At 69.3% G+C, this 53,310-nt stretch carries 62 protein-coding genes and 1 tRNA gene (1 of these 63 running past the window's edge); 25 read left to right on the top strand and 38 right to left on the bottom strand.

Going from position 1 to position 53,310, the window contains the following annotated elements; all coding sequences use genetic code 11:
• Positions 1-73: 73 nt before the first annotated feature.
• Positions 74-1,213 (bottom strand): inorganic phosphate transporter, encoded by a 1,140-nt coding sequence (locus EPL04_RS09925; RefSeq protein WP_134671183.1) that lies wholly within the window; start codon positions 1,211-1,213, stop codon positions 74-76.
• Between the two features lie 133 nt (positions 1,214-1,346).
• Here EPL04_RS09925 and serA point away from each other — a divergent pair, with 133 nt between their 5' ends.
• Complete coding sequence (serA, locus tag EPL04_RS09920) at positions 1,347-2,933, top strand: phosphoglycerate dehydrogenase (protein ID WP_134671182.1); 1,587 nt, start codon at positions 1,347-1,349, stop codon at positions 2,931-2,933.
• Between the two features lie 85 nt (positions 2,934-3,018).
• Here the strand turns inward: serA and EPL04_RS09915 are convergent, their stop codons facing one another.
• The 12 genes from EPL04_RS09915 to EPL04_RS09860 form a co-directional block, all read right to left on the bottom strand.
• Positions 3,019-4,689 carry a sensor histidine kinase gene (locus EPL04_RS09915; RefSeq protein WP_134671181.1) on the bottom strand — a complete coding sequence of 557 codons (1,671 nt, stop codon included), beginning with the start codon at positions 4,687-4,689 and terminating at the stop codon, positions 3,019-3,021.
• Positions 4,690-4,903: 214 nt separating this feature from the next.
• Positions 4,904-6,172: a threonine synthase gene (thrC, locus tag EPL04_RS09910; RefSeq protein ID WP_134671180.1), complete on the bottom strand. Its 1,269-nt coding sequence runs from the start codon at positions 6,170-6,172 to the stop codon at positions 4,904-4,906.
• A 114-nt stretch (positions 6,173-6,286) separates the two neighbouring features.
• Entirely contained in the window at positions 6,287-6,844 is a 558-nt protein-coding gene (locus EPL04_RS09905; protein WP_134671179.1) for a hypothetical protein, read from the bottom strand.
• A 102-nt stretch (positions 6,845-6,946) separates the two neighbouring features.
• A complete protein-coding gene (gene argF / locus EPL04_RS09900; protein ID WP_134671178.1) occupies positions 6,947-7,915 on the bottom strand; it encodes an ornithine carbamoyltransferase in 969 nt (322 codons plus the stop codon).
• Entirely contained in the window at positions 7,912-8,970 is a 1,059-nt protein-coding gene (locus EPL04_RS09895) for a [LysW]-lysine hydrolase (RefSeq protein ID WP_134671177.1), read from the bottom strand. The genes argF and EPL04_RS09895 overlap by 4 nt, the downstream gene beginning before the upstream one ends.
• Positions 8,967-10,103 (bottom strand): aspartate aminotransferase family protein, encoded by a 1,137-nt coding sequence (locus EPL04_RS09890; RefSeq protein WP_134671176.1) that lies wholly within the window; start codon positions 10,101-10,103, stop codon positions 8,967-8,969. Before EPL04_RS09890 ends, EPL04_RS09895 begins: the two co-directional genes overlap by 4 nt.
• The gene (locus EPL04_RS09885; RefSeq protein ID WP_134671175.1) at positions 10,100-11,113 is read right to left on the bottom strand and encodes an acetylglutamate/acetylaminoadipate kinase; all 1,014 of its coding nucleotides are present in this window, start codon (positions 11,111-11,113) and stop codon (positions 10,100-10,102) included. The genes EPL04_RS09890 and EPL04_RS09885 overlap by 4 nt, the downstream gene beginning before the upstream one ends.
• Positions 11,110-12,225 (bottom strand): N-acetyl-gamma-glutamyl-phosphate reductase, encoded by a 1,116-nt coding sequence (argC, locus tag EPL04_RS09880; RefSeq protein WP_134671174.1) that lies wholly within the window; start codon positions 12,223-12,225, stop codon positions 11,110-11,112. The genes EPL04_RS09885 and argC overlap by 4 nt, the downstream gene beginning before the upstream one ends.
• On the bottom strand, positions 12,225-13,151 hold the full coding sequence (gene lysX / locus EPL04_RS09875; RefSeq protein ID WP_134671173.1) for a lysine biosynthesis protein LysX: 927 nt from the start codon (positions 13,149-13,151) through the stop codon (positions 12,225-12,227). The genes argC and lysX overlap by 1 nt, the downstream gene beginning before the upstream one ends.
• Position 13,152: 1 nt before the next feature.
• Complete coding sequence (lysW, locus tag EPL04_RS09870; protein ID WP_134671172.1) at positions 13,153-13,317, bottom strand: lysine biosynthesis protein LysW; 165 nt, start codon at positions 13,315-13,317, stop codon at positions 13,153-13,155.
• A 171-nt stretch (positions 13,318-13,488) separates the two neighbouring features.
• On the bottom strand, positions 13,489-14,997 hold the full coding sequence (gene argH, locus EPL04_RS09865) for an argininosuccinate lyase (protein WP_134671171.1): 1,509 nt from the start codon (positions 14,995-14,997) through the stop codon (positions 13,489-13,491).
• A gap of 1 nt (position 14,998) precedes the next feature.
• Positions 14,999-16,252 carry an argininosuccinate synthase gene (locus EPL04_RS09860; RefSeq protein WP_134671170.1) on the bottom strand — a complete coding sequence of 418 codons (1,254 nt, stop codon included), beginning with the start codon at positions 16,250-16,252 and terminating at the stop codon, positions 14,999-15,001.
• Positions 16,253-16,551: 299 nt separating this feature from the next.
• Here EPL04_RS09860 and EPL04_RS09855 point away from each other — a divergent pair, with 299 nt between their 5' ends.
• Entirely contained in the window at positions 16,552-17,058 is a 507-nt protein-coding gene (locus EPL04_RS09855) for a 2'-5' RNA ligase family protein (protein WP_134671169.1), read from the top strand.
• A gap of 43 nt (positions 17,059-17,101) precedes the next feature.
• Here the strand turns inward: EPL04_RS09855 and EPL04_RS09850 are convergent, their stop codons facing one another.
• Together EPL04_RS09850 and EPL04_RS09845 are read right to left on the bottom strand one after the other, a co-directional pair.
• Entirely contained in the window at positions 17,102-19,282 is a 2,181-nt protein-coding gene (locus EPL04_RS09850; protein WP_134671168.1) for an ATP-dependent DNA helicase, read from the bottom strand.
• 64 nt (positions 19,283-19,346) lie between these two features.
• Positions 19,347-20,288 (bottom strand): cation diffusion facilitator family transporter, encoded by a 942-nt coding sequence (locus tag EPL04_RS09845; RefSeq protein WP_134671167.1) that lies wholly within the window; start codon positions 20,286-20,288, stop codon positions 19,347-19,349.
• Between the two features lie 131 nt (positions 20,289-20,419).
• On the opposite strand from EPL04_RS09845, the gene EPL04_RS09840 reads away from it, so the two are divergent.
• Positions 20,420-20,926, top strand: a complete 507-nt coding sequence (locus EPL04_RS09840) for a metallophosphoesterase (RefSeq protein WP_134671166.1) — start codon at positions 20,420-20,422, stop codon at positions 20,924-20,926.
• 139 nt (positions 20,927-21,065) lie between these two features.
• On the opposite strand, the gene EPL04_RS09835 is transcribed toward EPL04_RS09840, so the two are convergent.
• Positions 21,066-21,707 carry an ArsR/SmtB family transcription factor gene (locus EPL04_RS09835; protein WP_134671165.1) on the bottom strand — a complete coding sequence of 214 codons (642 nt, stop codon included), beginning with the start codon at positions 21,705-21,707 and terminating at the stop codon, positions 21,066-21,068.
• Between the two features lie 94 nt (positions 21,708-21,801).
• Between EPL04_RS09835 and EPL04_RS19330 the strand changes: the two genes are divergently transcribed.
• Positions 21,802-21,930, top strand: a complete 129-nt coding sequence (locus EPL04_RS19330) for a DUF7859 family protein (RefSeq protein ID WP_280177964.1) — start codon at positions 21,802-21,804, stop codon at positions 21,928-21,930.
• Positions 21,931-21,993: 63 nt separating this feature from the next.
• Here the strand turns inward: EPL04_RS19330 and EPL04_RS09830 are convergent, their stop codons facing one another.
• Positions 21,994-23,016 (bottom strand): threonine aldolase family protein, encoded by a 1,023-nt coding sequence (locus EPL04_RS09830; protein ID WP_134671164.1) that lies wholly within the window; start codon positions 23,014-23,016, stop codon positions 21,994-21,996.
• 95 nt (positions 23,017-23,111) lie between these two features.
• Here EPL04_RS09830 and EPL04_RS09825 point away from each other — a divergent pair, with 95 nt between their 5' ends.
• Positions 23,112-24,206 carry an aminopeptidase gene (locus tag EPL04_RS09825; protein ID WP_134671163.1) on the top strand — a complete coding sequence of 365 codons (1,095 nt, stop codon included), beginning with the start codon at positions 23,112-23,114 and terminating at the stop codon, positions 24,204-24,206.
• Positions 24,207-24,455: 249 nt separating this feature from the next.
• Here EPL04_RS09825 and EPL04_RS09820 read toward each other — a convergent pair whose 3' ends face one another.
• On the bottom strand, positions 24,456-24,635 hold the full coding sequence (locus EPL04_RS09820; protein WP_134671162.1) for a hypothetical protein: 180 nt from the start codon (positions 24,633-24,635) through the stop codon (positions 24,456-24,458).
• A 147-nt stretch (positions 24,636-24,782) separates the two neighbouring features.
• Between EPL04_RS09820 and EPL04_RS09815 the strand changes: the two genes are divergently transcribed.
• The gene (locus EPL04_RS09815; protein ID WP_134671161.1) at positions 24,783-25,289 is read left to right on the top strand and encodes a DUF3592 domain-containing protein; all 507 of its coding nucleotides are present in this window, start codon (positions 24,783-24,785) and stop codon (positions 25,287-25,289) included.
• 397 nt (positions 25,290-25,686) lie between these two features.
• On the opposite strand, the gene EPL04_RS09810 is transcribed toward EPL04_RS09815, so the two are convergent.
• Positions 25,687-25,806 (bottom strand) — tRNA-Arg (locus EPL04_RS09810).
• Between the two features lie 103 nt (positions 25,807-25,909).
• Between EPL04_RS09810 and EPL04_RS09805 the strand changes: the two genes are divergently transcribed.
• Both EPL04_RS09805 and EPL04_RS09800 read left to right on the top strand, forming a co-directional pair.
• The gene (locus EPL04_RS09805) at positions 25,910-26,479 is read left to right on the top strand and encodes an AAA family ATPase (RefSeq protein WP_134671160.1); all 570 of its coding nucleotides are present in this window, start codon (positions 25,910-25,912) and stop codon (positions 26,477-26,479) included.
• Positions 26,476-26,895: an RNA-binding domain-containing protein gene (locus EPL04_RS09800; protein ID WP_134671159.1), complete on the top strand. Its 420-nt coding sequence runs from the start codon at positions 26,476-26,478 to the stop codon at positions 26,893-26,895. The genes EPL04_RS09805 and EPL04_RS09800 overlap by 4 nt, the downstream gene beginning before the upstream one ends.
• 3 nt (positions 26,896-26,898) lie before the next feature.
• On the opposite strand, the gene EPL04_RS09795 is transcribed toward EPL04_RS09800, so the two are convergent.
• Positions 26,899-27,927 (bottom strand): alpha/beta hydrolase, encoded by a 1,029-nt coding sequence (locus tag EPL04_RS09795; RefSeq protein WP_244605533.1) that lies wholly within the window; start codon positions 27,925-27,927, stop codon positions 26,899-26,901.
• An 85-nt stretch (positions 27,928-28,012) separates the two neighbouring features.
• On the opposite strand from EPL04_RS09795, the gene EPL04_RS09790 reads away from it, so the two are divergent.
• Positions 28,013-28,867 (top strand): DUF6544 family protein, encoded by an 855-nt coding sequence (locus tag EPL04_RS09790; protein ID WP_134671158.1) that lies wholly within the window; start codon positions 28,013-28,015, stop codon positions 28,865-28,867.
• A 50-nt stretch (positions 28,868-28,917) separates the two neighbouring features.
• On the top strand, positions 28,918-30,210 hold the full coding sequence (gene kynU, locus EPL04_RS09785; protein ID WP_134671157.1) for a kynureninase: 1,293 nt from the start codon (positions 28,918-28,920) through the stop codon (positions 30,208-30,210).
• Positions 30,211-30,218: 8 nt separating this feature from the next.
• On the opposite strand, the gene EPL04_RS09780 is transcribed toward kynU, so the two are convergent.
• From EPL04_RS09780 to EPL04_RS09770, 3 genes are all read right to left on the bottom strand, one after another.
• The gene (locus tag EPL04_RS09780; RefSeq protein WP_134671156.1) at positions 30,219-30,773 is read right to left on the bottom strand and encodes a magnesium transporter; all 555 of its coding nucleotides are present in this window, start codon (positions 30,771-30,773) and stop codon (positions 30,219-30,221) included.
• Positions 30,774-31,352 (bottom strand): magnesium transporter, encoded by a 579-nt coding sequence (locus tag EPL04_RS09775; RefSeq protein WP_134671155.1) that lies wholly within the window; start codon positions 31,350-31,352, stop codon positions 30,774-30,776.
• Positions 31,353-31,613: 261 nt separating this feature from the next.
• The gene (locus tag EPL04_RS09770) at positions 31,614-32,999 is read right to left on the bottom strand and encodes a signal recognition particle protein Srp54 (RefSeq protein ID WP_134671154.1); all 1,386 of its coding nucleotides are present in this window, start codon (positions 32,997-32,999) and stop codon (positions 31,614-31,616) included.
• 234 nt (positions 33,000-33,233) lie between these two features.
• Between EPL04_RS09770 and EPL04_RS09765 the strand changes: the two genes are divergently transcribed.
• Entirely contained in the window at positions 33,234-33,503 is a 270-nt protein-coding gene (locus EPL04_RS09765) for a hypothetical protein (protein ID WP_167599452.1), read from the top strand.
• Between the two features lie 6 nt (positions 33,504-33,509).
• Here EPL04_RS09765 and ftsY read toward each other — a convergent pair whose 3' ends face one another.
• The 9 genes from ftsY to thpR form a co-directional block, all read right to left on the bottom strand.
• The gene (gene ftsY / locus EPL04_RS09760) at positions 33,510-34,592 is read right to left on the bottom strand and encodes a signal recognition particle-docking protein FtsY (RefSeq protein ID WP_134671152.1); all 1,083 of its coding nucleotides are present in this window, start codon (positions 34,590-34,592) and stop codon (positions 33,510-33,512) included.
• Between the two features lie 6 nt (positions 34,593-34,598).
• Positions 34,599-35,063, bottom strand: a complete 465-nt coding sequence (gene pfdA, locus EPL04_RS09755; RefSeq protein WP_134671151.1) for a prefoldin subunit alpha — start codon at positions 35,061-35,063, stop codon at positions 34,599-34,601.
• The gene (gene rpl18a, locus EPL04_RS09750) at positions 35,060-35,236 is read right to left on the bottom strand and encodes a 50S ribosomal protein L18Ae (protein ID WP_134671150.1); all 177 of its coding nucleotides are present in this window, start codon (positions 35,234-35,236) and stop codon (positions 35,060-35,062) included. Before rpl18a ends, pfdA begins: the two co-directional genes overlap by 4 nt.
• A 93-nt stretch (positions 35,237-35,329) precedes the next feature.
• Positions 35,330-35,770, bottom strand: coding sequence for an arsenate-mycothiol transferase ArsC (locus EPL04_RS09745; protein ID WP_134671149.1), 441 nt, complete (start codon positions 35,768-35,770; stop codon positions 35,330-35,332).
• Entirely contained in the window at positions 35,767-36,159 is a 393-nt protein-coding gene (locus tag EPL04_RS09740) for an ArsR/SmtB family transcription factor (protein ID WP_134671148.1), read from the bottom strand. The genes EPL04_RS09745 and EPL04_RS09740 overlap by 4 nt, the downstream gene beginning before the upstream one ends.
• Before the next feature lie 105 nt (positions 36,160-36,264).
• Entirely contained in the window at positions 36,265-36,930 is a 666-nt protein-coding gene (locus EPL04_RS09735; RefSeq protein ID WP_134671147.1) for a translation initiation factor IF-6, read from the bottom strand.
• Positions 36,931-36,934: 4 nt separating this feature from the next.
• The gene (locus EPL04_RS09730) at positions 36,935-37,213 is read right to left on the bottom strand and encodes a 50S ribosomal protein L31e (protein ID WP_134671146.1); all 279 of its coding nucleotides are present in this window, start codon (positions 37,211-37,213) and stop codon (positions 36,935-36,937) included.
• Positions 37,213-37,365 carry a 50S ribosomal protein L39e gene (locus EPL04_RS09725; protein ID WP_128476843.1) on the bottom strand — a complete coding sequence of 51 codons (153 nt, stop codon included), beginning with the start codon at positions 37,363-37,365 and terminating at the stop codon, positions 37,213-37,215. The genes EPL04_RS09730 and EPL04_RS09725 overlap by 1 nt, the downstream gene beginning before the upstream one ends.
• Before the next feature lie 80 nt (positions 37,366-37,445).
• Positions 37,446-38,000: an RNA 2',3'-cyclic phosphodiesterase gene (gene thpR / locus EPL04_RS09720; protein ID WP_134671145.1), complete on the bottom strand. Its 555-nt coding sequence runs from the start codon at positions 37,998-38,000 to the stop codon at positions 37,446-37,448.
• Positions 38,001-38,090: 90 nt separating this feature from the next.
• Here thpR and EPL04_RS09715 point away from each other — a divergent pair, with 90 nt between their 5' ends.
• Complete coding sequence (locus EPL04_RS09715; protein WP_134671144.1) at positions 38,091-38,834, top strand: tetratricopeptide repeat protein; 744 nt, start codon at positions 38,091-38,093, stop codon at positions 38,832-38,834.
• Complete coding sequence (locus EPL04_RS09710; RefSeq protein WP_134671143.1) at positions 38,831-39,121, top strand: DUF424 domain-containing protein; 291 nt, start codon at positions 38,831-38,833, stop codon at positions 39,119-39,121. The genes EPL04_RS09715 and EPL04_RS09710 overlap by 4 nt, the downstream gene beginning before the upstream one ends.
• A 7-nt stretch (positions 39,122-39,128) precedes the next feature.
• Here the strand turns inward: EPL04_RS09710 and EPL04_RS09705 are convergent, their stop codons facing one another.
• Entirely contained in the window at positions 39,129-39,311 is a 183-nt protein-coding gene (locus EPL04_RS09705) for a hypothetical protein (protein WP_134671142.1), read from the bottom strand.
• Positions 39,312-39,465: 154 nt separating this feature from the next.
• Between EPL04_RS09705 and EPL04_RS09700 the strand changes: the two genes are divergently transcribed.
• From EPL04_RS09700 to sufU, 4 genes are all read left to right on the top strand, one after another.
• A complete protein-coding gene (locus tag EPL04_RS09700) occupies positions 39,466-40,713 on the top strand; it encodes an aminotransferase class V-fold PLP-dependent enzyme (RefSeq protein ID WP_134671141.1) in 1,248 nt (415 codons plus the stop codon).
• A gap of 217 nt (positions 40,714-40,930) precedes the next feature.
• Positions 40,931-41,557 (top strand): HD domain-containing protein, encoded by a 627-nt coding sequence (locus EPL04_RS09695; RefSeq protein WP_134671140.1) that lies wholly within the window; start codon positions 40,931-40,933, stop codon positions 41,555-41,557.
• Between the two features lie 53 nt (positions 41,558-41,610).
• Positions 41,611-42,057 (top strand): hypothetical protein, encoded by a 447-nt coding sequence (locus tag EPL04_RS09690; RefSeq protein WP_134671139.1) that lies wholly within the window; start codon positions 41,611-41,613, stop codon positions 42,055-42,057.
• Positions 42,058-42,242: 185 nt separating this feature from the next.
• Entirely contained in the window at positions 42,243-42,668 is a 426-nt protein-coding gene (gene sufU, locus EPL04_RS09685) for a Fe-S cluster assembly sulfur transfer protein SufU (RefSeq protein WP_134671138.1), read from the top strand.
• A gap of 6 nt (positions 42,669-42,674) precedes the next feature.
• Here the strand turns inward: sufU and EPL04_RS09680 are convergent, their stop codons facing one another.
• The 4 genes from EPL04_RS09680 to htpX form a co-directional block, all read right to left on the bottom strand.
• Positions 42,675-43,670, bottom strand: coding sequence for an AI-2E family transporter (locus EPL04_RS09680; protein ID WP_134671137.1), 996 nt, complete (start codon positions 43,668-43,670; stop codon positions 42,675-42,677).
• 350 nt (positions 43,671-44,020) lie between these two features.
• A complete protein-coding gene (radA, locus tag EPL04_RS09675) occupies positions 44,021-45,055 on the bottom strand; it encodes a DNA repair and recombination protein RadA (RefSeq protein ID WP_134671136.1) in 1,035 nt (344 codons plus the stop codon).
• 155 nt (positions 45,056-45,210) lie between these two features.
• Positions 45,211-45,816: a PspA-associated protein PspAB gene (gene pspAB / locus EPL04_RS09670; RefSeq protein WP_134671135.1), complete on the bottom strand. Its 606-nt coding sequence runs from the start codon at positions 45,814-45,816 to the stop codon at positions 45,211-45,213.
• 79 nt (positions 45,817-45,895) lie between these two features.
• Entirely contained in the window at positions 45,896-46,771 is an 876-nt protein-coding gene (gene htpX / locus EPL04_RS09665; protein WP_134671134.1) for a zinc metalloprotease HtpX, read from the bottom strand.
• A gap of 124 nt (positions 46,772-46,895) precedes the next feature.
• Between htpX and EPL04_RS09660 the strand changes: the two genes are divergently transcribed.
• The 6 genes from EPL04_RS09660 to EPL04_RS09640 all read left to right on the top strand — a co-directional run bounded on the left by EPL04_RS09660 (position 46,896) and on the right by EPL04_RS09640 (position 51,829).
• On the top strand, positions 46,896-47,465 hold the full coding sequence (locus tag EPL04_RS09660; protein WP_245154553.1) for a hypothetical protein: 570 nt from the start codon (positions 46,896-46,898) through the stop codon (positions 47,463-47,465).
• The gene (locus EPL04_RS19180; protein ID WP_245154552.1) at positions 47,405-47,629 is read left to right on the top strand and encodes a CPBP family glutamic-type intramembrane protease; all 225 of its coding nucleotides are present in this window, start codon (positions 47,405-47,407) and stop codon (positions 47,627-47,629) included. Before EPL04_RS09660 ends, EPL04_RS19180 begins: the two co-directional genes overlap by 61 nt.
• A 64-nt stretch (positions 47,630-47,693) precedes the next feature.
• Positions 47,694-49,010 (top strand): aminotransferase family protein, encoded by a 1,317-nt coding sequence (locus EPL04_RS09655; RefSeq protein WP_134671132.1) that lies wholly within the window; start codon positions 47,694-47,696, stop codon positions 49,008-49,010.
• A 152-nt stretch (positions 49,011-49,162) separates the two neighbouring features.
• Positions 49,163-50,299, top strand: a complete 1,137-nt coding sequence (locus tag EPL04_RS09650; protein WP_134671131.1) for a 60S ribosomal export protein NMD3 — start codon at positions 49,163-49,165, stop codon at positions 50,297-50,299.
• Positions 50,296-51,312, top strand: a complete 1,017-nt coding sequence (locus tag EPL04_RS09645) for a class I SAM-dependent methyltransferase (RefSeq protein WP_134671130.1) — start codon at positions 50,296-50,298, stop codon at positions 51,310-51,312. Before EPL04_RS09650 ends, EPL04_RS09645 begins: the two co-directional genes overlap by 4 nt.
• A gap of 79 nt (positions 51,313-51,391) precedes the next feature.
• The gene (locus EPL04_RS09640; protein WP_134671129.1) at positions 51,392-51,829 is read left to right on the top strand and encodes an MOSC domain-containing protein; all 438 of its coding nucleotides are present in this window, start codon (positions 51,392-51,394) and stop codon (positions 51,827-51,829) included.
• 3 nt (positions 51,830-51,832) lie between these two features.
• Here EPL04_RS09640 and EPL04_RS09635 read toward each other — a convergent pair whose 3' ends face one another.
• Entirely contained in the window at positions 51,833-52,627 is a 795-nt protein-coding gene (locus EPL04_RS09635; protein ID WP_134671128.1) for an aldo/keto reductase, read from the bottom strand.
• Positions 52,628-52,816: 189 nt separating this feature from the next.
• Between EPL04_RS09635 and EPL04_RS09630 the strand changes: the two genes are divergently transcribed.
• Both EPL04_RS09630 and EPL04_RS09625 read left to right on the top strand, forming a co-directional pair.
• Entirely contained in the window at positions 52,817-53,038 is a 222-nt protein-coding gene (locus EPL04_RS09630) for a hypothetical protein (RefSeq protein WP_134671127.1), read from the top strand.
• Positions 53,039-53,224: 186 nt separating this feature from the next.
• Positions 53,225-53,310, top strand: the 5' end (the start) of a protein-coding gene (locus EPL04_RS09625) for a 4Fe-4S dicluster domain-containing protein (protein ID WP_134671126.1). The gene runs 235 nt beyond the window's last position; only the first 86 of its 321 coding nucleotides appear in the window; the start codon lies at positions 53,225-53,227; its stop codon lies off the right edge, out of view.

Below are 53,310 nucleotides of genomic sequence, written 5' to 3'. Positions count from 1 at the left end.
CTCGGAGAGTGATTAAGGCGTGTCGGTTCCCGAAATCGATGTGGCCGGCCCGCCGATTTCGCGCCGACGCGGCTCACCAGATCGGAACGTACCGGAACACGAGGTACGCGACGACGCTCGCCACCGCCGGCACGAGGTTCTGGAGTGCGATCACCCGGGCGGTCGTCGCGGGCTGATAGAGCTCGGCGGGCGACGGCGCGCCCCCGTCCTCGACGACGTCGGACGGTTCGGTGGTCCCGCTACCGGGGCCGACCCCGGCGGTGGGCACGCTCGGCTCGTCGGGGACCGCCTCGGCGACGGTCGCTCGGCCCCATCCGAGCCCCACGACGCTCATCGTGGCGATCACGACGAAGCTCGCGGGGACGCTGAGCGCCGACAGCGCCGTCACGATCGAGGAGCTCACGACCGCGACCACGACCGCCGCGACCAGCGGGAGGTCGGTGAGGTCGTTGCCGACGGTGTCGAGGGTGCGACGCGCGATAGTGAACGCCCCCACGCCGGTCGCGCCCGCCGCCAGCAGGACGCCTTGGGTCATCGTGATCGCGCCGCTTCCGACGAGGGGTGCGACGGCGTTGGCGACGTTGGACGCGCCCGCCGAGAACGCCATGTAACAGCCGATCACGACGACCACGGCGGTTCCAGCGAACTCCCGGCGGGTCGTGTTCGGGCCGAGCGCCGGGCGGGGGATCGCCCCCGACCGATCGAGAGCCACCAGCGGCCCGTCGGTCCGGTCGACCGCGATCCGCGCGGCGAGGTCGTCGTACCAGTAGCGGCCGACGACCGCGCTCGCCCAGAAGCCGACGATCGGCGCGACCAGCCACCACCCGACGATCTCGATCACTGCGTCGACCTTCAGCCGGCCGATCGCCAGCCCGAGGCCGACGATGGCGCCGACGGCGGTCATCGACGTCGAGGCCGGAACCCCGAAGACGTTGCCGGCGAACAGCGCGAGCCCGATGAACAGCAAGACCGCGATGCTCACCCGCATCGTGAACGGATCGTCGGCGACCAGTCCCCGCCCGAGGGTGTCGACCACGCGGCGACCGAGCGTCCAGCCGCCAAGCAGGAAGCAGACGCTCATCAGTCCGGCCGCCCCGGACTTCGAGACCGCGTCGCTCCCGACCGCCGGACCGAACGCGACGCCCGTGTTCGACCCGCCGACGTTGAAGCCGACGAAGGCGGCGACGCCGAGACCAACGAGTAACAGCAGCATGCGTCGGTGATTCGAGCGAGTAGCGCTTAAATCTTCGACGTGGCCGCCGACGACGTCGGGGCCGTCCGGACGCGGGTCGGCAAATGGTACAGCGGAAGAAAGGGTTATCCCGCCGGCACCAGTTCCAATACGCATGCAAGTCCTCGTCACGGACCCCATCGCGGACGCAGGGTTAGACCGCCTCAGAGAGGCGGGCCACGACGTCGAAACGGCCTACGACGTGGAGGGCGACGCCCTCCTCTCGGCGGTCTCGGACGCGAACGGGCTGATCGTCCGGTCGGGCACCGAGGTCACCGAGGAAGTGTTCGAGGCCGCCCCGGAGCTCGTGATCGTCGGGCGGGCCGGCATCGGCGTCGACAACATCGACATCGACGCCGCGACCGATCACGGCGTCATCGTCGCCAACGCTCCCGAGGGCAACGTCCGGGCGGCGGCCGAACACACCGTCGCGATGGCGTTCGCCTCGGCGCGGTCGATCCCGCAGGCCCACGCCCGCCTGAAGGACGGCGAGTGGGCGAAAGGCGACTATCTGGGCACCGAGGTCAACGCCAAGACGCTTGGCGTGGTCGGGCTGGGTCGGGTCGGTCAGGAGGTCGCGAAGAAGCTCGACTCGCTCGGGATGGAGCTGGTCGCCTACGATCCCTACATCAGCGAGAACCGCGCCGCCCAGTTGGGCGCCGAGCTGGTCGACCTCGACGACTGTCTCGACCGGGCGGACTTCCTGACGGTCCACACCCCGCTCACCCCCGAGACCGAGGGGCTCATCTCCGACGCGGAGCTCGCCCAGATGGAGGGGGGCTACCTCGTCAACTGCGCCCGCGGCGGCGTCGTCGACGAGGACGCGCTCGCGGCGGCCGTCGACGACGGCGTGTTGGCCGGCGCGGCGGTCGACGTGTTCGCCGACGAGCCCGTCTCGGCCGACAACCCCCTGCTCGACGTCGAGGACGTGGTCGTCACGCCCCACCTCGGCGCGAGCACCGAGGCCGCCCAGGAGAACGTCGCGACCAGCACCGCCGATCAGGTCGTCGCCGCCTTCGCCGAACAGCCGGTCGTCAACGCCCTGAACGCCCCCTCGATCGACGAGAGCGCGTTCCCACGGGTCGAACCGTACATCGGGCTGGCCGAGACCGCGGGCAAGATCGCGACCCAACTGCTCGATCAGCGCATCGAGTCGATCGAAGTCCACTACGAGGGCGACATCGCCGAGGAGGACGTCGAACTCGTGACCGCGAGCGCCCAGAAGGGCGTGTTCCAGCCTCTCGAGTGGCAGGTCAACGCGGTCAACGCGCCCCAGATCGCAGAGGACCGCGGGGTCGAGGTCACCGAGTCCAAGACCCGCCAGACCGACGACTTCCAGAGCCTCGTCCGGGTGACAGTCGCGGGCGACGACGAGTCGGTCAGCGTCGAGGGGACCCTGTTCGCCGACGAGGACCCCCGAATCGTTCGCGTCGACGACTACCGGGTCGACGCCATCCCCCACGGCCACATGCTCGTCGCGCGCAACGAGGACGTGCCGGGCGTCATCGGGTTCATCGGGACGGTGCTCGGCGACCACGACGTCAACATCGCGGGCATGTTCAACGCCCGCGAGGCCCACGGCGGCGAGGCGCTGACGGTGTACACGCTCGACGAGCCGGTCCCGGCCGAGGCCAAAGAGGTCCTCGAAGCCGACGGTCGCATCATCGAAGCCCGCTACATCGAACTCAACGGCTCGGAGTAGTCGCGCCGCCACCGATCCCTTCGCTCGCACTGTCTGGTGGTCCCGCACTCGTTTTCGCGTCGCTGTCGCCCGACTCGGCTACCGGCTACTGTGCGACGGTGCAGACGCCGTCCGTCCCTCGGAACTCGAAGCGCGCGCCGCCGGCCTCGCTCTCGGTCACCGCGACGCGCCAGTCGTGGCGGTCGGCGACGTCGGCGACGACCGCCAGCCCCACCCCGTTCCCGTCGGATCTGGTCGTGAACCCCTGCTCGAACACCTCCTCGCGGTCGCTCTCGGGCACGCCCGGCCCGTCGTCGGCGACGTAGAACCCGCCGTCGTCGAGCGCACCGACCCGGACGGTCGCGTCGGGGCCGCCGTGCTCGACCGCGTTTCGGAACAGGTTCTCGAACACGCTCGCCAGTTGGCTGTCGTTCGCTTCGACCACCCCGACGCCCTCGTCTACGGCGAGGGCGGCGTCGGCGGTCTCGACGTTCGCCCACGCCCGCTCGGCGAGGTCCCCGACCGAGTGGGGGTCTCGACGGGCGGTTTCGTCGTCGCGTGCCATCGCGAGCACCTCCTCGATGATGTCGTCCATGCGGTCGTGGGCGTCGTCGACCTTCGCGAGGTGGTCGTCGACGTCGACGTCCGTCTCGCGCCCGAGTTCGAGGTGACCCTGCGCGACGTTGAGCGGGTTCCGGAGGTCGTGGGCGATCGTGTGGCCGACGCGTTCGAGCCGTCGGTTCTGGCGTTCGAGCGCGGCTTCGTGGCGCTTGACCGAGGTCACGTCCTTCAGGAGCAGTATCTCGGCGTCGACCGCACGCTCCGAGAGCGGCGTGAACTGGACGTCGAACTCGCGCTCTCGGCCGTTCGCGTCTTCGACCGAGAGTTCGTCGATGGCGTCGTCGGTGTCGTACTGGCGCTCGAACTCGGGACATCCTACGAACGCCTCGTCGGTCGACAGTCCGATCGCGGCGTCGGCGTCCCGCCAGCCGAACAGGTCGGCGGCCGCCGGGTTCGCGTCCGCGATCCGGTCGTCGTCGAGGACGACCACCGGGTCGTCCATCTCCTCGACGACGGTGTGGCGACCGACGGGCGCGATGTCGAGGAGGCCGTACTTCGATATCGCGAGGGCGAACGTGAGCGCGCTCACGCCGAAAAACACCTCGGGTTCGACGGGTATCAGCCCGTTGTAGAACAGCGTCCCCCCGACCCACGGCACCGTCGTCCCGGCCAGCACCGCGAGCGTCTGGATCCGGTAGAGCCGCCGCGACCGGACGAGACCGTGGAGTAACAACACGGTCCCGGCCGCGTTCACGAGGTTCGAGTAGAAGTTGGCGAACCAGAACCACGGCCCGAACTCGCGCTGGATCGTCACGGTGTCGCCGACGGTGGCGAGTTCGGCCGACGTCCGGACGAGATGGTGGTACCCGTTGGTCCACGCGAGGAGGATCGTGATCGCCGGAATCACAGCCAGCACCGCCAGCGACCGCCGGGTCACCCACTCCTCGCGGCCGGCGTACTCGCAGGCGAACGCGAACCACGCAAGCGGGACGACCACGGTGCCGACGTACTGGACGTCCACCCAGAACAGCTTCGCACCGAGCGACGTGCTGGCGATCTGGAGGGCGTTCCCGCCGGTCCAGACCGCAGTCGCGACGGTGAACGCCGCCAGCGGAACCGCGCCCGGCATTCGACGTCGCCGCCACGCGAACACCGCCACTCCGAGCGAGACGACCGTGGCGAGTATCGACGCGGCGACGGGGACGGTGAACTGCATGAGTTAAATTACCGTAATTATCAGGATTTCATACCCCACCCCTATAAAGTATCTGGCGTAATTATCACGGATCAAACTCCCAGTCGCGCGCTCGGACGCGGCAGGTATTAACTCACCGATCTCAGTCGACCGGCGAACGCCCCCAAGGCCGAGTCCGCCGACCGTTCGACGAGCAAGACGGCGGTCGGGCCGTCGAGGTCGGTGAGAGTCCGGGTCAGTTCTCCGCGAGGTGGTCTAACACGCCTTCGGTGTCGGCCGGCACCGCCTCCGGCTTTGCGCCCGCCGTCGCCGCGGCGTCGGGGTCTTTCAGCAGGTGGCCGGTCGTGAGACAGACGACCTGCTCGTCGGCGTCGATCTCGCCCGACTCGCGGAGTTTGCGGAGCCCGGCCACCGACGCGGCGCTCGCGGGCTCGACGCCCACGCCGTCCTCGGCGAGCGCGCGCTGGGCGTCGGTGATCGCCTCGTCGGAGACCGCGACCGCGGTGCCGCCGGTCTCCCGGATGCCCGGTAGCGCCTTCGGCGCGTTGACGGGATTGCCGATCCGGATGGCGGTCGCGCGGGTCTCGACGTCTTCCCACCGCCGGACCTCCTCGCGGCCCTCGGCGACGGCCTCGACCATCGGGGCCGCGCCCTCGGCCTGGACGCCGGTCAGTTTGGGCACCTGCTCGACGTCGAGCGCGCCGGCCGCGACGAGTTCGCGAAACGCCTTGAACAGCGCCGCGGTGTTGCCCGCGTTCCCGACCGGTAGGACGATGCGGTCGGGGAGGTCGCCGGTCTGGTCGCGGAACTGCTCGACGATTTCGAGGCCGATCGTCTTCTGGCCCTCCAGCCGGAAGGGGTTGAGCGAGTTGAGCAGGTACGCCTCCCCGCGTTTCGCGAGGTCCGCGACGATGTCGAGACAGGCGTCGAAGTTGCCGTCGACTTCGAGGATCCGCGCGCCGTGGAGGCTGGCCTGCGCGACCTTCCCGGCCGCGACCTTCCCGGCCGGCAGGAGGACGAGGACCGGCGTGTCGGCCCGCGCGCCGTAGCACGCGAGCGCCGCGCTGGTGTTGCCCGTCGAGGCGCAGGCGAGCCGGCCGACCCCCAGCCTCTCGGCGACCCGCACGCCGACGGTCATCCCGCGGTCCTTGAAGCTCCCGGTCGGGTTCATCCCCTCGTGTTTGATCCGGAGGTCCTCGACCCCGACCTCGGATTCGATCGTCGGGACCGAGTAGAGGGGCGTATCGCCCTCCTCGATGCTCACGCCGGTCGCGAACGGGAGCGCGTCGGCGTACCGCCAGACGCCCCGGCCCTCGAAGTCCGCGAACGTCGGGTGGTCGGCGTACCGGACTTCGAGCAGGCCGTCGCAGTCGGGACACCGGTAGCGGACCTCCTCGAACGGGGCGCCGGTCCAGCCACACTCGATGCAGGTCAGCCAGACGCCGTCGTCGGCGTCGGCCGGCGGGGCGTCGACTCCGGCGTCGGCCAGCGTCAGGTCGGTCATTGGCGGGTCGAAAGTGGCCGAGCGGCAAAAAGGGGCCGGTCGGCGGCAGATTTGCCGATCCGTCGGCTCGGTCGGCGCCCCGCCGACCGCCGGACGAACGCGTTCGGTCGACACTCAGACCGCGTCAGAGAGCCGCGCCGCGGCCGCGACCGTCGCCGCGACGAGCGCCGCCCACAGCATTAGCCCCTGTGCCCCCAGGACGGCCAGCCCCATTCCGAGCGCGACAACCACCAGCGAGCTCGCGATGCCGGGGCCGTCGAGTCGCTTTAGGGGCCGTTCCCGGGTCGCCTCGGTGCCAAAGAGGTAGCCGTAGCGCTCGTGGAGCGTCCGGCCGTCGGCGTCCGCGCCGCCGTCGCGATCCCGGACGTAGGCGAACTCGCTGGTCGCACACTCCGGGCAGTACGCCAGCGATACCGCCGCGTCCCTGCCGGTCGGCCGGTCGACCATGTCGACGCCGACCACGACCGCTTCCTCGACCGACACCAGTCCGCCGCGTCGCGGACAGTACTCCGGGTAGCGTTCGCACGTCACCGCCTCGACTCGTTCGTTGGCCGGTAGCTCGACCGTCTCGGTCTCCATCGGCGCGCCGTCGCCGTCGACCTCGACCGGTCGCTCGACGTCGACTGTCGTCCCGCGAAGTATCGTTTCCGTCTCGAAGCGTTCCTCGGGCATGAGTGAGTGTGAGAGCCAATCCCTCACGCGTCGTTCGGGTGCGACGCCCTTAGCGTCTTGGGCACCCGCCGTCGGCCGGATCCGGGTCCGGCCTCGACCCGGCTACCGCGCGCCGAGCAGGTGGGCCAAAAGCGCCTTCTGGGTGTGCATCCGGTTCTCGGCCTGATCCCAGACGACCGCCCGGTCGCTCTCGAGCACCGCGCCGGTGATCTCCTCGCCGCGGTGGGCCGGCAGACAGTGCATCGCGATCGGATCGTCGGGCCCGGCCAGCAGGTCGTCGTTCACCTGGAACCCCTCGAAGTCGTCGAGCTTCGCGGCGCGCTCGTCCTCCTCGCCCATGCTCACCCACACGTCGGTGTACACCACGTCGGCGTCCTCGACCGCCGCCGCGGGGTCGTTGCCCACCTCGGGCGCGGTCCCGCGGGCCGCGGCGCGCGCGAGCACCGCATCGTCGGGTTCGTACCCCCCGGGCGTCGCGATCGAGAGGTCGATCCCGGCCATCGCACAGCCGACCGCGAACGACTGGGCGACGTTGTTGCCGTCGCCGACCCACGCCGCGGTCACGTCCTCGAAGCCGCCGAACCGCTCGTAGATCGTGAACAGGTCCGCCAGCGTCTGGCACGGGTGGGCGTCGTCCGACAGCCCGTTTATCACCGGGACCGAGGCGTGGGCCGCCATCGACTCCAGCGCGTCGTGGTCGAACACCCGCGCCATCACGGCGTCGACGTACCGCGAGAGCACCCGTGCGGTGTCCGAGACCGGCTCGCCGCGGTCGAGGTGGGTGTTCTCGGGGCCGAGGAAGACGGCGTGGCCGCCCAGTTGGGTCATCCCCGTCTCGAAGGAGACCCGCGTCCGGGTCGAGGGCTTCTCGAACAGCATCGCGAGCGTCCGGTCGGGCAGTACCGCGTGGGACTCGCCCGCGTAGTGGGCCCGCTTGAACTCCGCGGCGGTCGAGAGCACCGCCGCGAGGTCCTCGTCCGAGAGGTCGTCCACGTCGAGGACGTGCTTTGGGGTCGGCTGGTCGTCGGTCGGTTCGTCGGCGGTCGTCGCGCGTGTCGCGTCGTGGCTCATTGTTGCAGGGTCTCACAGACGTCTTCGAGGACCGCGACCGCGCGGTCGAGGTCCCCGAGGTCGAGGCGTTCGTTCGGCGCGTGATCAAGCGCGGAGTCGCCGGGGCCGTAGGTCGCCATCGGGCGGTCCCACGCCCCGGCGTAGATGTTCATGTCGCTGGTCCCGGTCTTGCGGAGCGATCGGGGGTCGCCCCCGCGTCGTCGGATCGCGGCGCGGAACGCTCGGGCCACCGCGGTCCGGGGGCTCTCCATCACCGGCGGGGTCGGCTCGCGCCACTCGATCTCGCCGCCCGAGCCGAGTTCGCCCTCGACCGTCTCGCGGATCGACGCGGCGGTCTCGCCGGGCGGAATCCGGAACTGGGCGTCGATCGTCGCCTCGACCGAGAGGCCGTCCTCGGCGACGCCGCCCGCGATCTCGACGGGCTTGGCCGTCACTCGCTCGAAGACCGGCGTCTCCTCGTCGCTCTCGAACGCGGCGTCGACCCGCGACCACCACGCGGTCGCCCGCTGGATCGCGTTGGGCTCGGGCCGGGAGGTGTGGGCCGAGTCGGTGCTCGCGGCGTACGTCCCGACCTGAAAGCCCCGGTAGCCGAGGGTCACGCCGTCCCAGCCGGAGGGCTCGCCGTTGATCAGGGCGTCGGGCGCCTCGCGGTCCCCGACGAGGAAGCGCGCGCCCCGGGAGTCGGTCTCCTCGCCGACGACGCCGGCGAAGCTGACGCCCGTCCGGACGGCGGCGACCGCCATCGCGGCGAGCGGCCCCGTGGCGTCGACGCTCCCGCGGCCCCACAGCTCCTCGCGCCCGTCGTCGGTCTCCTCGATCCGCACCGGGATCTCGCCGGGCACCGTGTCGACGTGGGAGGTCAGCAACGCCGCGTCGTCGGCGGGCGCCCGAACGTTGCCGACCTCGTCGATCCACACCTCCCGGTCGCGCTCCTCGAAGAACGCCGCGAGCCGCCGGGCGGCCTCGCCCTCCTCGCCCGACGGCGAGGGGATCGCCACGAGGTCCGCGAGCAGATCGCGGGCGGTCCCGTCGCTCGCGACCGCGCCGGCGCTCACGCCGACACCTCCGCGAGCGCGTCTCCGAGCGCCTCGGCCACCGCGTCGGCGTGGCTCTCGTCGACGACCAGCGGCGGAAGCAGTCGCACCACGGTCCGGCCCGCCGGTAACGCGAGCACGCCGTGGTTCATCGCCAGCCGCTTCAGGACGGCGTTCGCGCCTCGACCGACCTCGACGCCGATCATCAGCCCCTCGCCGCGGACCGCGCGGATCGGTAGCTCCGATCCCCCGAGTTTCGACTGGAGATGCGTCCCGACCGCCTCGGCGTTGCCGGGGAGGTCGGCGTCGACGATCGCCGACAGGGTGGCCTCGGCGGCGGCGCTGACGACCGGCCCGCCCGAGAACGTCGAGCCGTGGGGCCCGGCGTCGTCGGCGATCCAGTCGGCACAGAGGGTCGCGCCGATCGGGAGGCCGCCGCCCAGCCCCTTCGCGGAGGTGAGCACGTCGGGCACCACGCCGCGGTTCTCGCAGGCCCAGAGCGCGCCGGTCCGGCCGAGCCCGGTCTGGATCTCGTCGAAGACCAGCGCCGCGCCGGCCTCGGCGGTCCGCTCGCGGGCCGCCCGCAGGTAGCCCTCGGGCGCGGGGTTGACCCCGCCCTCGCCCTGTATCGGTTCGAGCAACACCGCGGCGGTCTCCTCGTCGACGGCGTCTTCGAGCGCGGCCTCGTCGCCGTACGGGACGAACTCGAAGTCGCCGGCGAGGGGCTCGAACGGCTTCTTGTACTTGGGCTTCCACGTCGCGGCGAGCGACCCCATCGTCCGGCCGTGGAACCCCCGCTGGGCCGCGACGACCTTCGAGCGGCCGGTCGCGCTCCGGGCGAACTTGAGGGCGGCCTCGTTGGCCTCGGTCCCGGAGTTACAGAGCCAGACGTTGTCGAGGTCGCCCGGCCCGAGGGCCGCGAGCTTCTCGTAGAGGGCGTCGCGGGCCGAGTTGGGGTAGCTCGCCTGCACGAAGGTCAGCTTCTCGACCTGCTCGCTGACGGCCGAGACGACCGCGGGGTGAGCGTGGCCCACCGCGGCGACGCCGTAGCTGGCGCCGAAATCGAGGTACTCCGCGCCCGTCCCGTCGTAGAGGTACGGCCCCTCGCCGCGCTCGATGGCGATCGGCTTCTCGGAGTAGACGAAGCCGCTCATCTGACCGCCCCCGGTTCGAACGCCGTCCCGTGGCCGGTCCTGGCGGCCGTGATCGGGTCGCGGTTGTTCGCGTCGGCGACCGTCACCGACGCCGCGCCGCCCTCCAGAGCCTCGACCGCCGCCATCACCTTCTTGGTCATGAACCCCTCGGCGGCGTCCTCGACGGCTTCGAGGTCCGCGGGCGACCCCACCGCGTCGATCAGCGTCTCGGGGTCGTCGGGGTCCTCGTAGACGCCCGCCACGTCGGTCAGCACGACCAATTCGGCGCCCAACGCGGCCGCGGTCGCGGCGGCCGCGCGGTCGGCGTCGGCGTTGACGGCGGTGAACGTTCCGGCGGCTCCACCGCCTTCACCGCGACCCGTCGAGGACGCGCCGGCCGTCTCCTCGCCGAGCGCGGGCACCGTCACGACCGGGACGTAGCCGCCCGAAAGTAACGTCGACAGCAGGTCGTCGTTGACCGACTCGATCGTTCCGGAGTGGTCGCCCCGGCGTATCTTCTTGCGGCCGTCTTCGAGCACTTTGACAGCCGACTTGCGCGAGCCGGTCAGGAGCTGGCCGTCGACGCCCGACAGCCCCACGGCGTTGACGCCCTCGTTCTGGAGCGCCGTGACGAGGTCGGTGTTGAGCTTCCCGGGGAGGACCATCTCGAACACCTCCATCGTCGCCTCGTCGGTGAACCGCCCCGCGACACCCCCGGGCGTCTCGACGTACTCGGGCTCCTCGCCCAGCCGCTCCAAAGTGTCGTCGACCGCGGTCGAGCCGCCGTGGACGACCACCACGTCCTCGCCGTTGGCGACGAGGTGGGCGACGTCGGCGAGCGCGCCCGCGGGGTCGACCGCCCGGGCGCCGCCGAGCTTCACGACGACGGGCGGCGACTCGTCTTTCGACGTTCGAGAAGCGCCGCTTCTCTGACCGCCGTCGGTTCGCAGTCCGTCCTCGCCCAGATCGTTGTCGACGAGGTCCTCGTGAGCCGCTTCGAGCTCCGCTTTCGTGTACGTCTTTTCGGTCATGGGCTTCCCACCGGGTGGAGTCCCTGAAAGTCGAGTCCTGCCGTCTCCTCGAAGCCGAGCGCGACGTTGGCGGCGTGGACCGCCTGCCCGGCCGTGCCTTTCACCAGATTGTCGATCGCGCTGAACACCACGAGCCGCTCGTTTCCGGGGTCGAGTTCGAACCCGACTTCGGCCACGTTCGTGCCCGCGACCGCCTTGGGCTCGGGGTAGCGATACACCCCCGACCCGCCCGACTGGAGCCGGACGAACGGCTCGTCGTCGTACGCTCCCCGGAAGGCCGACCAGAGGTCGCTCTTCGAGACCGGGCCGTCCGGGAAGACGTGGCAGGTCGCGGCCGCGCCCCGGACCATGTCGACGGCGTGGGCCGTGAACGAAACCGACGCGCCCAGTTCCTGCTCGATCTCGGCCTCGTGGCGGTGGCCGGTCGGCGCGTAGGGCCGGACCACGCCCGAGCGCTCGGGGTGGCTGGCGGCCTTGCTCGGGCTCGCGCCGCCCTCAGAGGAGCCGACTTTCACGTCGGCGACGATCCGTTCCCCGCCGTCCAGCACCCCGCCGTCGAACAGGGGGTAGAGCCCGAGGATCGTCGCGGTCGCGTTGCACCCGCCCGCGGCGATCAGGTCGGCGCCGGGTAGCTCCTCGCGGTGGAGTTCGGGCAGAGCGTACACCGCCTCCTCGAGGTACTCGGGCGCGTCGTGGCCGTCGTACCACGTCTCGTACTGCTCGACCGTGTCGAGCCGGAAGTCCGCGCTGAGGTCGACCACTGTGTCGGCGGCCTCGTAGAACGCGTCGATCTGGGCCATCGAGACGCCGTGGGGCGTCGCCGCGAACAGCACGTCGACCGACTCGAGGTCGGCCGGCTCGGAGAACCGAAGGTCGGTCCCCCGAAGGTTCGGGTGGACCGACCCGACCGACTTGCCGGCGTACTCGCGGCTGGTCGCACACGCGAGGTCGAAGCCGGGATGGCCGGCGAGCAACCGCAACAGCTCGCCGCCGGCGAACCCCGAGCCCCCGACTACGGTCGCGGTCAGGGTCTCGGCTTCGGTGTCGGTCTCGGTTTCGGCCTCGGTCCCGGTTTCGGCGGTGGGCGCTCCGTCCTCGCTCGCGACGCCCATCAGGCCACCACCTCCTGTTTCGCGCCCGCCTTCGCTTCGAGCCAGTCGACGACCGCGCCGGGCACGTCGACGTCGACGGCGTCGTTCAGCGCCTTGAACTCGACGGTGTGGTTGACCTCGTGGACGGTGTAGCTGGCGTCTCTCGGCTCCGCGGCGTCGCCGCTCGGCTCCTCCGGGGCGCTCGCCGCCTCGCTATCGCCGACCTCCATCAAATCGACCCCGAGCAGGCCGCCCCCGACCGCGTCGCTGGCCGCCGCGACCAGCTCCTCGGCCTCGGCGTCGAGCTCGAACGCCTCGGTCTCGGCGCCCTTCGCGGCGTTGGTGAGCCAGTGGTCCGACGACCGGACCATCGCGGCGACGGGCTCGCCGTCGGTCGCGAGCACGCGGATGTCCCGACCGGGCTTTTCGACGAACTCCTGGACGTAGAACACCTTGTGCTCGTAGTGGCCCAACGTCGCCTTGTGTTCGAGGATCGCCTCGGCGGCGCTCCGGGAGTCGACCTTCGCCATCAGGCGCCCCCACGACCCGACCACGGGCTTGAGCACGCAGGGGTAGCCAAACGCCTCGATGCTCTCGATCGCCGACTCCTTGGTGAACGCGACGTCGGTGTTCGGCGTGGGGACGCCCGCGCTCGACAGCGCGAGGCTGTTTTTCACCTTGTCGGCGCACGTCTCGGCGGTCGCCGGGTCGTTGACCACGGGCACGCCGTACGCCTCGCAGAACTTCGTGGCGTAGAGGCTCCGGCTGGTAGCCAGACACCTGTCGACGACGACGTCACACTCGGTGAGCTCGTCGGGGCCTTCCTCGAGCCCGAACTGGTGGTCGCGCACGTCGATCTTCGTCACCTCGTGGCCGCGCTCGCGCAACTCGCCGAGGAGGAGCTTCTCGTCTTTACGGATCCGGGAGTAAAGCAGTCCGACGCGCAATTTACTCCCCCCAGTCCTCTTCGAGCTCCGGGGCTCGATCGAGGACTGGCGGGGCTCGCTCGACGATTTCGAGTTCGGCGCCACAGGTCGTGCAGTCGACTATCTCTCCCACTTCTGCCGAATCGTGTAGGGCGACGTCCGCCCCGCACTCGACGCACTCTGTCATCGTACCCCTTCGTACCCCGTACGTATACTTAAACCCGTCGAATTTGTAATTTGTATTACATAGAGTAAATGCGACGCTAACGGCGTGAAACGCTCGAATCCCGGTCAGTCGAAGCCCGATCGTCGGCTCCGTCGATATATAAATGGGGTCCCGGACGGGACCGGCGGCGGATCAGTCATATCGACTCACCTCCGTCCGGAGGCGCTCGTCGGCGCTCGCCAGCGCGTCGCGTTCGGCCGCGAGCGCGTCGGCGTCCGCCTCGACGCTCGCCTCGGCGTCCGAGCGCACGGTCGCGACCGCCTCGGGCGCGGGACCGCCGGCCGAGTCGCGGGCCGCCGCGCTGGCCTCGGGGTCGAGCGCGGCCTCGACCGACTCGCGGTCGACGTAGGCATCGAGCGACTCGCCGAGCACCGACTCGGCGGCGGCGTCGAGCGCGGCGTAGTCCGCCCCGTTCTCGGAGGCGTCTCCCGCGCGCTGGGCGGCGTTCGCGACCATCTCGTGGGCCTTCCGGAACGGGACGCCCTGCATCGCCAGCAGGTCGGCGACCCCGGTCGCGGTCGAGAAGCCCTCGCCGGCCGCGTCCGCGAGCGCCGCCTCGTCCCACGTCGCGGTCGCCGCGGCGCCGGCCGCGACCTCGACCGCCTCGGTCACCGCGTCGACGGCGTCCCACGCGTGGGGGGTCGCCTTCTGGAGGTCGCGGTTGTACGCCCGGGGAAGTCCCTTCAGCGTCGTCAGCAGGCCGTTCAGCCCGGCCGCGGCGTCGCCGGCGGTCGCCCGCACGAGTTCGAGCGTGTCGGGGTTTTTCTTCTGGGGCATGATCGAGGAGGTCGACGAGTAGTCGTCCGACAGTTCGACGAGCCCCTTGTTCGAGAACACCGCGAGGTCCTCGGCGAGCCCCGACACCGTGGCGGCGAGGTTCGCGAGCGCGGCGACGACCTCCACGAGGAAGTCGCGGGTCGAGACCGCGTCCATCGAGTTCGCGACCGTCCCCTCGAAGCCGAGCAGGTCGGCGGTCCGCTCCCGGTCGACGTCGAAGGGCGTGCCCGCGAACGCCGCCGAACCCAGCGGCGAGCGGTTCACGCGGTCGTAGGCGTCGAACAGCCGCTCGGTGTCGCGGGCGACCGCCCCCTCGTACGACAGCAGGAAGTGGCCCACGGTGGTTGGCTGGGCGGGCTGGAGGTGGGTGTAGCCGGGCATCACGGTCTCGGCGTGACGGCCCGCGGCGTCGGCGAGCGCCTCCCGGAGCGCGAGCGTCGTCTCGATCGCGTCGAGGACGTCCTCGCGCAGGCGGTACCGGATGCAGGTCGCGACCTCGTCGTTGCGCGACCGGGCGGTGTGCATCTTCCCGCCGACGTCGCCGACCCGGTCGATGACCGCGGTCTCGATCGCGGCGTGAACGTCTTCGCCGTCGGGCAAGGCGTCGAAGCCGGCCGCCGCCACGTCGTCGACCGCGGCGAGGATCGTCCCGGCCGCCTCCTCGTCGACGATACCCTGTTCGGCGAGCATCACGACGTGGGCGCGGTCGACCGCGAGGTCGGCCGCGAAGATGCGTTCGTCGTCGTCCATCGAGGAGAGGAACCCGCGGGCGGGGCCGCCGCTGAAGCGCTCGCGGCGCACCACGTCGTCCGCGCCGGCGCGCTCCGGGTCGTCGCCCGCTCCGGGCTCGCTCTCCTCCGTCATGCTACTGGTCCTCCTCGGTCGCCTCGCCGTTCCCGTCGGCGAGCAGTTCGGCCTTCTTCGCCTCGGCGTCGGCGGTCACCTCGTTCGCGAGCCGCGACTGGAAGCCGTGGTACTTCGCCACGCCGGTCGCGTCCTCTTGGGCGATCCCGTCGACCGACTCGGTGTTGAACGAGGCGGCCGATTCGGAGTACACCGCGTACTCGCTCTCGCGACCGACCGGGCGCGCCTGCCCGCCCTCGAACTTCACCGTGACGGTGCCCGTGACCTTCGTCTGGGTCTGTGCGACGAACCCGTCGAGCGCGTCCACGAGCGGCGCCGACAGCAGTCCCTGATAGGCCTTCTCGGCCCACTGGTGGTCGACCTGTTGTTTGAACTCGCGTTCCTCTTTGGTGAGCACCAGCCCTTCGAGGGCCTCGTGGGCGTTGAGAAGTGTCGTCGCCGCGGGGTGTTCGTAGTTCTCGCGCACCTTCAGCCCGAGCATGCGGTCTTCCATCATGTCGGTCCGACCCACGCCGTGGCTCCCCGCGAGGTCGTTGAGCGTCTCGATCAGCTCGACCGGGTCGATCTCCTGGCCGTCGAGCGCGACGGGGTAGCCGTCCTCGAACGTGAGCTCGATCGTCTCGACGTCCTTCCCGCCGGGCGTGTCGGTCCACTCGTAGATGTCCTCGGGCGGGACGTAGCCGGGGTCTTCGAGGTTCGCGCCCTCGACCGACCGGCTCCAGAGGTTGGTGTCGATCGACCAGTCGCCCTCGTTGCCGCCCTCGACGGGCAGGCCCTTCTCGTCGGCGTACTCCATCTCCCACTCGCGGGTGAGTCCGAGTTCGCGGACCGGCGCGATCACTTCGAGGTCCGAGTCGCGCCAGACGGCCTCGAACCGGAGCTGGTCGTTGCCCTTCCCGGTACAGCCGTGGGCGACGGCGTCACAGCCCTCGTCCTCGGCGACGCCGAGGATCGCCTCGGCGATGATCGGACGCGCCAGCGCGGTCCCGAGCGGGTAGGTCTGGTAGGTCGCGTTGGCGGTGACCGCGTCGAGACAGAGGTCGGCGAACTCGGCCTTGGCGTCGACGACGTAGTGGTCGAGCCCGAGCGCCTCGGCGGTCTCCTCGGCCTCGTCGAACTCCTCGGCGGGCTGGCCGACGTCGACGGTGACGCCGATTACTTCGTCGTAGTCGTACTCCTCTTCGAGCAGTGGGACGCAAACGGTGGTGTCGAGCCCGCCCGAGAAGGCGAGCGCGACTTTGGATGTTCCTGACATGTATGGGTGTGTGGTGTGTGTCTGTGACTGGTAGTTTACGGACGATACCGGCCGCCTCGGAAGCGAAACGCCGTCAGATCGGTGGAGTAAGTAGTAGTGGGGCTAAAGACGCCCCGGTCGTCGCGGCGCGAAGACGGTGACGGACTCGCGGCTCTCGGAGAGAGCGAGCGCGCCCGAGCCGCGAGTCCGCGTCATTACCAGTTACAACAGCCCCAAGGGGTTTAAACTCTTTCGACACGACTCCGAGCGACCCGTCCGAACCGCTATTCCTTTGTGCGACGCTCACCGACGTGTGAGACGTGTACAGCGTCAGCGTCCCGGTTCCGGGGTCGGTCGAGCGCCTCGCCGAGGAGCTCCGGCCCGCGCTCCTCGGCTTCGAGGCGATCCGAGACCACCACACCCTCGTCTGCAAGCGCCTCGGCGACGCGCCCGCCGGCGGCGTCCCGCGCCTGCGCGAACAGCTCCGGACAGCGCTCGCGGGCGCGCCCGCCTTCGAGATTCAGATCTCGGGCATCGACTACTTCGAGTATCCGACCCGGGGTGAGGGTCCGGTCGTCTACTTCGACGTCGAGAGCCCCGGGTTGTGGCGGCTCCACGACCAGCTGGTCGAGGCGTTCTCGGCCATCGAAGATCTGGAGGGCGAGGACTACTCACCGCACGTCACGCTGGCGCGGGGCGGTTCGGTCGCCGACGCCGAGCGCCTCGCCGCCCGCGACGTCGAGCCCGTGAGCTGGACCGTCTCGAAACTGCTGTTGTGGGATGCGACGTACGCCGAGACGGTCACCGAGTTCTCCCTGCCCGCCTGAACGTCGACTCGCTCGCGGGCGGTCGACGCGTCCTCGCCCGCCGTCACGGCGTCGGCGGCGCGCCCGCCCACGCGTCCCTGTCACCGTAGAAGTTCAGCATCGCGAACTTCAGTTTCTCGGGTTCGATGTCGATCATCTCGCCGCGTTCTTCGGACGGGAACGTCTCGCGGACGCCGTACTTGCCCATCTCTCTCCGGCCCGCCTCGGTGTAGCGCTTGTCGACGAGCACTCGGACGCCGAAGTCCTCGGGCGACCGGATCACGCGCCCGAGCGCTTGGCGGGTCTTGCGGATCGTCGGGATCTCGACCGCGTACTCCCACCCCGAATCGCGGCCCGACCGGTCGGCGAACGTCCGGTCGTAGGCCTCCTGGACCGCCTCCATCCGGTCGCTGAGATGGGGGTACGGAACCCCGACCACCACCACGGTCCGGGCGTCGTCGCCGTCGAAGCTCACGCCCTCCGCCAGCGTCCCCCACAGCGAGGTGAAAAGCGCCGCCCCGTCGTCGTCGACGAACTCTCGGCGGAGCTCCTCGACGGACGTGCCGGGCTCGTCCATGTAGAGGGCGGCGTCGGTTTCGCGGGCGAGGCGCTCGTGGTAGCGCTTGGCCTCGGCGTAGCTCGGGAAGAAAAGCAGGCTGTTCCCGGCGGTAAACTCTACGGCGTCTTCGAGGACGCCCGCGATCGTGGCCTGAGTCTCGGGGTCGTCGCGCTCGCTCGAAAACAGCGCGGGGCTCTCGACCGCGAACGTCCGGCGGTTCTCCTCGGGGAACTGGAGCCCGTAGGCCAGCGAGACGGGGTCTTCGAGCCCGAGCACGTCCCCGATCACGTCGAACGGCCGGAGGGTCGCGCTCATCAGCACCGTCGCGTACACCTCCGAGAACAGCTCCGCGGTCACCTCCCGCGGGATGCAGGTGTACAGCTCCGCCCGACCGTACACCTCGTCGGTGGCCTCGTCGCGCCGGACCGAGACCACCGGATACTGGCCCAGATCGGCGCTCTCGTCCATGAAGTCCCGGACGAACTCGGCGGCCCGGAGGGTCTGACACTCTTGACGGGTGGTCGCCTCGCCGTCCTTGTACGCCTCCTCGTACTCCTCGTCGAGTTCGCGGCCGAGGTGGATCGCGAGTTCGAGCTCGGTGTCGATGCCCTTCCCGGTGTACTGCTGGAGGAAGTTGAGCGTGAGGTCGTCGCGTTTGTCCTCGTTCGAGATGGAGACGTCCTCCCAGGTGCCGTCGACCTCCTCGCGGTCGCCAAATCCGAACGCGTCCTCGTAGGTCTCTTCGAGCGCGCGCCGGAACGCCGCGATGACGTTGTATGCGGGCTCGCTTCGGGCGTCGTCCGAGTCCTGTAGTTCGTCGAGCGCCGAGTCGAGGGTGTTCTCCGTGAGGGTGCGACTGGCGTGTTCGCGGGCGGTCCCCTCGACGTTGTGGGCCTCGTCGAAGATGGTGATGACGTCCTCCGGGTCCCGGCCGAGCCACCGGAAGAACTGCTCGCGGATCATCGGATCGAGGAGGTGGTGGTAGTTGCAGACGACCAGATCGACCCCCTCCATCCCGTCTTTCAGTAGCTCGTAGCCACAGAGGTGCTGGCGCTCGGCGTAGTCGTAGATGTCGTCGGGCGTGCGCACGTCGTCGTAGAGCCACGAGTAGAACGCCTCGTTGTCGCCGACGAGGTTGTTGTAATAGTACTCGCAGGTGTTCGTGTCTTCGAGTCCTTCCAGGGTCTCTTCGACCTGTTCGAGCTCGTCCATGACCGCACTCCGGGCCTCGGCGGCGCGGTCGTCGCCCTCCCGGCTCGCTTCGAGTAGCTCCTCCTGGCGGGCTTCGAGCTCCCGCAGGTCCCGCTCTTTGTCGACCACTTCGTAGGTGTTGTCCCGCAGGACCTGACACTCCTCGAAGCCCACGTCGATGTGGCACATCGACCCCTTCCCCCGGAAGACGACCGCCCGGATCGACTCCTCGGTGGTGATCTCGCGTGCCTCCTCGACGAACTGGCGCATCTGCTGGTGGACGTTGGTCGTGATGACGACCGTCTTGTCCTCCTCGCGGGCGTACTCCAGTGCGGGCACCAGCGACGACAGCGTCTTGCCCGTCCCGCAGGCCCCCTCGAACAGCACGTCCTGCCCCCGGGCGAAGGCGTTGTAAATGCGGTCCATCGCCTCGCGCTGGTTGGCGTACGGCTCCTCGTAGGGGAAAAACTGCATGTACCCGTTGGTCTCTGCCACGGGAGGTGATTTGCGGGGCTTGGGGTTTAAAGTCTCGCTCCGGGGCGGAAGTCCGGGTCGGACGCTACCTCTCGGGCTCGATGTACACTTTGAAGATGCTCGGGTTCGCCTCCTTCAGCGCCTCCTCCAGTCCGGTGATGCTGTCGTCAATCCCGCCCGTGTCGAAACCGTTCTCGAAGGTGACGTCGGCCGCGATCAGCACCTCCTCGGGCCCGAAGTAGACGCTCCGGAAGTCGACGATGCCGTCGACGCCGTCCCAGCCTTCGATGACGTCTCGGAGTTCGCGCTCGTCGTCTTTCGGGAGGCTCTCGCCGAGCAGGAGGCGCTTGTTCTCCCACGCCAGCGCCAGCGCGAAGCCCATCAGCATGAGCCCGATCAACAGCGCGGAGACGGCGTCGTACAGCGGGTTCCCGGTGGCTCTCGAGAGATACACCCCGAACAGCGCGAGCCCCGCCCCGACAAGCGCGATGGTGTCCTCGGTGAACGCGGTCAGCGTCGTCACGTTGCTCGTCTTCCGGAACGCCTCGCCCAGCCCGCTCCAGCCGTGCTGGTCGATGTCTGCGTTCATCCCCTCCCACGCCTTCTTGAGCGCGTAGCTCTCGAACGCGATCGCGCCGGCCAAGACGGCGTAGTTGACCCAGACCGCCGGGAACGTCGCGCCGAGCAGGGTCACCGGCCCCTGCTCGACCGGATGGGGGTGCATGATGGCGTCGTAGCCGTGTTTGGCGCTCTCCCACCCGGCGATGCCGAACAGGAACACGCTCACCAGAAAGCTGTAGAAGAACTCGGCTTTCCCGTAGCCGAAGGGGTGGCCGCGGCTGGCGTCCCGGCCGCTGAACCGGAGCCCGACGAGTAAAAACACCTGATTGCCCGTGTCCGAGATCGAGTGGTACGTCTCCGAGAGCATCGCGGCGCTTCCTGTCAGGAGAAAGCCACCGAACTTCAGGATGGCGATCGCTCCGTTGGCTATCAGCGCGGCGACGACGACAGATTTGCTTTCGGCCATCGTCCCCACTTCTCTGGCGCGCGGTAAGAATCTGGTTGCAGTCCGACCCCGAAGACGCGGTGGGAGCCGGCACCGACGGTCGGCGAGTCCGGACGGAAACGCTCAGGACCCGTCCGCCCGTACGTCGACCCATGATAACCGTCGTCTCGGACACCCACAGTCGCTCGGGCCACGAACTGACCGGACGCGCCGCCGAGGCGGTCGAGGCCGCCGACCTCGTCGTCCACGCCGGGGACTTCCTGAACGAGGCGGCCCTCGACGCCTTCGAGGCCGCCAGCGATCGCCTCCACGGCGTCTACGGCAACAACGCCGCGCCGGGGGTCCGCGATCGCCTGCCCGCAGAGCGCACCTTCGAGGCCGAGGGCGTCCGGTTCGTCCTGACCCACGGCGACGACCGGGGGGCGACCGGCCTCTCGTTGCTCGGGCGCCAGCAGGCCGCCGACGTGGTCGTGTTCGGCCACTCGCATCGCCACGCGGTCTCCGAGGCCGACGAGGTGCTCTTGCTCAACCCCGGCAGTCACGCTCGCCCGCGGGGCGGTCTCCCGACCCACGCCGAGCTCCGGCCCGCCGACGGCGGGCTCGACGGCGAGATCCGCCACCGGGACGGCTCGGTGATCGAGGAGTTTCGCGTAGAATAGCGCTCGCGGGAGTCGGTCGGCGGCTCGGATATCGGCGCCGAACGGCCGTTCGGCGTCGGATGGAGGGCCGAAGCGGGGCGGTGCACTCACACCTACGCGCCGCCGTATCAAGTAGCTCCCGTAAGCTCAAAGACGCGTTTTAGTCACTCCGGCCGTTCGCGTAGTACCACCACGCGAACCCGAGCGCGAGGACGAGCGCACCGCCGGCGAAAAACAGGAGGCCGGGCGGAACCGCGTTGCTCGCCGCCTCCGCGGTCTGGCGGCCCGCGTCGGTCGACTGGATCGACATCCCGCTCGGCTGGCCGGTCGTCTCGCTCCCGGACTCGCCGACGAACGGGAGGCCGTCGCCGACGGCGGTCTGGACCGCGAGGCTGAGGAGTCCGAGCGCGCCGAACGCGCCGAGGAGCCGCGAGAGCGCCGCCTTCAGCCCGCTGGTCTCCTCCTCGTTGCCCGCGAACACCACCAGCGGCTGATCGGTCGGGGCGTAGACGCTCATCTCCCGGCCCTTCTCGGAGTAGACGGTGTCGACGACCTCGATCACGTCGGCGTCTTCGAGGTTGCCGAGGTGGTACTGGGCGTTCTGGAGGGAGGTGTCGATCTCCTCGGCGAGCGCCGAGGGCGTGGCAGGGTCCTCGTGGAGCGCGGCGAGCAGTTCGCGGGCGGTCGACGACGAGAGGGCGCCGAGGAGGTCGTCGGCGTCGTCGCTGTCGACGCCGATGACCCGCGGTTCGGCCGACTGCGAGGCGGTCGCGTCCGAAGTGGAGGGCAGCAGGTCAGCCATGTCGGCGGATACTCACCCCCGGCAAATGAATGTTGTCAAGCGTCGAACCTTCGGCGTCGAAACGAATTTGAGCGGCCGACCGGATGGTACGCGTATGGAGTTCGTCTACAACAACCCGATCGTCGTCGGCTTCGTCGCCCTCTTGCTCGGGTTCGTGCTGTTCATGTACCTGTTCATCCGCCGGACCGTGACGAGCTTTCGGGAAGGCATGGAGAACAGCTGAGAGCGGTCGGGTCCGCCGGGCGTCACCGCGTCGGGTCGACTCGACCGGGCGCCCGAGGCCGACTCAGCCTTCGAGCGCCTCGCCGACGCGTTCGGCCGCCTCGACCACGTCCTCGCGGTCGACGTCCCAGTGAGTGCAGAACCGCGCGACGTGGGTGTCGAACTCGACGCCCCGGACGCCGGCGTCGGCGGCGGTCTCGAGGAACTCCTCGGCGGTCAGTCCCGTCTGCTCCGTGTCCACGAGCACGATGTTCGTCTCGGGTTCCTGTACGCCGAGCCCCTCGATCTCGGCGAGCCGGTCGGCGAGCGCGCGGGCGTTCTCGTGGTCCTCGGCGAGCCGGTCGACGTTTTCGAGCGCGACCAGCCCCGGCGCGGCGATCACGCCGGCCTGACGCATCCCGCCGCCGAACAGCTTCCGGGTCCGGCGGGCCCGCTCGATGAACGCCTCGGTGCCCGCGACCACCGATCCGACCGGCGCGCCAAGCCCCTTCGAGAGACAGAACATCACCGAGTCGACGCTCTCGACCATCCGCTCGGGGGCGACGTCGTTGGCGACCGCGGCGTTCATCACCCGCGCGCCGTCGAGGTGGACCGGCACGTCCCGCTCGTGGGCGGCCTCGGCGACGGCGTCGATCTTCTCGGGCGCGATGGCGACCCCGCCCTTGCTGTTGTGGGTGTTCTCGACCGCGACAAGCCCGGTGCCGGGGCGGTGGAGGTCCTCTTCGACGTACTCCTCGCGGACCTGTTCGGGCGTCGGGATCCCGCGCTCGCCGCCGTCGAGGGTGCGGACCTGTAGCTCCGAGAGCTGTGCGATGCCGCCCAGCTCCCACTTGACGACGTGGCTCTCGCGCTCGGTGAGGATCTCCTGACCGCGGTCGGTGTGGGTCCGGATCGCGATCTGGTTGCCCATCGTCCCGGTCGGGACGTAGAGGGCCGCCTCCATCCCCACGAGGTCGGCCGCGCGGGCTTCGAGTTCGTTGACCGTCGGGTCCTCGCGGTACACGTCGTCGCCGACCTCGGCGTCGCGGGCCGCCTCCCGCATCCGGTCGTCGGGCATCGTCACCGTGTCGCTCCGCAGGTCTGTCATACGTCTCCCTTTCGCGTCCCGCGCCAAATACTCGGTGATGCCCGCAAGCCGTTCGAGACCGAAAGCGGTTTGGCCGGCTCACCAGACGTTCGGGTATGGACCCGCGGATCCGAAAGCACGCCGAAGTCGTCGTCGACCACTCCACCGAAGTCGAGGCCGGAGACAACGTCGTCGTCAGCGCCCCGCCCGCGGCCGAAGACCTCACGCTCGCGCTCTGTGAGGTCGTCGGCGAGCGCGAGGCGTTCCCGCTCCACGTCGCCGGCCGGCAGGACGCCACCCGCGCGGCGTTCCTCCGGGCGGCCGACGCCGACGCCCTCGACGCGCCCGACCACGAGCTCGCGCTCGCCGAGGCCGCCGACGTGTGGATCCACGTCCGGGCTCACGACAACGTCGCCGACATGAGCGCGGTCCCCTCCCAGACCATGTCGGCGTTCCGGAAGTCCCACAGTCCGATCCGCGAGGAGATCCTCGACACGACGTGGGTGCTCACCCAGTTCCCCGCGCCCGCCGACGCCCAGAACGCCGAGATGTCGACCCCCGAGTACGAGCAGTTCGTCTGGTCGGCCATCGACAAGGACTGGGACGCCCAGCGGGAGTTCCAGGACCAGATGGTCGAGATCCTCGACCCCGCCGAGGAGGTCCGGATCGTTAGCGGCGAGACGACCGACCTCCGGCTGAGCGTCGACGGGATGACCACGATCAACGATCAGGCGACCAACAACCTCCCGGGCGGCGAGGTGTTCACCGCGCCGGTCGCCGACTCGGTCGAGGGCGAGGTGCTTTTCGACAAACCCCTGATCCATCAGGGCCACGAGGTCGAGGACGCCCGGCTCCGGTTCGAGGACGGCGAGGTCGTCGAGCACGCCGCGAGCAAAAACGAGGACGTCCTGACCGAGGTGCTGAACACCGACGAGGGCGCCCGCCGACTCGGCGAACTCGGTATCGGGATGAACCGCGACATCGACCGGTTCACCTACAACATGCTGTTCGACGAGAAGATGGGCGATACGGTCCACCTCGCGGTGGGTCGGGCCTACGAGGCCTGTCTCCCCGAGGGCGAGTCGGGCAACGAGTCGGCGGTCCACGTCGACATGATCGTCGACATGTCCGAGGACTCCTACATCGAGGTCGACGGCGAGGTCGTCCAGCGCGACGGGACGTTCCGGTTCGAGGACGGCTTCGAGGCGTAACGCCGTCGCCCGGGCGGACTGCTCGGGAAAGTGGTTTGTTTCCCTGACTTACAGTGGAGTTTAAGTGTGTGTGGTGTAGACACACGCCTCGTGACGAAGGTATCGTGTCCCGACTGCGGTCGCAGTATCGCCATGCACGAGCTCGAAACCCGGACCGTGGCCCAGCACAACGACTTCCAGACGAACTACCGGTGTCCGTTCTGTCGGTCCGCGATCCAGGACGTGGGCGAACTCCTCTGAGACCCCCGCTCAGTCGAGCAGGCGATCCCGCAGGTTCCCGAGCCACTCGGTCAACAGCGCCGCCCGCACACGGTGGGGGTCGGCGCGTCGAGTCGACCACTCGTCGAGCGTCGCCTGCTCTTCGCGCGCCCATTCGAGCGTCGCGACGCCGTACCGATACTGGGGGTCCGAGACTGGAGGGCTGGACATGTCGGCGTCGTCCCGCGAGGCCCGTGTAAGCTTTCTGTTCTGCGGTCGCCGCGTGCCGGAGGTGGTGGGGGCACGAAGTGTCCCGGGGCCGAGAAGCCACTCGTCGTCTCCGGTGGGTCTATCAGTCGCTCCCGTAAACCGACGGGTGTGGCTCCCGATTCGAGTATCACCGTGGGCGGCCGGGAAATCGACCCCGTTCGGGGCGGACTGCTGGTCCTCCTCGTCGGTGTGGCCGTCGCGGGCTACGGCGGCTACGATCACCTCCAGCAGCGACAGGCGATCGACGCCGCGGTCCCGGTGAACGCGACGATCGCCGAGACCGGCGTCGAGTCGGACGGCTCGGGGTCGAGTACGGGCGTCGAACACTACCCCGTCGTTCGGTTCGAGTACGCGTATCGAGGCGAATCGTACACCTCACAGAACGTCTACCCCGCGTCGGTGAGACAGTCGTACGACACCGAGTCCGCCGCGAGCGACGTCGTCGACGAGTACGAGGTCGGCGCCACCGTCACGGCGTACGCGACCCCCGAATCGCCCGGCGACGCGTTCCTGAAGAACCAACAGTCGAACGGGCCGCTCGTCGCGATCGGGATCGGTCTGGTCGCGATGCTGCTCGGGGGCCGATCGGCGCTGAACGGCTTCCGGAACTCGTAGCGAAACCCTTCCCGTCGCGAGCCGACCTAGCGACGAGCCGAGCCGCGATTCGCCGTCCGGTGGGGCTGGCCTTTCGACTGCGAACGAGCGAAGCGAGTGAGCAGGCCGAGGAACCCCCGAAGAGGGTGACGACGGCTTTTCATCGACGTTTTACAAGGGCGCGCCTCTCGGGGCGTCTTGGCGAGCGAAGCGAGCCAAGGCTCGGAAGACGCGGTTTGTCTTCCGGTGCGCCCGCAGTAAAAGGTCGACGGGCACGATGGGATTGTGAACCAGCGCCAGGCGTGCTCACTTCGTTGCGCGCGACTGGCAGGGTTCAAACCCCATCGAGCGACTCGATTCGCCGCTCGCGGTGCGGCGAGCAACTGAATTGCTCGCCGAGTGCTCGCGGCAGAATCAGCGGGCACGATGGGATTTGAACCCACGACCGTCGGATGTCTTCCCCACCCGGCGGCGAGCCGCGAGCCGACACCGGCCGGGATAGAAGTCCGACGCTCTATCCGGACTGAGCTACGTGCCCTCGACAGGCCGTACTTCCCTCAGCGCCAAAAGAGCTTAGGTTTCGAACCGACTCGCTCGGAGGAACACAGCGCTTAAGCGCGCTTCGCCAGTACTCAACGTCAATGAGAGTAATCGGTACCGTGGGCCTGCCCGGCAGCGGCAAGGGCGAGGCCGCGGCCGTCGCCGAAGCACTCGGGGTCCCGGTCGTGACGATGGGGGACGTGATCCGCCGGGAGTGTCGGGACCGCGGGCTCGACCCGGCGGACCACCACGGCGAGATCGCGGCCAAACTCCGCGAGGAGAACGGCCCGGACGCGGTCGCCCAGCGCTCGCTCCCCGTCGTCGAGGAGGCGCTCGAAGACGGCGACACCGTGCTGGTCGACGGCATCCGGTCGGGCGTGGAAGTCGAACGCTTCGAGTCGGCGTTCGGCGACGACTTCGCGCTGGTCGGCATCGAGGCGCCGTACGAGGTCCGGGCCGACCGCGTGACCGACCGCGGCCGGGACAACACCGACGACGGCGAGTCGCTGCGCGAGCGCGACGAGCGCGAGCGCGGGTTCGGGATGGACGACGCCATCGCCCGCGCGGACGTGACGATCCGAAACACCGACTCGCTGTCGGCGTTTCAGGAGACGATCCGGACGCTCCTCACCGAGGGCGTCGACGCGCTCGAGGAGGTGAGCACGGCGTGATCTACAGCGTCGACGTCCAGATCACCGCGCCGGTCAACGACACCGAACTCGGCGACCGCATCGCCGACGCGATCACCAACGTCTTCCCCGGCGCGGACGTCGAGGAGCGCCACGGCGAGATCGCCGCCGAGACCCACTCGCTCGATCACTTCTCGGAGCTACTCCACCGTCAGGAGATCCTCGACACCGCGCGCGGAGAGCTGTTCGGGAACCGTCGGGGCGACACCCTCTCGTTCGACCTCAAAAAGCAGGCCGCCTTCCAGGGCGTCGTCAACTTCGCGGTGGGCAACCCCGACGAGCTCGGGGACATCCACGTCCGGATTCGGGTCGAGGAGCCGGACGTCGAGGCGTTCGTCGACCACGTCGCCCCGCCCACCGAGGAGGGCAAGCCGGTGGCTCCCGACGACGAGCGCTGAGGCTCAGAGCGACCGGAGCTCCCGCCCGAGGTCGTCGAGCGCCGCGTCGGCCGCCGCGACCGACTCGCTCGTGCTGAGAAAGCCGTGGGGCTGGTCGGGGAAGTGGTCGTGGCGGACCGCGACGCCGGCGTCCGCGAGCCGGTCGGCGTACGCGATCCCCTCGTCGCGGAGCGGATCGAACCCCGCGGTCACCACCGTCGCGGGCGCCACCTCCGAGAGGTCCGGCGCCCGGAGCGGCGACGCGTAGGGGTTCGCGCCGTCGATCTCGCTCCGGAGGTAGTTGTCCCAGAACCACCGCATGTCGCGCTCGGTCAACAGCGGCCCGTCGCCGTTCTCGGCGTAGGAATCGGTGTCGAACGCGTAGTCGGTGATCGGATACAGCAGGAACTGGCGCGCGAGCGCGGGGCCCTCGGCGTCGCGCGCTCGCTCGCGGGTCGTCGGTCTCCGCTCGCCGCTCCGAGTCGCGTCGTGGCTCGCCCGGAGCGCGGCCGCGGCCGCGAGGTTCCCGCCCGCGCTGGTCCCGCCGACCGCGAGTCGGTCGGGGTCGCCGCCGAAGACCCCGGCGTTGGCCGCGGCCCACCGGAGGGCGGCCTCTGCGTCCTCGACCGCGGCCGGGAAGGGGTGTTCGGGCGCGAGCCGGTAGTCGACCGAGATCACGACACACTCCCCGCGGCGGGCGAGTCGGCGACAGACGCCGTCGATCGAGTCGAGCGTCCCCACCACCCACCCGCCGCCGTGGTAGTACACCAGCACCGGCGGGTCGTCGTCGGGGTCGGCGTGGCGGTAGACGCGGATCGGAATCCCGTCGGCGGCCGCGCCGCCCCCGGCGTCGGCTCCCGTCTCGGGGCCGGGAATCGCGAGATCCCGGACGAAGTCGACGTCGGGCGGATCGTCGCCGGCGAACACCTCGTCCTCGACGCGGCGGGCCGCCGCGACCGACAGCGCCGACCACTCGGGGACGCCCGCGGCCTCGATCTCTTCGATCACCGCGACCGCCTCGGGGTCGAGTTCGGTTTGCAGGGGTTCGGTCACGCTCGGGAGTAGACACCCGACCGTCAAAGTAGTAGGCGTCGGTTCGCCCCGAGACGCTCTTGGCGGTGGGCGCCGATCGAGGGGTATGGGTCTCCGAACGCTCCTGAAATCGACGGGCGTCCTCGCGGTCGGCGCCGCCGCGGTCGGGCTGGCGGGCCGACTGCGCCACGAGCGCGCGACCGCGGCGCTCGTCGCCGACCTGCTCGCGGACGCCGATCGGTCCCGTCGCGCCGTCGCCCCCGAGGAGTTCGCGGGCCTGCCAGACCCCGTCCGGCGGTACCTCGACCATGCGCTCGCGGACGACCGGTCCCACGTCCGGACCGCCCGGCTCCGACAGCGCGGCGAGTTCCGGCTCGGCGGCGCCGAATCGGCGTGGAAGCCGTTCGCCGCGACCCACCACGTCGCGGTCCGCCCGCCGGGGTTCGTCTGGGACGCCGCCATCGAGGTGGCGCCGCTCGTGCCCGTCCGAGTCGTCGACTCGTACGTCGGGGGCACGGGCGGGCTCCGGGCGACGCTCTTCGGGCTCGTCGCCGTCGCCGACCCGGCTCCGACACCGGAGCTCGACGAGGGCGAACTGGTGCGGTACCTCGCCGAGGCGGTCTGGCTCCCGTCCGCGCTGGCGCCCGGGGCGGGCGTCGCGTGGGACCCGATCGACGACCGGTCGGCGCGCGCGACCGTCGATCACCGGGGGACCACCGTGTCGGCGGTGTTCCACTTCGAGGACGACCGGATCGTGCGCGTGACCGCCGACCGGCCGCGTCGGCTCCCGGACGGGCGCTTCGAGTCGACGCCGTGGACCGGCTCGTTCGGGCGCTACCGGGAGCGAAACGGCGTGACCGTCCCGACCGAGGCGTCGGTCGCGTGGCGGCTACCGGCCGGCGACCTCCCGTACTGGCGAGCGCGGGTGACCGGGATCGACCACCGGCCACCGATCCGGTGACCCGTTCGGCGTGGTAAAGGACTATGGCGGCGGCGACGCTCGACTCGCGCATGGAAGAGTTCGAATCCGGGGCGGCGTTCGCGGCCCGCAGGGACGCCGAAGACCCGCTGGCGCACCTCGCGGACCGCTTTTACGACCCCGACGACGAGCTGTACGTCGACGGCAACTCGCTCGGCCTGCTCTCGGCAGACGCCGAGGACGCGCTCGACTCGGCGGTCGACGAGTGGCGCGATCTGGCCATCCGCGGGTGGACCGAGGCCGACCCCGAGTGGTTCCACTACGGCGAGCGCCTCGGCGACCGGCTCGCGCCGCTCGTGGGTGCCGCCGACGAGGAGGTCGTCGTCGCCAACTCCACGACCGTCAACATCCACACGCTGATCGGGACGTTCTACGACCGCGCCGACGGAACCGAGATCGTCGTAAACGACCTCGATTTCCCGACCGACCACTACGCCATCCGGGCCCAGCTCCGCCAGCGCGGCCGGGACCCCGACGAGGCGCTGACCGTCGTCGAGAGCCGCGACGGCCGCACCATCGAGGAAGCCGACGTCGTCGACGCGATCGGTGCCGACACCGCCATCGTGTTCATGCCCTCGGTGCTCTACCGGAGCGGCCAGCTCCTCGACGTCGAGCGGATCACCGAGGCCGCCCACGAGGCGGACGCGCTCGCGGGCTTCGATCTGGCCCACTCGGTCGGCGTCGTTCCCCACGACCTCTCGGCGGCGGGGGTGGACTTTGCGGTCTGGTGTACCTACAAGTACCTCAACGCCGGTCCCGGGTCGATCGCGGGGCTGTACGTCGCCGAGCGTCACTTCGGCGAGACGCCCGCCCTCGCCGGGTGGTGGGGCCACGAGAAGGAGACGCAGTTCGAGATGAACCCGACCTACACGCCCGCCGCCGACGCCGGCGCCTACCAGATCGGCACCGTGCCGGTCCTCTCGGCGGCGCCGCTGGCCGGCTCGCTCGACGTGTTCGCCGACGCCGCCGACGCGACCGACGCCGGCGCGGTCGAGGCGGTCCGCGAGAAGTCCCTCGGGCTCACCGACTACCTCGTCGCGCTCGTCGACGAACGCCTGCCCGAATGCGAGGTCGGCACGCCCCGCGACCCCGAGCGCCGGGGCGGCCACGTCGCGATCGAACACCCCGAGGGCTACCGGATCACCGAGGCGCTCAAAGCTCGGGGCGTCGTCGCGGACTTCCGGCCGCCGAACGTCGTCCGGGTGTGTCCGTCACCGCTGTACGTCGGTTACGAGGACGTCTGGGAGGTGGTCGAGGCGTTCCGCGCGGTGTTAGACGGCGACGAGTACGAGTCGTTCGACAAACGAGGCGGCGGCGTGACGTAGGGGCTCGCCTACACTATCAGCCGCACCACGACGAACAGCACCACCACGCCGAGCACGTCACAGACGTTCGTCACCACTGGGATCACAACGTCGTCGGGATCGAGTTCGAACCGATAGGCGGCGTAGGTCGCGGCGACGGTCACGACCACCGCGAGCACCGCCAGCGCGAGCCCGGAGATCACCGAGACCGCGACCACGGTACCGACGAACAGCGCCGCGCCGCCCGTGAGGGCGGCCAGCCCCCACGCGCCGACCCCGACCATCGGGAAGACGGTGGCCGCGAGCGCGACCGTGGCGACCGCGTTGCCCGCCAGATCGTCGTCGGCGGGGTCGAACGACAGCGTCCCGAGGTGAAACGCGGTCGAGAGCCGCGCGGCCAGAATGCTCCCGAGGTTGCCCGCGGTGCCGATCATCACGGGGACGAGGATCAGCAGGGAGGGGTACCGAAGCAGTTCGGCCTCGAACGTGTCGAGGACGAGTCCGCTCCCGATCTCGACGATCGCGAGCACGACGAGCAGCGGTAGCATCGCCCGGGTGATCCCGCGAACGGTCCAGTTCGCCATCTACCCACCCCCGAGCGCCAGTATCAGCCTGACCGCCGCCAGCAGCGCGGCCATCCCGAACACGTCGCCGGTGGTCGTGACGACCGGCCCGACCAGCGTGTCGGGGTTAAGTCCCCGCCGATAGCCCGCGAACGCGACCGCGACGACGGTGACCGTCAGCGCGATGCCCGAGAGGACGCCGGCGACGAGCGCGATGGCCGCGAGCGCGACCAGCGACGCCCGCGGGCGACCCAGCGCGACCAGCACCGCGTAGGCGACCCCGGCCGCGAAGACGCTGATCGCGACGCCGTTGAGCATCGCGGCGCTGACCGCGGCGTACACCCGTCGGTCGTCGGGGATCGCTTTCGGCTCGACGAGCCCCTGGTGGAGCGCGGTCGAGAGCTTCGCGCCCATCGCGCCGTAGACGTTCCCCCGGGTCGCCAGCAGCGCCGGCACCAGCACCAACAGCCCCGAGACCTCCCGGAGTTCGCCGCGCATCCCGCCGAGGACGAGCCCCGCGAACAGGCCGCCGACCGCGCTGACCGCCAGCGCGGGGAGGGCTTCCCGGTAGGCCTGGGCGGCGACGTCGCGGACGGACATTCAGCGGTAGGTCACGTCGGCGCGACAAAAAGGCGGCGTGTCAGCGCGTCTCAGTCGACCGAACACGATCGTCGAACACTCTCGCGAGCACCAAGCGGTCCCACCGCGAGCGACCGAAGGGAGCGAGCGGCCCGAGGAACCCTCGACCGAGCGCAGGAGAGCGCTCCGCGCTCTCCAAGCGAGAGAGGGGGTGACGACGTGGTTTCGGTCGAGCGTTTGCAAGGGCGGCGCGTTCAGGCGCCGCCCGCAGCAAAAGGTCGTTTAGAAGGGCCCCATTCCGCCCATGCCGCCGCCACCGCCGCCGCCCTCCTGCATCTTTTTCATCATGCGCTCCATGTTGCCCTGCCCCATGCCCTGGAACTGCTTGAGCGTCTGGGACATCATCTTGTGCTGTTCGAGGAGCTCACGGACCGTCTCTTCGTCTTTCCCGCTCCCGCGAGCGATGCGCTCGACCTGACTCGCGCCGATCGACCGGGGGTTTTCGAGCTCGTTTTCGGTCATCGAGTCCATGATGACCTCGAAGCTCCGCATCCGGTCTTGGGTCACGTCCATCGCGTCGTCGGGGAGTTCGTCCATCAGGCCGCCGCCCATCCCGGGGATCATGTCCATCACCTGATCGAGGGGCCCCATGTTGTTCATCGCCTGCATCTGGCGGCGCATGTCCTTCAGGGTGAACTCCCCTTTCATCATGTCCTCGGGGTCCCAGTCTTCGTCTTCCTCCTGGGTCTCCTCCATCGCGCGCTCGACGCGCTCGGTGAGCTGTTTGAGGTCGCCCATCCCGAGCAGTCGCGAGATGAACCCCGAGGGCTCGAATCGCTCTATGTCCCGGACCTCCTCGCCGGTCCCGAGGAACGCGATGGCCGAGCCGGTCTCGTCGACCGCGGTCAGCGCGCCCCCACCTTTCGCGGTGCCGTCGAGCTTCGTGATCACCACGCCGTCGATCCCGATCGACTCCTCGAACTGGCTGGCCTGATCTTTCGCGCCCTGCCCGATGGCGGCGTCGAGCACCAGCAGACTCCGGTCGGGCTCGACGACGCCCTCGATCTGCTCTATCTCGTCGATGAGGTCGTCTTCGAGCGCGTGGCGGCCCGCGGTGTCGACGATGTGAACGTCGGCGTCGCTGGTCGCTTCGAGCCCCTCGCGGGCGATCTCGACCGGGTCCTCGGCGTCGGGATCGCCGTAGAAGTCGACCTCGGCGCGCGCGGTCATCTCCTCGGCCTGCTCGTAGGCGCCGGGCCGGAAGGTGTCGGTCTGGATGACCGCCGGCCGCAGGCCCTTCTTCGCGAACCACCACGCCATCTTCGCGGACGTGGTGGTCTTCCCCGACCCTTGGAGGCCGGCGAGCAGGATCGTCTGTTCTTCGAGCGGGAGCTCCATGCTCTCGCCGACCAGCGCCACCATCTCCTCGTAGACGATGCTGAGGACGTGGTCGCGGGCCGACGTTCCGCCGGGTGCGTCTTCCTCCAGCGCGCGCTCCTTGATGGAGTCCGACAGCTCCATCACGAGGCCGACCTCGACGTCGGCCTGCAGGAGCGACCGCTGAATCTCTTTGACGATCTCCTCCACGTCCTCCTCGGTCACGCGGGACTGCCCGCTGAGCTTGCCGAGAGAGTCGCGGAGAGAGGTGCCCAAATCGTCGAGTACCATCGTTGTTGAACGATAGACCGCGCGGGCGTTAAAGCCTTTTTCTGAACTGTCTCGGGGCGCGGGGCTCGCTCGCCGGTCTCGCGGTCCCGGAGCGGGGTCGGGCGCTCCCGCGTCGGGCTCGTCGTCTGTCGATCCGGCGATCGGGAGACGACGAGACGCGGTCTCACCCCGAGGCTCACGGCCGGTACGCTTATCACGTTCGGTCAGAAATCCACGCCCGTCCTCGTTCAATGCATGGCACGCGATTTAAACAAGGCACGCGATAACTCGGTAGTAACGGACGGTGAACGCGCGGACGTGACGGGCGACCCCCGAGGGCAGTCGCCCGCCGACGTGGTCGGAGAACTGGCGGCCGACGCCTACAGCATCGTCGTGGCGCTGGCCGCCCTCTCGCTGTCGTACTGGGTGCTCTTTCGGCACCTGCCGGCAGAGCTGTTCACGCTGGGGCTCGTGGCGACGGCGCTCATCGTAGTGAACGCCGCCGTCGCGATCCGTCGGCGGTAGACGGGGTTACGACTCGTCGCCGAGGAGCCGACCGACCAGTTCCTCGGGATCGAACTGTTCGAGATCGTCGTACCCCTGCCCGACGCCCAGAAAGAGAATCGGCTTGCCGGTGACGTGCGCGATGGAGATCGCCGCCCCGCCCTGCGAGTCGGCGTCGGCCTTCGTCAGCACCGCGCCGTCGATCTCGGCGGCGTCGTTGAACTGCTTTGCGCGCTGGACCGCGTCCTGTCCGGCGACGGCTTCGTCGACGAACAGGGTCATGTCGGGCCCGACCACGCGGCCGATCTTCTCGAGTTGGTCCATCAGCCCCTCGTCGGTGTGGAGCCGTCCGGCGGTGTCGCCGAGCACGACGTCGATGTCGTTCGAGTCGGCGTACTCGACGGCGTCGTAGATGACCGCCGCCGGGTCGCCGCCCTGCTCGTGGGTGATCACTCGCTTGTCGAGGTTCTCGGCGTGCTCCTGGATCTGCTCGTTGGCGCCCGCCCGGTAGGTGTCGCCGTTGGCCAGCACCGTCGAGAGCCCCCGATCTTCGAGGTACTTCGCGAGTTTCGCGATGGTGGTGGTCTTGCCGACCCCGTTGACACCGGTGAAGATGATGGTGACGGGCTTGTCGGCCTCGGCGATCCGCTGGTCGAAGTCGAACTGCCCGACCGAGATGACCTTCAACAGCGAGTCGTGGAGCGCCTGCTCGACCACGTCGGCGGTCTCGTCGCTGAACGACCGGGTCGCGCCCACGAGGTCCTTCCGGATGTTCTCGAGGATCTCGTCGGCGACGCTCACTTCGACGTCGCTCTCTAACAGCGCCATCTCGAGCTCCCAGAGCGGGTCTTCGAGGTCCTGTTCCTCGATGACGATCTCGCCCTTGGCGAACGACTTTGCCTTCTGGGCGAACCCGCCCGACGAGGAGTCGTCCTCGCTCGTCTCCGATTCGGCCGACGCCTCCGGCTCGGCGTCCGCGCTCTCGGCTCCCCCACCGTCGGCGTCGGCTTCGGCCTCAGCGTCGGCCTCAGCCTCCTCCGCTTTCTCCTCGGTCGTCTCCTCGACGTCGCTCCGGAAACTCCCGAGCTTGTCCTTCAGACTGTCGAACATCGCCGATTACTCGTCGTCGTCGCCCTGGCCCTGCATCTGCTGCATCTGCTGTTGCATCTGCTGTTGTTGGAGCTGCTGGGCCTTCTCCTCCAGCTTGGAGCTCTCCTCGTCGACCTCGTCGACCTCGTCTTCGAGCTCGTCGATGCGGTCGTCGAGGGTTTCCTGTTTCGTTTCGAGGGTGTCGACCGCGTCGTCCTCCGCGCGCTCGGCCGCAAAGCCGCCGCCGAGTTCGACGACGACCTCGTCGAGGTCCTGGACTTCGGCGTGGACGTGCGCGCCGCCGCCGAGGGGCACCTGCACGACCGAGCCGGTGTCGAGCGCGCCGAGCGTGTCGATCGCGTCGTCGATCTCGGTCTTCTCGGCTTCGAGCTCTTCGATCTCGGCTTCGAGCTCCTCTTTGTGCTGTTCGAGCTCCTGAAGTTGCTGGGACAGCTCCTGCAGTTCGGGGTTCCCGCCGCCGCCGCCCATCATTGGCCTTCGACCTCCGAGACTTCGAGCTGGGTCCGTTTCACGCCGTGCTGGCTGCCGAACTCGGCGTAGGTGCGCTCGCGCGCGACGTCTTCGTTGTCGGCGTCGACGCTGGTCTCGAACTCCTGCCACCCGTCTCGGGCTTGGAAGCGACCGCGAACAGTAAACTCACTCATGCCCTGACGTGGGGTACCCGCAGGGAAGAATCTTCCTACTCGGGTACGGCGCTAGCCGGGAGTTCGGCCCCCGCGTCCCGTCGGCGGGCGCCGCTACGCGTCGGCCGGCTCGCGCTTGCGTTCGAGTTCGTCGAACAGCGCCCCGACCCGCGTCTCGATCTCGTCTCGGATCGTCCGGACCGCCTCGGGGTCCCGGCCGTCGGGATCGTCGAGCCCCCAGTCGCGGTTCTCGCCCGACCACGTCGCGGGGCAGACGTCGCTCGCCGAACACCCCATCGTGACGACGTAGTCGCAGGCGGCCAGCTCCTCGCGGCTCACCTCCCGCGGGGTCCTGTCGGCGAGATCGACGCCGACCTCCCGCATGGTATCGACGACCGCCTCGTGGACGCGGTCGGCCGGGTCCGTGCCGCCGGTGACGATCTCGACCCACTCGGCGCCCCGGCGCTCGCGCTCGCGCTCGGCGAACGCCGTCGCCATCTGGCTTCGGCCCGCGTTCTGGACGCAGACGAAGCCGACTCGGACCGCGTCGGTCATTCGCCGTCCCCCGCGAGCGCGCCGAGGAGGCGCTCGGCCCGGTCGGTCGGGCGGTAGTAGCGCCACCGGCCCTCCTTCCGGCGCGAGACCAGCCCGGCGTCTGTCAGCTCCGACAGCGCGTGGCTGATGGCGCTGTCGCTCACGTCGAGCAGGGGCGTCAGCTCGCAGACGCAGAGCTCCGAGTCGGCGGCCGCGAGCAGTTCAACGATCCGATACCGGGTCTCGCTGGCGAGCGCCGACAGCACCCGGACGCGCTCGGGGACGGCCGCGTCGTCGGCGGCCGCGTCGAGTTCGCGCAGATCGTCCAGCCGGGCCTCGACGTCGGCCGGTCGGCAGTTCTCGATCTCGTCGGCGACGAGTCGCCTGAGCCGGTCGTTGGCTTGAGCCATCGAGTTGTCGATTGCACAGATGTTCAGATAAACGTGCCGACGGACGGCTCGGACGCTCGGCTCACGCGACGATCGCGAACGCGAATCGCGGCGAAGAAGACGGTGCTACTCGATGTAGTCGAGCGCCTGGTCGATCCGGCCCAGTTCGGGGCCCGTGGTCTCCTGCCCGACGACGTAGCCCTCGTCGTTGGCGATCAGCCCCGAGCCGACCAGCGGCGCGCCGTAGTTGATGGTGCCGATGTCGGCGGGCACGTCGAGCACGTCCTCGAGGCGGTCGAGCTGGTCGTCGGTCGTCTTCGGGTGACACAGCACGCCCCGATCGGTGGCGACCGCGGCGGTGCCGACCGTCCGGACCCCGGCGAGCTCGCCGCGTTCGACGTCGACGTCGAGCGCGTCTTTGACCGCCTGTACGGCGTCCCGGGGGAGGTCTGGATGGACGTACGCGCCGGTGTCGTTCGCGAGGACGACGTTGCCGGCGGCGTTGATCCGCCCGGGCAGTTCGGTCACGGGGGCGTCGACGGCGTCCTCGATCCGGTCGCGTTCGCGGTCGGTGACTCGGCTCGAGACCAGCAGGCCGGCGTCGTTGCCGACCGCGAGCGCGCCGACCGTCGAGGAGCCCCCGACCGTGGTCGGGAGGGCCTCGACCGCGAGCTCCTCGGCCAGGTCGTCGACGAGGTCGTCGTCGAGGTCGGGACGGACCAGCAGGTATTCGTCGGTGGCGCGCGCGAACACACCCACGTACGACGACCCGAAAAAGGCGGCGCGAAGCAAAGCTCTACTCGGCGTGTTCCGCTTCCACGATGGTCTCGCCCTCTTCCTCGAATCGGGCGGCGCGCACGCGGAGCTTGCTCGGGGGCTTTTTGCGACCGCGCGACCAGACCGCCTCGTTGATCGAGGGGTCGAGCCGGACCTCCTCGCCGTCGACCTTGAAGTGCTGGGCGAGGTGGTCCCGGACCAGCGACATCGCCTTGTCGGCGCGCTTGTGCTTGGCCTCCGCCTTGGCGTCGCGGAGCGGCACGGTGATGACGCGCTCCTCGAAGTCGTTGGCGCTCATTATTCGTCGGTGTCGTTGCGCCGCCAGTTCCGGCGCTTGGGGTTGCGCTGCGTCTCGCGGTCGGTCTTCATGATGACCCACGCGGGCACGCGGCTGTTCTGCCGGTCGAGCTTCGAGAGGCGCTTTTTCTTCGCCTTCGACTTCTTACTCATGGTACTCCACCTTTCCCCGCCGTGGCTTAAAATCTTGTTCCTTTGTGTCGCTACGCCCGAGCAACGTCGCCCGATCCCGGCTACAGCGGGAACGACGCGACCGTCTCGTACTCCGGACCGTCGTCGGTCAGCACGCTCTCGGTGAGCCGGATCTCCTCGACCGTCGCGGTCCCGACGGTCGGCTCGCGGGTCTCGACGACCTCCTGGACGTGTTCTTTGCCGCCGGCGTGGTTCATCCGCGCGAGGGTGACGTGGGGCGTGAAGTCCCGGTCCTCGGCGTCGAAGCCGAGCCGAGTCACCTCCCGCTCGACGGCCTCGTGGAGCCGGGTCAGCTCCTCGCCGCCTTCGCCGACGCCGAGCCAGACGACGTTGATGTACCCGAGACCGGGGAACACGCCGAGCCCCTCGTAGGCGGCCTCGAACGGGCCGACCCCCGCCTCGGTGACCGCCCGCCGGACGGCGTTTTTCACTCGGGGGAGCTGTCCCTTGTTCACCTCGCCGAGGAACTTGAGCGTGACGTGGGCCTGCTCGGGGTCGGTGAGGTCCAGTCCAGAGGCGCCGGCGAGGCGGTCCTGAACGCGCGCGACCTCGTCGGCGAGGTCCTCGGGCAGGTCGACGCTCACGAAGAGTCTCATCGGGGCTCACTTGGTCGGAGACGGGCTTGAATGTGGGGGCGAATCCCGATGGCGCAGGCCTTAACATCGCGCGACGCCAATCCGAATCACATGAGCGACCCAGAGGACCACGACTTCTCGGAGGGCGAGGACTTCGGCGACCCCTACGAGGCGTTCGACCTCGATCCGCCCGAACTCGACGTCGACCCCGACAAGGTCGACCCCGTCGACTCCCGGGTGGTCACCGATCTCCTCGACCAGCACAACGTCTCGAACGACGACATCGACGTCGACGAACTGGTCGACGTCGGGCTGAACTACATGCGGATCAACCGCTACGAGCAGGCCGCCGACACCTTCGAGCGCGCCGCCCAGTACGCCCCCGACGACAGCCGGCTCGAACAGGAGGCCTGGACGAACAAGGGCGCGGCCCACGCCGAACTCGACGAGTGGGACGAGGCCATCGGCGCCTACCGCGAGGCGATCCACATCGACGAGGACAGCGAGCACGCCGCCACCGCCGAGACCAACCTCGCGTTCGCGCTCTGGGAGTCGGGCCGGAGCGAGCAGGCGCTCGAACACGCCGAACGGGCGGTCGAGATCGACGAGCGATTCGCCGAAGCGTGGTACAACCGCGGCTTTTTCCTGCTCGAACGCGGCCTCGCGGAGGACGCGCTCAACAGCCTCGAAAACGCCATCCGGCTCGGGCTCCGGAACTCGGAGATCCTCGACGAGAAGGCCCGCGCGCTCGAAGAGCTCGGCCAGTACGACGAGGCCGAGGAGATCGCCGAGGAGGCCGAGGAGATGCGCGAGCGCGCCGAGCAGGAGCTCATCGAGAACGAACGGGACCGATGATACTCGCGGAGCGATCGACCGACGAGGGACTGCTCGTGGCGGTCTGCGACGACGACGTGCTCGGAGAGACCTTCGAGGACGGGGCGGTGTCGCTCACCGTCACCGAGGAGTTCTACGGCGGCGAGGAGGTCGACGAACAGGCGGTTATCGAGAGCCTCGCCCGGGCGTCGGTCGCCAACATCGTCGGCCGCGAGGCGGTCGAACTGGCGATCCGAGAGGGGTTCGTCGACGAGGCGAACGTCCTCGATGTCGACTCGACCCGCCACGCGCAGTTTCTGAGGATGTAGCCGGCGGTCACCCGTCGCCGAGCGTCGGGAGGTTCACGACGACCAGCGTCAGCACCGAGAGTCCGGCGAGCCCGGCGCCGACCGACGCCAGTCCCGTGTCGTACGCCACGGCCAGCACCGCGTGGAACGCCCCGACGAACGCGAGCCCGACCAGAAGCAGGCTCGCGCCGAGTCGTCGCTTCGAGACCATACGCCCGAAACGGACGCCAGCGACTTAACCGGTGGCCCGGTCCCACTGACGTAACCGGTCGCCGGCCCCGTCGCGCGCCCACGTAACCGCGAGCGGTTACGGACCGTCGCCGGGACCGAAGGAATGTTCTTGCTCCAATCCCTAAATCCGGACAATGGGACTGCACCAATCGGACGCGCTCGACGTCGAGCGCATACGCGAGGAGTTCCCGATTCTGGATCGCGAGGTCGGGGACGGCCAGCCGCTCGTCTACCTCGACAACGGCGCGACGACCCAGAAGCCCGACCGGGTCATCGACGCCATCGCCGACTACTACCGGACGTACAACGCCAACGTCCACCGGGGGATCCACCAGTTGAGCCAGGAGGCCTCCATCGCCTACGAGGAGGCCCACGACGCGGTCGCCGAGTTCGTCGGCGCAGACGGCCGCGAGGAGATCGTCTTCACCAAAAACACCACCGAGGCCGAGAACCTCGTGGCCTACGCGTGGGGGCTGAACGAACTCGGTCCCGGCGACGAGGTGGTGCTGACCGAGATGGAACACCACGCCTCGCTGGTGACCTGGCAACAGATCGGCGAGAAGACCGGCGCCGACGTGAAGTTCATCCCGGTCACCGACGACGGGCGCCTCGACATGGACGCCGCGGCCGAACTCGTCACCGACGACACCGAGATGCTCAGCGTCGTCCACGTCTCGAACACGCTTGGGACTGTCAACCCGGCCGCCGACCTCGTCGACCTCGCCCACGACCACGGCGCCTACGCCTTCCTCGACGGCGCGCAGGCGGTGCCGACCCGGCCGGTCGACGTGAACGACCTCGGCGCGGACTTCTACGCCTTCTCGGGCCACAAGATGGCCGGGCCGACCGGTATCGGGGTCCTCTACGGCAAACAGGAGCTCCTCGAAGAGATGGAGCCGTACCTCTACGGCGGCGACATGATCCGGAAGGTCACCTTCGAGGAGACGACGTGGAACGACCTGCCGTGGAAGTTCGAAGCCGGCACGCCGAACATCGCACAAGCCGTCGGGCTCGCCGAGGCGATCGAGTACCTCGAAGAACTCGGGATGGAGTCGGTCCAGCGCCACGAGGAGCGACTCGCGGAGTACGCCCTCGACCGGATGGCCGAGTTCGACGACATCGAGATCTACGGCCCCACCGAGCCCACCGATCGCGGCGGGCTGGTCGCGTTCAACCTCGACGGCGTCCACGCCCACGACCTCGCCTCGATCATGAACGACCACGGCGTCGCCATCCGGGCGGGCGACCACTGCACCCAGCCGCTCCACGACAAACTCGGGGTCGCGGCGTCGGCCCGCGCGTCGTTCTACGTCTACAACACGACCGACGAGATCGACGCCTTGCTCGAGGCGGTCGACGACGCCCGCCAGCTGTTCGCCTGACTCCGGGAGTGACTGATAGGAGCGAGCGGGCCGACGAGCCCCCGAAGGGGGCGAGGAGGCGTTTGATCCAGCTTTTGGGAGCGAGCGCCGCTCGGGGCGCGAGCGCGGCAAAAGGTGGTCGTAGATCGACGCCTTGCTCGAGGCGGTCGACGACGCCCGCCAGCTGTTCGCCTGACGTTTCGATTCTTTTTCATCTCTCGGCGCCGTCCGCTCTCCCATGTTAGACGAAGTCCGCGAGCGCGCTCGTCCGTACTTCCAGCGCGTCGCGCCCGCCCACGACTGGCACCACGTCCGTCGGGTCGCCCGACTGACCGAGACGCTGGCCGGCGAGTACGACGTCGACGAGACGGTCCTGTTCGCCGCCGTCTGGCTCCACGACGTCGGCCGCGGGCGCGAGGATCGCGGCGAGATCGACGACCACGCCGAGTGGGGCGCACGCGAGGCCGCCGGCATCCTCTCGGACCTCGGGGCCGACTCCGAGACCGTCGACGCCGTCGCCCACTGCATCCGCGCTCACCGCTACTCGAACGACGTGGACCCCCGCACGCGGGAGGCCGAACTGCTCTGTGACGCCGACAACCTCGACGCGCTCGGGGCGGTCGGCGTCGCGCGGTGTTTCACCTACGGCGGCGAACTCGGACAGCCGATACACGACCCCGAACTGCCCCCGGAGGCCGACGACACCGCCGCCGGAGCGACGCAGTTCAACCACTTCCACAAGAAGATCCTCTCGTTACCCGACCGGATGTACACCGACGCCGGCCGGGCGCTCGCCGACGAACGTCAGGCGTTCGTGGTCGCTTTCCTCGATCGGTTCGAGCGGGAGGTCGCCGGCGACGCCTGATCGCTCGACCCGAAATCGCCCGTCTTTTATCGGATTGGTGCGACGGCACCGATATGGTGAACTGGACGCTCGCGGCGGTGATGGGTTCGCACACACTGATGGCCGTCCTCTGGGCCGGGGGCTATCTGGTCACGTCGATGCTCGTCGTGCCGGCGGCCGACCGACACGACGCCCCCGAGTTCGCCCTAGACGTGCTCGACTCGCTGAAGTGGTTCGCGGTCGGCGGGATCGTGGTGATGGGCGGGTCGGGCGGCGCGGCGCTGTGGGTGCTCTACGACAACAGCCTCCCCGAGGGGACCCGCGGCACCGCCCTGATCGCGATGATGACTCTCTACGGCGTGTTCGGACTGACGAGCCTGTGGGCGTGGTGGGAGACCAGAAACGCCCGCGCGGACGGGGTCTCCTCGCTCCCGACCCGGCTCAAGATGGCGTTCCGGACGAACGCGCTGGTCGCGACTCTGCTCGTGCTGAACGCCTCGGTCATCGGCTACGTGGCCTGAACTGTCGCGGTGCGGTCGCGGCGCGGTACAGTTGCGGTGTGGCGCGGTACAGTTGCGGCGCGCTGTGGTCGCGGAAGCCGCACGCACCTGTGTGTTGTTCCGCGAGGGAGACGCTCCCGTGGGCCTCCTCGACAACAGGGTGTGCGGTAGGCTTTTAGGTGGCACGCGCCTATTTGCGTTCAACAATGGGCATGGGCTCGGACATGTATCGCCAGCAGATTCTCGACCACTACAAGAACCCCCGAAACTACGGGGAACTGGACGAGAAGACCTACACGCACGCTGGCGAGAACCCGATGTGCGGCGACGAGATCGCGATCGACGTGAAACTCGACGACGACGAGGAGACGATCGAACGCGTCGCCTTCCGCGGGGACGGCTGTGCAATCAGTCAGGCGAGCGCGAGCATGCTCTCTCAGGAGCTAGCCGGCAAGTCCGTCGCGGAGATGCGGGAGATGGACCGCGACGACGTCATCGACATGCTCGGGGTCGACATCAGCCCGATGCGGGTGAAGTGTGCGGTCCTCGCCGAGAAGGTCGTCCAGGACGGCGCGGAGATCTACGAGGGCGAGAAGGAACTCGACAAGACGACGACCGAAGACGACGAGTAGCCCCTTTTAGACCGCAGAGAGCTCGTAGTAGTCGGTGAACACTTCGACGGTCGCCTTGAACAGCGCCAGCAGTATCGGGCCGACGAACAGGCCGATCGCCCCGAGGAAGTACGCCGCGCCGAACACGCCAAGCAGTATCACGCCCGAGTGGAGCGACGTCTCCTTGTCGATGACCAGCGCGCGCAGGTAGTCGTCGGTGATGGCGACCGCGCTCATGCCGTAGACGACCAGCAGTACCGCCGCGACCGGCCGTCCCTCCACGAGGAGGTAGATCGTCGCGCCGCCCATCACCGGCGAGACGCCCACGATCGGCACCATCGCCAGCACCATCATCACGATCGTCCAGAACGCGGCGTTCGGGATGCCGGCCACGAGGAAGCCCACGCCAGAGACCACGCCCTGTACCACCGCGACGAAGATGTGGCCCTTCAGGACCGCCCACGTCGCGTCCTCGGCCTCGTCGTAGAGTCGGCTCTGGACGTCGTGAGGTAGCGGCGTGACGCGCTTGGTCCAGCGGATCAGATCCGCGCTGTCCTTGAGCAGGTAGTAGAACAGGAAAAGCGCCAACAGCACGCCGAGAAACGCGTGGAGTCCGGCGCTCGCGACGCCGGAGACGCCGTCGGCGATCCCGGCGGTCAGGCTGTCGAGCGCTCTATCGAACCGCGAGGGGAGTTCGATACCCAACGTACGCTCGGCGGCGGCCTCGACCGACCGGTACGCCGGGAGGTCGCTGACCGCGGTCGGCACGTCACCGACCTCGGCGAGCCCGAGCGACAGCAGTGCGCCGGCGACGCCGAAGACGACGATCACCGTCAGCGTCACGAGCCCGAGCGCGGCGACGCGCGGACCGACGCGTGGCGCCAGCCGTCGCTGGGCGGGCGTGAGCACGAACGCGAGCAGGATCGCGCCGAGCACGTAGTTCAAGAACGGGCGGACGATCAGCACCGCCAGCACCGCCAGCACCCCGACCAGTACGACCGCGAACCCGGTACGTGGCTTCATGCCGGCGGCGTACGCCGTATCGGCCTAAAGGTGGACGGGCCGTGAAGTGTGGTTGTGGCGGTGTTGTGGCGGTGTTGTGGCGGTGTTGTGGCGGTGGCCACATCACTTCGTACCGCGAGCGACTAGAGTGAGCGAGCGGACCAAGTGACGACCCGAAGCGAACGGCGGGAGGAGTGCCGCGTCTGCGTGAGCGGAGCGAACGCAGGCTCGGGAGAGCGAAGCTCTCCCGGTGTTTTTGATCGAGCTTTTGCAAGCGAGCGCCGCTCGGAGCGTCTCGGCGAGCGAAGCGAGCCGAGGCTCGAAAGACGCGAAGCGTCTTTCGGCGCGACCGCTGTAAAAGGTCGTCGTCCTTATTCGGGCTTCAGGCCGCCGTCCTCGACGCGCATGACCGCCTCGCCGTCGGCGAGGTTCGGCGCGTCGACGAGCCGGACGATGCGCTTGTCGCCCTTCGACTTCCGGAGGTACATCCGGAACGTCGACTTGTGGCCCAGAATGTTGCCTCCGATGGGCTGGGTCGGGTCGCCGAAGAAGGAGTCGGGGTTCGAGGCGACCTGATTGGTCACGACGACCGCGGTGTTGTGGAGGTTGCCGACCTTGTCGAGGTCGTGGAGATGCTTGTTGAGCTTCTGCTGGCGCTCGGCGAGTTCGCCCCGGCCGACGTACTCGGCGCGGAAGTGAGCCGTCAGCGAGTCGACACAGAGCAGTCGGACCGGATACTCGTCGTCTTGGGTCTCGTTCGCGAGCTCTTGGGCTTTCTCGGCCAACAGCATCTGGTGGTTGGAGTTGAACGCCTTGGCGACGTGGATCTTGTCGAGGAAGTCCTCGATGAGTTCGTCCATCGCCTCGTCGTCGCCGGGACTGCCCTCGATCTCGCGCTCGTCCATCGCGGCCTGGAGCGCCTCGTCGGGGAGCCCCCGGACCATGTCGTCGACGCGCTCGGGCCGGAAGGTGTCCTCGCTGTCGATGAACATGGCGCTACCGCCGAGTCCGCCGTGCTCGCGGGGGAGCTGGACGTTGACCGCCAGCTGGTGGGTGACCTGCGATTTGCCGGCGCCGAACTCGCCGTACACCTCGGTGATCGACTGGGTCTCGACGCCGCCGCCGAGGAGCTCGTCGACCTCATCGATCTTCCACTTGAGCTTGCCGATCTGCTCGCGGCGCTCTAACACGGCCGCGCCGGTCTCGAACCCGCCGACGTCGGCGGCCTCGCGTGCCGCCTGAACGATGTCGGCGGCGGTCGAGTCGCCAACGTCCGCGGTGTTGGAGAGTTCGCTGGGACTGGCTACCGCGAGGCCCTCGTAGGAGTCGAAGCCTGCGTCTCGGAGCTTTTCTGCGGTCGCCGGACCGACGCCCGGCAGTTCTTCGAGGTCTACGTCTGCTGCCATCGTACGCCTGGCTTGTGCCCCTCGTCATATAAACCCCCGTTAACAGTAGAGTGAAAGTGAAATTAGCAGACGCGAGCCGGTTTCGTATCGACCCGTCACGGGGTTTAAAAAGTAAAAAGTCCCACCGAGTCCTCAGTCGGGTCGCGCGGCGCCGATCACTCCCACGGGTGGCGGCCCGGCGCGTCGGGCCAGAGGGGGTACCAGTACTCCTTGTCGGTCTCGACTTCGAGTTCGCCGTCGAGGTTGCTCTCCAGTTTGAACTCCGCGCCCGAGTCGCGGTCGCTCGTCCCCTGGGGCACGAAGGGGTAGTACGCTCCGCGCCGGAACGAGTAGACCCAGTAGGCGCCGGTGTCGTCCTGTTCGAACGCGAACACCGCCGCCAACAGCCGCGAGCCGTAGCCGTGCTCGATGAGCGTGTCTGCCGCAAAGTGGAGGCTGGTCACCAGGTCCTCGAAGTCGTCGTCGCGAAGGACGACCCACGAGTAGCCGTACTCGTCGGTGTGGCCCTCGGCCTCGGTGCCGGTCTCCTCGGCGCCGAACTCCAAGATGTCGTGGACCTCGTCCATCGCGTCCCGGAAGTCGGTGTTGTCGACCTCGGAGAAACACAGCGCCGCCTCGCCGACGGCCGCGTAGCCCAGTTCTGCCTCCATCGTGATGTAGGCCGTACTCATCCCGAACAGGTCCTCGGGGTCGGCCTCCCGGGTCGCGTCGGCCTCCGCGCGGATGCCGAGCACTTCCCGGAGTCCGTCGAACAGTCCCATGCGAGTCCCTACGGACGCCCGGACAAAAAGGAGTGGTTCCGAGGGCCGCCCGCCACCGTCCCGCAGACGGTCGCGGCGATCAGGCCGCCTCGGCCTGGCGTTCGAGGTCACGGAGCTGTTCGACCCGCGCCTCGGTGCTCGGGTGGGTGCTGAACAGCCTACTGATGAGCCCGCTCTTGATCGGAATGATGAAGAACGCGTTCATCTCCGACTGCTCGCGCAGGTCGTCTTCGGGCACGTTGCCCATGTTGCCGTCGATGGTCATCAGCGCCGACGCGAGCGCGGCGGGCTTGCCGGTGATGGTCGCGGCCCCCCGATCGGCCGCGAACTCGCGGTACCGCGAGAGCGCCCGGATGAGGAAGAAGCTCACGACCCACACCACGAGCGACGCCGCGATGGCGACCCACACCGGCGCCTGATTCCGGCTGTCGCCGCCCCCGCCGAACCACCAGCCCCACCGGACCACGAGAAACGCGATGGTCGAGAGGAACGACGCGATGGTCATCACCATCATGTCGCGGTTCTTGACGTGGGCGAGCTCGTGGGCCAACACGGCCTCTAACTCCTCTTGGTCGAGGGTCTTCATCAGCCCGGTGGTGACCGCGACCGCGGCGTTGTCCTGCGAGCGCCCGGTGGCGAACGCGTTCGGGACGCGGCTGTCGACGACCGCGACCTTCGGTTTCGGGAGGTCGGCCTGCTGGGAGAGCCGCCCGACCATCCGGTGAAGCTCGGGGTACTCGCTCTCGTCGACCTCCTTTGCGCCCATGCTCCACAGCGTGAGCCTGTCGCTGAAGAAGAACTGGGCGAGCGAGAAGCTCCCCAGCAAGAGAACCGGGATCAACATGCTCGTGAACTGCGTGCTCAGTACGCCGATGAAGACGGCGTACAGTGCGAACAGCAGGAACATCGTGAGCGCCATGCGCCCCCGAAGTCCCCAGTCTGCTTTCCATTCCATACGCGCCCATAGGAGTTCACCCTGTTTAAACGTTCTTCGCTCGCCTGCGTCGCCGCGCGGGGTTTTCGGTTCCGCAGGGGCCCCACCGAACGTATTTACCCGCACGCGATGTCACTCGCTCGTAATGTCTCTCCGTACGGCGGGGCCGGTACGACGCGTCGTCGCCGCGACCGGCCTGTCGGCGCTCGGGATCGCGTTCAGCGTCTTGCTGTCGATCCCGGTCTTCGTGGTCTCGCTCGACGCGCTGACGCAGTTCGTCGCCGCGCTCGTGCTCTCGGAACTGGGGTTCGTGGCGGCCGCCCTCGCCTTCCTCTACGCGACGGGTCGCGGGCTCGGCTACCTCGACGTCGGTCGGCTGAACCGTCGCGCGATCGGACTCGTCGTCGCCGGGACCGTCGGGCTGTTCGTCTTTCGACTGGCGGCGATCCTCGCCGCGCAGGCGCTCGGGCTCCCGCTCGCCGGCAACTCGGTCACCCAGCTCGCCGAGGAGGGGCTGTTGGAGACGCTGCTCGCGCTGGTGCCGCTGTCGGTCGTCGTGGTCGGTCCGGCCGAAGAACTGCTCTTTCGCGGGGTGGTACAGCGCTATCTCTCCGAGGAGCTTCGACGCTCGGTGCTGTCGCGCTCGCCAGCGTACTGTTCGCGCTCGTCCACGTTCCGACGACGTTCGTCGCGACGCCGGACCTCGCCGCGGTGAGCGTCACGCTCACTATCCTGTTCGGGCTGTCGATGCTTCTCGGCTACCTCTACGTCTGGACGGGGAACCTCCTCGTCCCGGTTCTGGTCCACGGCTTCTACGACGCGTTGCTCTTCGGGCTGGCGTACGTCGCGCTCGCGTCGGATCTGAGCGCGGCCGCGTGACCGAACTGCCAGCACGGCCTGTCCGGTGGCGTGTCTTTATATCGCCGGGCGTTCATGCGCGAGTATGAGTCACGGTATGCAGACCCACGAGTTCGACGATCCGCTCGCTCACTGGTCGGACGGTGACGGGACGGTCCCGACGATCACTCGCGGCGACGGCGCGTACGTCTACGACGAGGAGGACCGCGAGTACCTCGATTTCATCTCGCAGCTCTACTGCGTCAACGCCGGCCACAGCAACGACGCGATCGTCGACGCGATGACCGAGCAGGCCCAGCGGATCCCGTACGTCTCCTCCTCGAAGCACAACGACGCCCGGTCGGAGCTGTCGTCGCGGCTGACCGAGATCGCGCCCGACGGCCTCTCGGACGTGTACTTCGCGGTGTCGGGTAGCGAGGCCAACGAGTCGGCGGTCAAGTTCGCCCGCGACCACCAGGACGCCCACAAGGTGCTCACCCGGTGGCGGTCGTACCACGGCGGCACCTACGGCGCGGGCTCGCTGACCGGCGACCCCGGGACGCGCGCGACGCTCGAACGCCACGCCGCCACCTCCGGGTCCGGGAAGTTCCTCCCGCCGCTCCCGAAGGCGTTCGACGCCGAGACGCCCGAGGAGCTCGCAGAGCAGGCGGCCGACCACCTCGAGTTCGTCATCCGCAACGAGGGGCCCGACTCCATCGCGGCCATCCTCACCGAGCCCGTCGGCGGCACCAGCGGGGCCTACCCCGCGCCGCCGGGCTACTTCGAGCGCGTCCGGGAGCTCTGTGACGAGTACGACATCCTGCTCATCTCCGACGAGGTGATCGCGGGGTTCGGTCGGTGCGGCGACTGGTTCGGCATCGGCACCGAGGACGTGACCCCGGACATGATCACGTTCGCCAAGGGCGTCACGAGCGCGTACGCGCCGCTGGCGGGCGTGCTCGTGAACGACGCCGTCGCCGACGAGCTCCGGTCCGACGGCATCGACGTGGGCCAGACCTTCGGCGGCCACCCGGTCGCCTGCGCCGCGGGCCTCGCCGCGATAGACGAGTACGAGGACGGGCTCGTCGACAACTGCCGGGCGCTCGCGCCGACCCTCGAAGAGGGGCTCCGCGGGCTCGAAGCCCACGACGCGGTCGCCGACGTCCACGGCCGGGGGTTCCTCTGGGGGATCGAGTTCGCCGACCCCGAGACGGGCGAGCCCTTCGTCGATCCGTGGGCCGGCGACGACGGCGACAACCCCGTCGCCGAGGTCCGCGAGATCGCCTCCGACCGCGGCGTGCTGGTCGGCGGCGGCCGCCCCGAGATCCAACTCATCCTCTCGCCGCCGTTGTGCATCGGCGAGGCCGAGATCGAGCGGGCCGTCGACGTGCTCGACGACGCGATCGGCGAAGTGTTCGGGTAGCCCGGCCGATCGGTCGCTCGGCCGCCGGCGTTTTCGCTCCGGCGACCGAACTCCCGGCGTGACCGTTCGATCCGCTCGCGGGCGTCGCGTCCTCGTCGGCGCCGGGATCGCGGTTCTTCAGACTTAAACCCGCGAACCCCCTACCACGCACCATGACTACCGACGCCCGCCGGTTCTGCCCGAACTGCGGGGACCCCATCGAGACCGACCCCGCCGAGCGCCCGGTGGTGCCGGGTGCGACCGGCGCCCGCGGCAAAGAGCAGACGCTCTGTGACGCCTGCTACTTCGACCGGTTCGACCTCGTCGACGCGCCCGACCGCATCGAGGTGCTGGTCTGTGCCCGGTGTGGCGCGGTCCACCGCGGCAACCGGTGGGTCGACGTGGGCGCTCGCGACTACACCGACATCGCGGTCGAGGAGGTCAGCGAGTCGCTCGGGATCCACCTCGACGCCCGCGACGTGACCTGGCAGGTCGAACCCGAACAGGTCGACGAAAACACCATCCGGATGCACTGTTATTTCACCGGCATCGTCCGGGACACGCCGGTCGAGGAGGAGGTCGTCGTGCCCGTCAAGATCTCTCGCCAGACCTGCACGCGGTGCGGTCGGATCGCCGGCGACTACTACGCCAGCGTGGTTCAGGTCCGTGCGCGCGACCGGACGCCGACCGGCGAGGAGGTCGAACGCGCCGAGGCCATCGCCGAGGAGATCGTCGCCGACATGGAGGCGACCGGCGACCGCGACGCCTTCGTGACCGACGTGAGCGAGACCGACGACGGCCTCGACGTCAAGGTCTCGACCACCAACATCGGCAAGAAGATCGCCGCCAAGGTGATCGAGGAGTTCGGCGGGAGCTACTCCGATTCGGAGACGCTCGTGACCGAAGACGAGGACGGCGAGGAGGTCTACCGAGTGACCTACGCGGTCCGACTCCCGCCGTACGCGCCGGGCGAGATCATCGACCTCGCCGACGACGACGGCGGGCCCGTGCTGGTCCGGAGCGTCCGTGGGAACCTCAAAGGCCTCAGACTCACCACGGGCGAGCCCTACGAGGCCGGCTTCGAGGACGGCGATGCGCCCGAGGCCCGGCGGCTCGGACGGATCGAGGACGCCGAGGAGACTACCGTCGTCACCGTCGAGGACGACCGGGCGGTGCAGGTGCTCGACCCCGAGACCTATCAGGCCCGGACCATCGCCCGCCCCGAGTACATGGACGCCGAGGCCGACACCGTCCCCGTGTTCAAGAGCCGGGCGGGCCTCCACGTCGTGCCCGACCGGGACGAGGCATGACCGGCGACGACGCGCTTGCGGCGGTCGTCCGCAAGCCCGAGAGCGAGGCCGCCATCGCCGCCCTCCGGGCGGAGGGAGTCTACGACGCGACCCGGAAGGTAACCGAGTACAGCGAGAAGACCGTGGCGCTCCCGGTGACCGACCCGCCGGCCGAGACCGCGGTGCTCGACGTGGTCGAGCAGGTCGACCCGGAGCGGCGCCTGCCGGATCTGGCGGCCCACCTCCGCGAGCGCGGGTGGTCCGACGACGAGATCGAGCGCGCTCCGGGGTCGTGGGCGGTCGTCGGGAGCGTCGTGCTCGCGACGTTCCCGGCGGACTGTCCCGACCGTCGGGCGGTCGGCGAAGCGTTGCTCGACCTCCACGGCGAGGCCGACACCGTGGTGGCCCGCGAGGGGATCTCGGGCGAGCACCGCGAGCCCTCGGTGTCGGTCGTGGCGGGCGCGGGCGACACCGAGACGGTCCACACCGAGCACGGCACCCGCTACGCGCTCGATTTCTCGACGGTGATGTTCTCGCCGGGCAACAAGGCCGAGCGCGCCCGGATGGGCGAGGTCGTCGAGTCGGGCGAGCGCGTGTTCGACATGTTCGCGGGCATCGGCTACTTCACTCTCCCGATGGCCCGGGCGGGCGCGGCGGTGACGGCGGTCGAGCGCAACCCGGGGGCGTTTCGCTACCTCGCGGAGAACGCGATGCTCAACGATGTCGCCGACCGGGTCTCGGCGTTTCGCGCGGACTGTCGGGACGTGGACGTCGATCCCCCGGCCGACCGCGTGGTGATGGGCTACTACGAGGCCCACGAATATCTCGACAGCGCGCTCGCGGCGCTCGCGCCCGGCGGCACGATCCACATGCACGAGGCCACCCCCGAAGACCTGCTGTGGGACCGACCCGTCTCGCGGCTCCGGGCGGCGGCCGCCGACCGCGACCGGGAGGTGGCGGTCCTCGATCGCCGGAAAGTCAAGAGCCACAGCGAGGGCGTCTGGCACGTCGTGGTCGACGCGACCGTCGAGTGATCGGCCGGACGACGCGAGCGCGGGACGCTCCGGCCCTGCGGCGCACGACGTTTAAGTCCTCTCGGCGAGAGGCCGACGTATGAACGGAACGGGTACTGTCGAAGCCATCCACCTCGCGCCCGAGTCGGGCGCGGACGTCGAATCGGTCGGTGCGGTCGAAGCGCTCGCGGGCCGCGGACTCCGGGGGGACCGTCACTTCGGGGACGGGGGCGGCGGGCTCACGCTCATCGAGTCCGAGGCGCTGGCGGCCGCCGAGCGCGACGGCTTCGAACTCCGGGACGGCCGCCACCGGCGGAACGTCACCACCAGCGACACCGCGCTCAATCACCTCGTCGGCGAGCGGTTCCGCGTCGGCGACGTGGTCTGTGAGGGCGTCGAACTCTGCGAGCCGTGTCGCCACCTCGAATCGCTGACACGGGAGGGCGTCGTCTCCGAACTCCTCCACCGGGGCGGGCTCCGGGCGGACGTCGTGGAGTCGGGTACGCTCGAACGCGGCGACGAGATCGAGCCCCTCTGAGCCCTACGCGTCCCACGCCGCGCCGTCGGGGTCGACGCGTCGCTCGCGGCGCTCGATGGCGTCGATGCGGGCCACTTCCTCGTCGGTGAGCGCGGGCGGGTCGAAGTTCGCCCGGAGGTGGGACTCGCCGGTGGCCTTCGGGATGGGGACGACGCCGTCGCGCTGGGCCAGCCACGCGAGGCTGACCGCCTCGGGGCTCACGTCGCGGTCGTCGGCGACGTCGGCCAACACGTCGACGTCGCCGGCCTCTCCCTGCAGTAGCGGGGCGTACGCGACCACCGTGATGTCGTGTTCGCGGCAGTACGCAAGGAGGTCGTCCTGCGGGAGCAGGGGGTGCATCTCGACCTGATTGGCGGCGATCGGCGCGTCGAGAATCTCGCGGGCCTCCGCCAACAGATCGACCGTGAAGTTGCTCACGCCGACGTGTTCGGTCTTGCCGGTCGCCGCGAGCCGGTCGAACGCGGGCAGGGTCGCCTCGGCGTCGTAGGCGTGGGTCGGCCAGTGGACGTAGAACAGGTCGACGGCGTCGACCCCGAGCCTGTCGAGGCTCTCGTCGGCAGTCCGGGCGACGTCCTCGGCCGCGAGGTTCGTCGGGTGGACCTTCGTCGCGAGGAAGATCTCCTCGCGCGGGACGTCGCTGGCGGCGATGCCGTCGCCGACCGCGGCCTCGTTGTCGTACATCTGGGCGGTGTCGACGTGTCGGTAGCCGAGTTCGAGCGCGGTTCGGATCGTCTCGGCACACTGATCGGGCTCGTCGTTCCCGGAGGTGCCGAGGCCCGGACTGGGAATCGTGGTCACGAACTGTTCGTGTCCGCGGGCGGGCAAAAAGGTACGCGCGCCGGCAACCCCGCCCGCGACATCGCGGCTCCGGGATCCGACCGCCCCGGCGGTCGACGTGCCCGTCGGCGCGACGACCGCGGCGCGAGACGGCTTCTGGCGGAACGACGCGGACGAAAGAGCGAAGGCCGCGGGCGGCCACGATCACGCATGGTCAGCGATTCGCGGTTGGCGCTACTCGGCGTCGGCGGCGCGGCGAGCCTCTGCTGTGTCGGGACCGGTGCGGTCGGCGGTGGGGCCCTGACCGGCGGCGCGGTCGCCGGCGGGCTCGGCGGGAGTCTCGCGCAGGTGGCGGTGACGGTCGTCACCGTCGCCGCGCTCGGACTGGCGTGGCAGCGGTTCGGCCCCGAGCCGACCGGCGATCCCGAGTAGCGACGTCGACGCCGACTGGCGCCGGACTGACTTAAACGGTCAGCTCTCGACGCTGTACGGAAACGACCGGACCGCTCCCGTCCCCCGTTTTTAGCCCGGCCTAAATCGTTTCCCCGACCCGTGGATTTAAGTAAAGAGCATCGTTTTAAGTACCCTTCCGCCTGTAATACGAACAGGTGACCACCGATGGCTATTGACCCGCAATTCCACGAAAACCGCGAGCAGATCGACACTCACGAGGGCCACGACGTGTGGGGTCCCGTCGACGAACC

This window comes from Halorussus marinus, assembly GCF_004521895.1.
Taxonomy (GTDB): domain Archaea; phylum Halobacteriota; class Halobacteria; order Halobacteriales; family Haladaptataceae; genus Halorussus; species Halorussus marinus.
The sequence above is the reverse complement of the archived record's forward strand: the minus strand, read 5'-3'. Positions and strand labels throughout refer to the sequence as shown.

What these genes read in the sequence shown, in the direction of transcription:
- EPL04_RS09775 (WP_134671155.1), bottom strand. Translation starts at nt 31,352, where the DNA reads ATGTCCGTCCGCGACGTCGCCGCCCAGGCCTACCGGGAAGCCCTCCCC.
- EPL04_RS09640 (WP_134671129.1), top strand. Translation starts at nt 51,392, where the DNA reads ATGAACGGAACGGGTACTGTCGAAGCCATCCACCTCGCGCCCGAGTCG.
- EPL04_RS09835 (WP_134671165.1), bottom strand. Translation starts at nt 21,707, where the DNA reads ATGGCTGACCTGCTGCCCTCCACTTCGGACGCGACCGCCTCGCAGTCG.
- rpl18a (WP_134671150.1), bottom strand. Translation starts at nt 35,236, where the DNA reads ATGAGTGAGTTTACTGTTCGCGGTCGCTTCCAAGCCCGAGACGGGTGG.
- argF (WP_134671178.1), bottom strand. Translation starts at nt 7,915, where the DNA reads ATGAGCCACGACGCGACACGCGCGACGACCGCCGACGAACCGACCGAC.
- EPL04_RS09845 (WP_134671167.1), bottom strand. Translation starts at nt 20,288, where the DNA reads ATGGCCGAAAGCAAATCTGTCGTCGTCGCCGCGCTGATAGCCAACGGA.
- EPL04_RS09830 (WP_134671164.1), bottom strand. Translation starts at nt 23,016, where the DNA reads ATGACAGACCTGCGGAGCGACACGGTGACGATGCCCGACGACCGGATG.
- EPL04_RS09885 (WP_134671175.1), bottom strand. Translation starts at nt 11,113, where the DNA reads ATGACCGAAAAGACGTACACGAAAGCGGAGCTCGAAGCGGCTCACGAG.
- EPL04_RS09650 (WP_134671131.1), top strand. Translation starts at nt 49,163, where the DNA reads ATGACTACCGACGCCCGCCGGTTCTGCCCGAACTGCGGGGACCCCATC.
- EPL04_RS09660 (WP_245154553.1), top strand. Translation starts at nt 46,896, where the DNA reads ATGTCTCTCCGTACGGCGGGGCCGGTACGACGCGTCGTCGCCGCGACC.
- EPL04_RS09745 (WP_134671149.1), bottom strand. Translation starts at nt 35,770, where the DNA reads ATGACCGACGCGGTCCGAGTCGGCTTCGTCTGCGTCCAGAACGCGGGC.
- EPL04_RS09695 (WP_134671140.1), top strand. Translation starts at nt 40,931, where the DNA reads ATGTTAGACGAAGTCCGCGAGCGCGCTCGTCCGTACTTCCAGCGCGTC.
- EPL04_RS09740 (WP_134671148.1), bottom strand. Translation starts at nt 36,159, where the DNA reads ATGGCTCAAGCCAACGACCGGCTCAGGCGACTCGTCGCCGACGAGATC.
- EPL04_RS09905 (WP_134671179.1), bottom strand. Translation starts at nt 6,844, where the DNA reads ATGCCCGAGGAACGCTTCGAGACGGAAACGATACTTCGCGGGACGACA.
- kynU (WP_134671157.1), top strand. Translation starts at nt 28,918, where the DNA reads ATGGAAGAGTTCGAATCCGGGGCGGCGTTCGCGGCCCGCAGGGACGCC.
- EPL04_RS09860 (WP_134671170.1), bottom strand. Translation starts at nt 16,252, where the DNA reads ATGTCAGGAACATCCAAAGTCGCGCTCGCCTTCTCGGGCGGGCTCGAC.
- radA (WP_134671136.1), bottom strand. Translation starts at nt 45,055, where the DNA reads ATGGCAGCAGACGTAGACCTCGAAGAACTGCCGGGCGTCGGTCCGGCG.
- EPL04_RS09730 (WP_134671146.1), bottom strand. Translation starts at nt 37,213, where the DNA reads ATGAGCGCCAACGACTTCGAGGAGCGCGTCATCACCGTGCCGCTCCGC.
- EPL04_RS09630 (WP_134671127.1), top strand. Translation starts at nt 52,817, where the DNA reads ATGGTCAGCGATTCGCGGTTGGCGCTACTCGGCGTCGGCGGCGCGGCG.
- lysW (WP_134671172.1), bottom strand. Translation starts at nt 13,317, where the DNA reads ATGACAGAGTGCGTCGAGTGCGGGGCGGACGTCGCCCTACACGATTCG.
- pfdA (WP_134671151.1), bottom strand. Translation starts at nt 35,063, where the DNA reads ATGATGGGCGGCGGCGGCGGGAACCCCGAACTGCAGGAGCTGTCCCAG.
- EPL04_RS09710 (WP_134671143.1), top strand. Translation starts at nt 38,831, where the DNA reads ATGATACTCGCGGAGCGATCGACCGACGAGGGACTGCTCGTGGCGGTC.
- EPL04_RS09690 (WP_134671139.1), top strand. Translation starts at nt 41,611, where the DNA reads ATGGTGAACTGGACGCTCGCGGCGGTGATGGGTTCGCACACACTGATG.
- EPL04_RS09770 (WP_134671154.1), bottom strand. Translation starts at nt 32,999, where the DNA reads ATGGTACTCGACGATTTGGGCACCTCTCTCCGCGACTCTCTCGGCAAG.
- EPL04_RS09915 (WP_134671181.1), bottom strand. Translation starts at nt 4,689, where the DNA reads ATGCAGTTCACCGTCCCCGTCGCCGCGTCGATACTCGCCACGGTCGTC.
- EPL04_RS09705 (WP_134671142.1), bottom strand. Translation starts at nt 39,311, where the DNA reads ATGGTCTCGAAGCGACGACTCGGCGCGAGCCTGCTTCTGGTCGGGCTC.
- EPL04_RS09715 (WP_134671144.1), top strand. Translation starts at nt 38,091, where the DNA reads ATGAGCGACCCAGAGGACCACGACTTCTCGGAGGGCGAGGACTTCGGC.
- EPL04_RS09725 (WP_128476843.1), bottom strand. Translation starts at nt 37,365, where the DNA reads ATGAGTAAGAAGTCGAAGGCGAAGAAAAAGCGCCTCTCGAAGCTCGAC.
- EPL04_RS09820 (WP_134671162.1), bottom strand. Translation starts at nt 24,635, where the DNA reads ATGTCCAGCCCTCCAGTCTCGGACCCCCAGTATCGGTACGGCGTCGCG.
- EPL04_RS09840 (WP_134671166.1), top strand. Translation starts at nt 20,420, where the DNA reads ATGATAACCGTCGTCTCGGACACCCACAGTCGCTCGGGCCACGAACTG.
- thrC (WP_134671180.1), bottom strand. Translation starts at nt 6,172, where the DNA reads ATGACCGACCTGACGCTGGCCGACGCCGGAGTCGACGCCCCGCCGGCC.
- EPL04_RS09790 (WP_134671158.1), top strand. Translation starts at nt 28,013, where the DNA reads ATGGGTCTCCGAACGCTCCTGAAATCGACGGGCGTCCTCGCGGTCGGC.
- argH (WP_134671171.1), bottom strand. Translation starts at nt 14,997, where the DNA reads ATGACGGAGGAGAGCGAGCCCGGAGCGGGCGACGACCCGGAGCGCGCC.
- EPL04_RS09890 (WP_134671176.1), bottom strand. Translation starts at nt 10,103, where the DNA reads ATGAGCGGCTTCGTCTACTCCGAGAAGCCGATCGCCATCGAGCGCGGC.
- sufU (WP_134671138.1), top strand. Translation starts at nt 42,243, where the DNA reads ATGGGCATGGGCTCGGACATGTATCGCCAGCAGATTCTCGACCACTAC.
- pspAB (WP_134671135.1), bottom strand. Translation starts at nt 45,816, where the DNA reads ATGGGACTGTTCGACGGACTCCGGGAAGTGCTCGGCATCCGCGCGGAG.
- EPL04_RS09680 (WP_134671137.1), bottom strand. Translation starts at nt 43,670, where the DNA reads ATGAAGCCACGTACCGGGTTCGCGGTCGTACTGGTCGGGGTGCTGGCG.
- EPL04_RS09655 (WP_134671132.1), top strand. Translation starts at nt 47,694, where the DNA reads ATGAGTCACGGTATGCAGACCCACGAGTTCGACGATCCGCTCGCTCAC.
- EPL04_RS09780 (WP_134671156.1), bottom strand. Translation starts at nt 30,773, where the DNA reads ATGGCGAACTGGACCGTTCGCGGGATCACCCGGGCGATGCTACCGCTG.
- EPL04_RS09825 (WP_134671163.1), top strand. Translation starts at nt 23,112, where the DNA reads ATGGACCCGCGGATCCGAAAGCACGCCGAAGTCGTCGTCGACCACTCC.
- argC (WP_134671174.1), bottom strand. Translation starts at nt 12,225, where the DNA reads ATGGGCGTCGCGAGCGAGGACGGAGCGCCCACCGCCGAAACCGGGACC.
- EPL04_RS09925 (WP_134671183.1), bottom strand. Translation starts at nt 1,213, where the DNA reads ATGCTGCTGTTACTCGTTGGTCTCGGCGTCGCCGCCTTCGTCGGCTTC.
- EPL04_RS09700 (WP_134671141.1), top strand. Translation starts at nt 39,466, where the DNA reads ATGGGACTGCACCAATCGGACGCGCTCGACGTCGAGCGCATACGCGAG.
- EPL04_RS09805 (WP_134671160.1), top strand. Translation starts at nt 25,910, where the DNA reads ATGAGAGTAATCGGTACCGTGGGCCTGCCCGGCAGCGGCAAGGGCGAG.
- htpX (WP_134671134.1), bottom strand. Translation starts at nt 46,771, where the DNA reads ATGGAATGGAAAGCAGACTGGGGACTTCGGGGGCGCATGGCGCTCACG.
- EPL04_RS09645 (WP_134671130.1), top strand. Translation starts at nt 50,296, where the DNA reads ATGACCGGCGACGACGCGCTTGCGGCGGTCGTCCGCAAGCCCGAGAGC.
- EPL04_RS19330 (WP_280177964.1), top strand. Translation starts at nt 21,802, where the DNA reads ATGGAGTTCGTCTACAACAACCCGATCGTCGTCGGCTTCGTCGCCCTC.
- ftsY (WP_134671152.1), bottom strand. Translation starts at nt 34,592, where the DNA reads ATGTTCGACAGTCTGAAGGACAAGCTCGGGAGTTTCCGGAGCGACGTC.
- thpR (WP_134671145.1), bottom strand. Translation starts at nt 38,000, where the DNA reads ATGAGACTCTTCGTGAGCGTCGACCTGCCCGAGGACCTCGCCGACGAG.
- EPL04_RS09765 (WP_167599452.1), top strand. Translation starts at nt 33,234, where the DNA reads ATGGCACGCGATTTAAACAAGGCACGCGATAACTCGGTAGTAACGGAC.
- serA (WP_134671182.1), top strand. Translation starts at nt 1,347, where the DNA reads ATGCAAGTCCTCGTCACGGACCCCATCGCGGACGCAGGGTTAGACCGC.